General features: G+C 72.7%; 53 protein-coding genes (1 of these 53 cut by a window edge). 32 read left to right on the forward strand and 21 right to left on the reverse strand.

Translation table 11 applies throughout. The features are described 5' to 3' along the window. Positions 1–37 precede the first annotated feature (37 nt). Both ACFQS7_RS13120 and ACFQS7_RS13125 read right to left on the reverse strand, forming a co-directional pair. Positions 38–538, reverse strand: a complete 501-nt coding sequence (locus ACFQS7_RS13120; RefSeq protein ID WP_380067526.1) for a polymer-forming cytoskeletal protein — start codon at positions 536–538, stop codon at positions 38–40. 286 nt (positions 539–824) lie between these two features. Further along, entirely contained in the window at positions 825–1,475 is a 651-nt protein-coding gene (locus ACFQS7_RS13125) for an EI24 domain-containing protein (RefSeq protein WP_380067527.1), read from the reverse strand. Positions 1,476–1,581: 106 nt separating this feature from the next. Between ACFQS7_RS13125 and ACFQS7_RS13130 the strand changes: the two genes are divergently transcribed. The 7 genes from ACFQS7_RS13130 to ACFQS7_RS13160 all read left to right on the forward strand — a co-directional run bounded on the left by ACFQS7_RS13130 (position 1,582) and on the right by ACFQS7_RS13160 (position 8,521). Further along, positions 1,582–2,598, forward strand: a complete 1,017-nt coding sequence (locus ACFQS7_RS13130) for an adenosine kinase (RefSeq protein WP_380067528.1) — start codon at positions 1,582–1,584, stop codon at positions 2,596–2,598. Positions 2,599–2,711: 113 nt separating this feature from the next. Further along, the gene (locus ACFQS7_RS13135) at positions 2,712–3,104 is read left to right on the forward strand and encodes a hypothetical protein (protein WP_380067529.1); all 393 of its coding nucleotides are present in this window, start codon (positions 2,712–2,714) and stop codon (positions 3,102–3,104) included. Between the two features lie 233 nt (positions 3,105–3,337). Then, entirely contained in the window at positions 3,338–5,167 is a 1,830-nt protein-coding gene (typA, locus tag ACFQS7_RS13140) for a translational GTPase TypA (protein WP_380067530.1), read from the forward strand. Between the two features lie 128 nt (positions 5,168–5,295). Beyond that, positions 5,296–5,538, forward strand: coding sequence for an AbrB/MazE/SpoVT family DNA-binding domain-containing protein (locus tag ACFQS7_RS13145; RefSeq protein WP_380067531.1), 243 nt, complete (start codon positions 5,296–5,298; stop codon positions 5,536–5,538). Positions 5,539–5,548: 10 nt separating this feature from the next. After that, positions 5,549–5,863 (forward strand): hypothetical protein, encoded by a 315-nt coding sequence (locus tag ACFQS7_RS13150; protein WP_380067532.1) that lies wholly within the window; start codon positions 5,549–5,551, stop codon positions 5,861–5,863. Between the two features lie 179 nt (positions 5,864–6,042). After that, on the forward strand, positions 6,043–7,005 hold the full coding sequence (locus tag ACFQS7_RS13155; RefSeq protein WP_380067533.1) for an NAD(P)H-dependent flavin oxidoreductase: 963 nt from the start codon (positions 6,043–6,045) through the stop codon (positions 7,003–7,005). Between the two features lie 118 nt (positions 7,006–7,123). Then, a complete protein-coding gene (locus ACFQS7_RS13160) occupies positions 7,124–8,521 on the forward strand; it encodes an amidase (RefSeq protein ID WP_380067534.1) in 1,398 nt (465 codons plus the stop codon). A gap of 68 nt (positions 8,522–8,589) precedes the next feature. Here the strand turns inward: ACFQS7_RS13160 and phnE (ACFQS7_RS13165) are convergent, their stop codons facing one another. The 4 genes from phnE (ACFQS7_RS13165) to phnC are packed head-to-tail and all read right to left on the reverse strand — an operon-like array spanning position 8,590 to position 12,175. After that, positions 8,590–9,417 (reverse strand): phosphonate ABC transporter, permease protein PhnE, encoded by an 828-nt coding sequence (gene phnE / locus ACFQS7_RS13165; protein ID WP_380067535.1) that lies wholly within the window; start codon positions 9,415–9,417, stop codon positions 8,590–8,592. Beyond that, positions 9,414–10,283, reverse strand: a complete 870-nt coding sequence (gene phnE / locus ACFQS7_RS13170; protein ID WP_380067536.1) for a phosphonate ABC transporter, permease protein PhnE — start codon at positions 10,281–10,283, stop codon at positions 9,414–9,416. The genes phnE (ACFQS7_RS13165) and phnE (ACFQS7_RS13170) overlap by 4 nt, the downstream gene beginning before the upstream one ends. Before the next feature lie 57 nt (positions 10,284–10,340). Beyond that, a complete protein-coding gene (gene phnD, locus ACFQS7_RS13175) occupies positions 10,341–11,330 on the reverse strand; it encodes a phosphate/phosphite/phosphonate ABC transporter substrate-binding protein (protein WP_380067537.1) in 990 nt (329 codons plus the stop codon). Positions 11,331–11,362: 32 nt separating this feature from the next. Continuing rightward, the gene (gene phnC / locus ACFQS7_RS13180) at positions 11,363–12,175 is read right to left on the reverse strand and encodes a phosphonate ABC transporter ATP-binding protein (protein ID WP_380067538.1); all 813 of its coding nucleotides are present in this window, start codon (positions 12,173–12,175) and stop codon (positions 11,363–11,365) included. A 154-nt stretch (positions 12,176–12,329) separates the two neighbouring features. Between phnC and ACFQS7_RS13185 the strand changes: the two genes are divergently transcribed. The 9 genes from ACFQS7_RS13185 to hflX all read left to right on the forward strand — a co-directional run bounded on the left by ACFQS7_RS13185 (position 12,330) and on the right by hflX (position 21,112). Next, complete coding sequence (locus tag ACFQS7_RS13185; RefSeq protein WP_380067539.1) at positions 12,330–13,436, forward strand: S1C family serine protease; 1,107 nt, start codon at positions 12,330–12,332, stop codon at positions 13,434–13,436. 144 nt (positions 13,437–13,580) lie between these two features. Further along, positions 13,581–14,261 (forward strand): winged helix-turn-helix domain-containing protein, encoded by a 681-nt coding sequence (locus ACFQS7_RS13190; RefSeq protein WP_380067540.1) that lies wholly within the window; start codon positions 13,581–13,583, stop codon positions 14,259–14,261. A 34-nt stretch (positions 14,262–14,295) separates the two neighbouring features. Continuing rightward, positions 14,296–15,753, forward strand: coding sequence for an ATP-binding protein (locus ACFQS7_RS13195; protein ID WP_380067541.1), 1,458 nt, complete (start codon positions 14,296–14,298; stop codon positions 15,751–15,753). A 61-nt stretch (positions 15,754–15,814) separates the two neighbouring features. Continuing rightward, positions 15,815–16,075 (forward strand): hypothetical protein, encoded by a 261-nt coding sequence (locus ACFQS7_RS13200; RefSeq protein WP_380067542.1) that lies wholly within the window; start codon positions 15,815–15,817, stop codon positions 16,073–16,075. A gap of 77 nt (positions 16,076–16,152) precedes the next feature. Then, a complete protein-coding gene (locus tag ACFQS7_RS13205; protein WP_380067543.1) occupies positions 16,153–16,944 on the forward strand; it encodes an enoyl-CoA hydratase/isomerase family protein in 792 nt (263 codons plus the stop codon). Positions 16,945–16,948: 4 nt separating this feature from the next. Then, positions 16,949–17,839 (forward strand): amidohydrolase family protein, encoded by an 891-nt coding sequence (locus ACFQS7_RS13210; RefSeq protein WP_380067544.1) that lies wholly within the window; start codon positions 16,949–16,951, stop codon positions 17,837–17,839. Positions 17,840–17,853: 14 nt separating this feature from the next. Further along, positions 17,854–18,639 (forward strand): class II aldolase/adducin family protein, encoded by a 786-nt coding sequence (locus ACFQS7_RS13215; protein WP_380067545.1) that lies wholly within the window; start codon positions 17,854–17,856, stop codon positions 18,637–18,639. A 28-nt stretch (positions 18,640–18,667) separates the two neighbouring features. Next, complete coding sequence (locus tag ACFQS7_RS13220; protein WP_380067546.1) at positions 18,668–19,699, forward strand: D-2-hydroxyacid dehydrogenase; 1,032 nt, start codon at positions 18,668–18,670, stop codon at positions 19,697–19,699. A 60-nt stretch (positions 19,700–19,759) separates the two neighbouring features. Further along, complete coding sequence (hflX, locus tag ACFQS7_RS13225) at positions 19,760–21,112, forward strand: GTPase HflX (protein WP_380067547.1); 1,353 nt, start codon at positions 19,760–19,762, stop codon at positions 21,110–21,112. 772 nt (positions 21,113–21,884) lie between these two features. On the opposite strand, the gene ACFQS7_RS13230 is transcribed toward hflX, so the two are convergent. Both ACFQS7_RS13230 and bla read right to left on the reverse strand, forming a co-directional pair. Continuing rightward, a complete protein-coding gene (locus ACFQS7_RS13230; RefSeq protein ID WP_380067548.1) occupies positions 21,885–23,864 on the reverse strand; it encodes a DUF4139 domain-containing protein in 1,980 nt (659 codons plus the stop codon). 53 nt (positions 23,865–23,917) lie between these two features. Beyond that, the gene (gene bla / locus ACFQS7_RS13235; RefSeq protein ID WP_380067549.1) at positions 23,918–24,745 is read right to left on the reverse strand and encodes a class A beta-lactamase; all 828 of its coding nucleotides are present in this window, start codon (positions 24,743–24,745) and stop codon (positions 23,918–23,920) included. A gap of 149 nt (positions 24,746–24,894) precedes the next feature. Between bla and ACFQS7_RS13240 the strand changes: the two genes are divergently transcribed. Beyond that, positions 24,895–25,869 (forward strand): Bug family tripartite tricarboxylate transporter substrate binding protein, encoded by a 975-nt coding sequence (locus ACFQS7_RS13240; RefSeq protein WP_380067550.1) that lies wholly within the window; start codon positions 24,895–24,897, stop codon positions 25,867–25,869. Here ACFQS7_RS13240 and ACFQS7_RS13245 read toward each other — a convergent pair. Then, entirely contained in the window at positions 25,859–27,010 is a 1,152-nt protein-coding gene (locus ACFQS7_RS13245; RefSeq protein ID WP_380067551.1) for a YbfB/YjiJ family MFS transporter, read from the reverse strand. The two genes, ACFQS7_RS13240 and ACFQS7_RS13245, sit on opposite strands and share 11 nt — an antisense overlap. A gap of 74 nt (positions 27,011–27,084) precedes the next feature. Here ACFQS7_RS13245 and ACFQS7_RS13250 point away from each other — a divergent pair, with 74 nt between their 5' ends. Together ACFQS7_RS13250 and ACFQS7_RS13255 are read left to right on the forward strand one after the other, a co-directional pair. Then, positions 27,085–28,257: a sensor histidine kinase gene (locus tag ACFQS7_RS13250; protein WP_380067552.1), complete on the forward strand. Its 1,173-nt coding sequence runs from the start codon at positions 27,085–27,087 to the stop codon at positions 28,255–28,257. A gap of 122 nt (positions 28,258–28,379) precedes the next feature. Next, the gene (locus ACFQS7_RS13255; protein ID WP_380067553.1) at positions 28,380–28,796 is read left to right on the forward strand and encodes a response regulator; all 417 of its coding nucleotides are present in this window, start codon (positions 28,380–28,382) and stop codon (positions 28,794–28,796) included. Here the strand turns inward: ACFQS7_RS13255 and fdxA are convergent. From fdxA to ACFQS7_RS13270, 3 genes are all read right to left on the reverse strand, one after another. Continuing rightward, positions 28,793–29,125 carry a ferredoxin FdxA gene (gene fdxA / locus ACFQS7_RS13260; protein ID WP_380067554.1) on the reverse strand — a complete coding sequence of 111 codons (333 nt, stop codon included), beginning with the start codon at positions 29,123–29,125 and terminating at the stop codon, positions 28,793–28,795. The two genes, ACFQS7_RS13255 and fdxA, sit on opposite strands and share 4 nt — an antisense overlap. 96 nt (positions 29,126–29,221) lie before the next feature. Then, positions 29,222–29,524 carry a S4 domain-containing protein gene (locus ACFQS7_RS13265; RefSeq protein WP_380067555.1) on the reverse strand — a complete coding sequence of 101 codons (303 nt, stop codon included), beginning with the start codon at positions 29,522–29,524 and terminating at the stop codon, positions 29,222–29,224. Positions 29,525–29,533: 9 nt separating this feature from the next. After that, positions 29,534–32,656 (reverse strand): helicase-related protein, encoded by a 3,123-nt coding sequence (locus ACFQS7_RS13270; RefSeq protein ID WP_380067556.1) that lies wholly within the window; start codon positions 32,654–32,656, stop codon positions 29,534–29,536. A 123-nt stretch (positions 32,657–32,779) separates the two neighbouring features. Here ACFQS7_RS13270 and ACFQS7_RS13275 point away from each other — a divergent pair, with 123 nt between their 5' ends. Both ACFQS7_RS13275 and ACFQS7_RS13280 read left to right on the forward strand, forming a co-directional pair. After that, positions 32,780–33,898, forward strand: a complete 1,119-nt coding sequence (locus tag ACFQS7_RS13275) for an MFS transporter (RefSeq protein WP_380067557.1) — start codon at positions 32,780–32,782, stop codon at positions 33,896–33,898. Between the two features lie 104 nt (positions 33,899–34,002). After that, on the forward strand, positions 34,003–35,517 hold the full coding sequence (locus ACFQS7_RS13280; protein WP_380067558.1) for a replicative DNA helicase: 1,515 nt from the start codon (positions 34,003–34,005) through the stop codon (positions 35,515–35,517). 154 nt (positions 35,518–35,671) lie between these two features. On the opposite strand, the gene ACFQS7_RS13285 is transcribed toward ACFQS7_RS13280, so the two are convergent. From ACFQS7_RS13285 to ACFQS7_RS13295, 3 genes are all read right to left on the reverse strand, one after another. After that, positions 35,672–36,364: a YsnF/AvaK domain-containing protein gene (locus ACFQS7_RS13285; RefSeq protein ID WP_380067559.1), complete on the reverse strand. Its 693-nt coding sequence runs from the start codon at positions 36,362–36,364 to the stop codon at positions 35,672–35,674. Between the two features lie 41 nt (positions 36,365–36,405). Further along, positions 36,406–36,822 (reverse strand): DUF2382 domain-containing protein, encoded by a 417-nt coding sequence (locus ACFQS7_RS13290; RefSeq protein ID WP_380067560.1) that lies wholly within the window; start codon positions 36,820–36,822, stop codon positions 36,406–36,408. Between the two features lie 175 nt (positions 36,823–36,997). Continuing rightward, positions 36,998–37,558, reverse strand: coding sequence for a hypothetical protein (locus ACFQS7_RS13295; RefSeq protein ID WP_380067561.1), 561 nt, complete (start codon positions 37,556–37,558; stop codon positions 36,998–37,000). 212 nt (positions 37,559–37,770) lie between these two features. On the opposite strand from ACFQS7_RS13295, the gene alr reads away from it, so the two are divergent. From alr to ACFQS7_RS13310, 3 genes are read left to right on the forward strand one after another with little or no spacing between them, the layout of a single operon-like run. Beyond that, positions 37,771–38,859 (forward strand): alanine racemase, encoded by a 1,089-nt coding sequence (gene alr, locus ACFQS7_RS13300; protein WP_380067562.1) that lies wholly within the window; start codon positions 37,771–37,773, stop codon positions 38,857–38,859. Continuing rightward, a complete protein-coding gene (locus ACFQS7_RS13305; RefSeq protein ID WP_380067563.1) occupies positions 38,859–39,647 on the forward strand; it encodes an MlaE family ABC transporter permease in 789 nt (262 codons plus the stop codon). The genes alr and ACFQS7_RS13305 overlap by 1 nt, the downstream gene beginning before the upstream one ends. A 5-nt stretch (positions 39,648–39,652) precedes the next feature. After that, positions 39,653–40,462 (forward strand): ABC transporter ATP-binding protein, encoded by an 810-nt coding sequence (locus ACFQS7_RS13310; RefSeq protein WP_380067564.1) that lies wholly within the window; start codon positions 39,653–39,655, stop codon positions 40,460–40,462. Positions 40,463–40,601: 139 nt separating this feature from the next. Here the strand turns inward: ACFQS7_RS13310 and hrpB are convergent, their stop codons facing one another. Next, complete coding sequence (gene hrpB, locus ACFQS7_RS13315) at positions 40,602–43,064, reverse strand: ATP-dependent helicase HrpB (RefSeq protein WP_380067565.1); 2,463 nt, start codon at positions 43,062–43,064, stop codon at positions 40,602–40,604. Positions 43,065–43,114: 50 nt separating this feature from the next. After that, positions 43,115–43,462 (reverse strand): hypothetical protein, encoded by a 348-nt coding sequence (locus ACFQS7_RS13320; RefSeq protein ID WP_380067566.1) that lies wholly within the window; start codon positions 43,460–43,462, stop codon positions 43,115–43,117. A gap of 122 nt (positions 43,463–43,584) precedes the next feature. Between ACFQS7_RS13320 and ACFQS7_RS13325 the strand changes: the two genes are divergently transcribed. The 8 genes from ACFQS7_RS13325 to ACFQS7_RS13360 all read left to right on the forward strand — a co-directional run bounded on the left by ACFQS7_RS13325 (position 43,585) and on the right by ACFQS7_RS13360 (position 52,247). Further along, positions 43,585–45,642, forward strand: coding sequence for a protein-disulfide reductase DsbD family protein (locus ACFQS7_RS13325; RefSeq protein ID WP_380067567.1), 2,058 nt, complete (start codon positions 43,585–43,587; stop codon positions 45,640–45,642). 77 nt (positions 45,643–45,719) lie between these two features. Beyond that, complete coding sequence (locus tag ACFQS7_RS13330) at positions 45,720–46,649, forward strand: lysophospholipid acyltransferase family protein (protein WP_380067568.1); 930 nt, start codon at positions 45,720–45,722, stop codon at positions 46,647–46,649. A 180-nt stretch (positions 46,650–46,829) separates the two neighbouring features. Further along, entirely contained in the window at positions 46,830–48,233 is a 1,404-nt protein-coding gene (miaB, locus tag ACFQS7_RS13335) for a tRNA (N6-isopentenyl adenosine(37)-C2)-methylthiotransferase MiaB (RefSeq protein WP_380067569.1), read from the forward strand. A gap of 41 nt (positions 48,234–48,274) precedes the next feature. Beyond that, the gene (locus tag ACFQS7_RS13340; RefSeq protein WP_380068017.1) at positions 48,275–49,339 is read left to right on the forward strand and encodes a PhoH family protein; all 1,065 of its coding nucleotides are present in this window, start codon (positions 48,275–48,277) and stop codon (positions 49,337–49,339) included. Positions 49,340–49,385: 46 nt separating this feature from the next. Further along, complete coding sequence (gene ybeY / locus ACFQS7_RS13345; protein WP_380067570.1) at positions 49,386–49,862, forward strand: rRNA maturation RNase YbeY; 477 nt, start codon at positions 49,386–49,388, stop codon at positions 49,860–49,862. Further along, on the forward strand, positions 49,859–50,776 hold the full coding sequence (locus tag ACFQS7_RS13350; protein WP_380067571.1) for a hemolysin family protein: 918 nt from the start codon (positions 49,859–49,861) through the stop codon (positions 50,774–50,776). The genes ybeY and ACFQS7_RS13350 overlap by 4 nt, the downstream gene beginning before the upstream one ends. Before the next feature lie 55 nt (positions 50,777–50,831). Further along, the gene (locus ACFQS7_RS13355; RefSeq protein ID WP_380067572.1) at positions 50,832–51,275 is read left to right on the forward strand and encodes a hypothetical protein; all 444 of its coding nucleotides are present in this window, start codon (positions 50,832–50,834) and stop codon (positions 51,273–51,275) included. A gap of 84 nt (positions 51,276–51,359) precedes the next feature. Further along, positions 51,360–52,247, forward strand: coding sequence for a TauD/TfdA dioxygenase family protein (locus ACFQS7_RS13360; protein WP_380067573.1), 888 nt, complete (start codon positions 51,360–51,362; stop codon positions 52,245–52,247). A gap of 10 nt (positions 52,248–52,257) precedes the next feature. On the opposite strand, the gene ACFQS7_RS13365 is transcribed toward ACFQS7_RS13360, so the two are convergent. The 4 genes in view from ACFQS7_RS13365 to purF are tightly spaced (at most 12 nt apart) and all read right to left on the reverse strand, a layout consistent with a single transcriptional unit that may run on beyond the window. Continuing rightward, positions 52,258–53,238, reverse strand: coding sequence for an NAD(P)H-dependent glycerol-3-phosphate dehydrogenase (locus tag ACFQS7_RS13365; protein ID WP_380067574.1), 981 nt, complete (start codon positions 53,236–53,238; stop codon positions 52,258–52,260). Further along, positions 53,239–54,069, reverse strand: a complete 831-nt coding sequence (locus tag ACFQS7_RS13370) for a 23S rRNA (adenine(2030)-N(6))-methyltransferase RlmJ (RefSeq protein ID WP_380067575.1) — start codon at positions 54,067–54,069, stop codon at positions 53,239–53,241. Positions 54,070–54,081: 12 nt separating this feature from the next. Beyond that, complete coding sequence (locus ACFQS7_RS13375; protein ID WP_380067576.1) at positions 54,082–54,792, reverse strand: SDR family NAD(P)-dependent oxidoreductase; 711 nt, start codon at positions 54,790–54,792, stop codon at positions 54,082–54,084. After that, positions 54,792–55,344, reverse strand: partial view of an amidophosphoribosyltransferase gene (gene purF / locus ACFQS7_RS13380; RefSeq protein WP_380067577.1) — the final stretch only. Its footprint extends 923 nt past the window's final position; only the last 553 of its 1,476 coding nucleotides appear in the window; the start codon falls outside the window, past its right edge — the gene reads right to left on this strand; its stop codon occupies positions 54,792–54,794. Before purF ends, ACFQS7_RS13375 begins: the two co-directional genes overlap by 1 nt.

Here is a 55,344-nt window from a genome sequence, read left to right on the forward strand (position 1 = left end):
GACGCCCGCCGCCGGTCACCCGGCGGCGGGCAAGGGCTCAGGCGTCGGCGGGCGCCGGCATCACCGGGGCCGGGGTGGCCGGGCGCGGTGCCGTGGTGGCGGAGGCCTGCGCCTCGGTCAGCATCTCCATGCGGCCGGAGACCTGGCCGCCTTCCTCGACGGACAGCTTGCGGCAGCGGGCGATGCCGTTGACCTTGCCGCTGGCGCGGATCACCAGGCTGTTGCGGGCGGTGATGGTGCCGTCGAACAGGCCGGCGATCTCGGCGTCCTCGACCTGCATCTCGCCCTTGAAGATGCCGGACTGGGCAACGAAGAGCTCGCTGGCCTGGATCATCTGGCTCTCGACCGTGCCCTCGACCACCAGGCGTTCGGCATCGGCGACGGTGCCCTGCAGGCTGATGCCGCGCCCGACCACGAGGGTCCGGCGCTCGCCGGGATCGATGCGGGCGGTCGGCCGGGCCGGGACCCCGACCGGGGCGGGCCGGATGCCGACATTCGGCGCGGCGGGGGTGGCGGTCGGCTTCGGAGCCAGGGACATGGTGGGCGCGTCCTTCGATGCTGGGCGGAATGGCGGCACGCCGAAATCGGAATCCCGGGCGGCGGGAATTGCCGCCGGTTCGGGATCGGCGGCCGGCGCGGCCGGCCCATCGTCACGTTTACGGCCGAAGATGGCCATGCTGTCCCCCCTTCAGAGCGGTGCGGCGGACAATGCGGCGGATGGTCCCGCGCGACGTGTCGCACAATGCGACCGGGCTACCATGCGGGCTCGCGCACGCACAACGGCGACATCGCATTCCTGCGAGGATTTTGCGGGATATTCCGCCTTAGCCGCGATGCAGCAGGTGGGTCATGGCGGCGGTGCCGAAAACCGGAACCAGCAGGTTAACCAATGGAACAAAAGATAGCGCCGAAAGCAGGGCGCCGAGCGCCAGGACTGGCGCCTCGCGGCGGCGTCGCAGCGCCCGCGATTCGGACACCGGCATGCGCCGCTGCGCCACCCCCTCGAACAGGCCGTGCCCCAGGGCGACGGTGCCGATGAGCCAGAGCGCGACCGCGCCGAAGGGCGGCGCCAGCAAGGCGAGCGGCAAGGCGAGCAGCGAGAAGGCGGCGACCTGCAGGCCAAAGCGCAGGTTGAAGGCGGTCTGCGCGGCGAGCCCGGCACCCTCTGCCGGCGGCAGGGCCGGATAGAAACGCCGCTCCACCGCCGCCGCCACCGGGTCGAGGAACAGCCCGGCGATCGCCAGCATCGCCGGGACGAACAGCCAGAAGGCCAGGCCCAGGGTCAGCAGGCCGCCGAAAGCCGCTGCCGCGGTCGCCAGCCAGCCCTCGCCACCGGCCAGCCCCGCGGTGCCCCAGGCGGCGAGGGCGGACAGCCCGAGGAAGACCGCGACGGCGCCGAGGAACCCCTTGAGCAGCGGTCCGAGGAAGGCGGGGTCGGGCAGCTGACGCAATGTCAGCATGCAGGCAGCGAGCATCGGTCCATCCCATGGTGGGGCGTCCGGTTGCCGCCCCGCGGAGCGGGGGCTATCCGGTCCGCATCCTGCCCGCAACGCCCGCCAGCCCCATGAGGTCGCGACCGACATGAGCGAGCCCACCCTCGATATTCTCGGCATCGGCAACGCCATCGTCGACGTCCTGGCCCGCGCCGAGGACAGTTTCCTCGACGCCCATGACCTGACCAAGGGCGCCATGCGCCTGGTCGGGCCGGAGGAGGCGGAGGCGCTCTATGCCGCCATGGGGCCGGGGACCGAGAGCTCGGGCGGCTCGGCCGGCAATACCTGCGCGGTCGCCGCGGCGCTCGGCGCCCGGGTGGGCTTCCTCGGCAAGGTGGCGGACGACCAGCTCGGCCGGGTCTTCGCGCACGACATCCGTGCCGCCGGCGTGCATTTCCCGACCGCACCCCTGACGCAGGGCGCACCGACCGCCCGCTGCCTGATCCTGGTGACGCCCGACGCGCAACGGACGATGAACACCTTCCTCGGCGCCTGCGTGCATTTCTCCGCCGCCGACGTGGACGCAGCCGAGGTTGCCCGCGCCAAGGTGCTCTACATGGAAGGCTACCTGTTCGACCCGCCGGCGGCGCAGGCCGCCTTCCGCGAGGCCGCCCGCATCGCGCATGCGCACGGCCGCCAGGTCGCGCTCTCCCTGTCGGACGCCTTCTGCGTCGGCCGCCACCGCGAAGCCTTCCGCGCGCTGGTGCGGGAGGAGGTCGATATCCTCTTCGCCAACGAAAGCGAGCTCCTGGCGCTGTACGAGACCGACGAATTCGAGGCGGCGGTCGATCTGGTCCGTGGCGAGGTGGCGCTGGCCGCGCTGACCCGCAGCGCCGCGGGCAGCACCATCGTCGCCGGGGCGGCGCGGCACGAGGTCGCCGCGGTGCCGACCAAGGTGGTGGACACCACCGGCGCCGGCGATGCCTATGCCGCGGGCTTCCTGGCGGCCCACACCCAGGGGCTGCCGCTGCCGGAGTGCGGCCGCTGGGGATCGGCGGCGGCAGCCGAGGTGATCTCGCATTTCGGCGCCCGGCCGCAGGGCGACATCAAGGCGCTGGTCGTTGCCGGCACGGGGAACCGGCCGGTCTCCATCGTGTTGGGTTAACACGGGCCGGAACGCAACGGGGACGCGAAAAAGTCCTTGGCGTTTCGGATCCGGCCATGGCCGCTCACGGGGAGACGGCGGGCCGGCCCCGCACCTGGATGAGAGAAAGCCCCATGCGTCGAACCGAACTCCTCGCTGCCACGCTTGGCACCATGCTGCTCGCCACGCCCGCCTTCGCTGATTGCGTCGGCGATCTGAACGAGGCGTCTGACCGTTCCGGCTTCATCGTCCTGGCCCAGGGCGGCGGCGGCGGCGGCGGGGCCGACAGCAGCGGCCAGGGTGGTCTGTCCGCTGCTACCCCGGGCTCGCCGGCGGCCGGCAACCTCGGCAGCACGCCGCAGAACATGCAGGGCCGCAGCCAGCAGCCGGCCCAGGGCGCGGCGGTGCCGCTGGCTCCGAGCAGCGGCCGCGGCGGTCCCGACCCGAGCGCCTCCTCCGGGGCGATGCAGACCGCACCGGGCGGCACCGGCGTGATGCCGGGCGAACGGACGCAGCCGCGCCGCTGAGCCGACGCGCGCGGGGCCCCCGGGCCCCGCATCGCGGGTAGCCGTTCCATGCGGCGGGGCGACCGCCCCGCGCGCAGGTTCCGGCTGCCCTGCGGCATTCAAGGCTCGCTTTTCCGGCGCCGAGCCACTATCTGTGCGCCGCAACATGCCGCCTGCCTGCGCCGCACGTGCCCGGTCGCCTCCTGCGACCGGGCCGCGTCGTTCTGCGTTGCGGCGCCCAGGGACTGCCCTTTATGGAAATCCGCAACGTCGCGATCATCGCGCATGTCGACCATGGCAAGACGACGCTGGTCGATAACCTCCTCAAGCAGGCGGGCGCCTTCCGCCCGAACCAGCATGTCGCCGAACGGGCGATGGACCGCAACGACCTCGAGCGCGAGCGCGGCATCACCATCCTCGCCAAGTCCACCGCGGTGGAATGGAAGGGCGTCAAGATCAACATCGTCGACACCCCCGGCCACGCCGATTTCGGCGGCGAGGTCGAGCGCATCCTGTCGATGGTCGATGGCGCGATCGTGCTGTGCGACGCCGCCGAGGGCCCGCTGCCGCAGACCAAGTTCGTGCTGACCAAGGCGCTGGCCCGCGGCATCCGGCCGATCGTGGTCATCAACAAGGTCGATCGCCAGGACGCCCGGCCGGACGAGGTCCACAACGAGGTCTTCGACCTGTTCGCCGCCCTCGGCGCGACCGACGAGCAGCTCGACTTCCACACCATGTTCGCCTCCGGCCGCCAGGGCTGGGCCGACATGGAGCTCGAAGGGGCCCGCAAGGACCTCTCGCCCATGTTCGACCTGATCCTCAGCCACGTGCCGCCGCCGAAGGTCGAGCTCGACAAGCCCTTTGCGATGAACGCCGCGATCCTCGAGGCCGACAACTTCCTCGGCCGCATCCTGACCGGCCGGGTCGAGCAGGGCATCGGCCGGCTCAACATGCCGGTGAAGGTGCTGCGCCAGGACGGCTCGGTGGTCGAGACGGGGCGGCTGACCAAGCTGATGACCTTCTCCGGCCTCGACCGCGTGCCGGTGGATGAGGTGCAGGCGGGCGACATCATCGCCATCGCCGGCCTGTCCGACGCCACCATCCCGGACACCATCTGCGCGCCCGAGGTGACCGAGCCGCTGCACGCCATCCCGGTCGACCCGCCGACCCTGGCCATGACCTTCCGCATCAACGACGGCCCGCTCGGCGGCCGCGAGGGCAAGAAGGTGACGTCGCGGCAGATCCGCGACCGGCTGTACAAGGAGATCGAAGGCAACGTCGCCATCAAGGTGACCGACAGCCAGGAGGCCGACAGCTTCGAGGTCGCCGGCCGCGGCGAGCTGCAGCTCGGCGTGCTGATCGAGCAGATGCGCCGCGAGGGCTTCGAGCTGACGATCGGCCGGCCGCGCGTGCTGACCCAGATCAACCCCGAGACCGGCGAGCGCGAGGAGCCCTTCGAGGAAGTGCTCGTCGATGTCGACGAGGGCTATTCGGGCGTGGTCGTCGAGAAGCTGTCGATCCGCAAGGGCGTGATGCAGGACATGCGGCCGTCCGGCGGCGGCAAGATCCGCATCACCTTCGAGATGCCGTCGCGCGGCCTGATCGGCTACCACGGCGAGTTCATGACCGACACCCGCGGCACCGGGCTGATGAACCGGCTGTTCCTCGGCTACCGCCCCTGGGTCGGGGTGATCCCCGGCCGCCGCAACGGCAGCCTGATCTCGTCCGAGCCGGGCGAGGCGATCCAGTATGCGCTGTTCTACCTGCAGGAGCGCGGCACGCTGTTCGTCGATCCGGGCGTGAAGGTCTACGAGGGCATGATCCTCGGCGAGCATTCGCGCGAGAACGACCTCGACGTGAATCCGATCAAGGAAAAGAAGCTCACCAACATCCGTGCCGCCGGCAAGGACGAGGCGCTGCTGCTGACCCCGCCGCGGCGGATGAGCCTGGAGCAGGCGATCGCCTATATCGAGGACGATGAGCTTGTCGAAGTGACGCCGGCCGCGGTGCGGCTGCGCAAGCGCTACCTCGACCCGCATGAGCGCAAGAAGCACGCGAAGCGGTCGGAGAGCCAGGCGGCCTGATCCGCGCCGGCATAACGGTGGTTTGGAACGGCGTCCTGTCTCGCAGGGCGCCGTTCCTGCGTTCGGGGTGGTTGCATCCGGCCCCGGGCGCGGCGTAAGCCGAGGCGTTCGGATCGGAAGTGGATGGAATGCCGAAGCTGCCGAACGCGCCGCGGATGCTGCGGGCGCGGATGGATGCCAAGGGGCGGATCACCGTGCCGAAGGCGCTGCGGATGCAACTGGGCCTGATGCCTGGCAGCCAGGTCCTGCTGCGGGCGGCGGGGGAGGAGTTGCATGGCATCGCCACGCCATCCCTGCTGCGGCGGCTGCGCGGAGCGCGGCAGGGGCTGCGGCGCCGGCTGGCCGAAGTCGATGCGGAGCGGGATGATTGACCGGCCTGGTATGGCGCGGCAGCAGCCCCTGCCATGCGGCGCGGCGACCGGCGCGGTGAACCTGACCGAAGTGGCCGGCCCCGTCTGGCTCGATCCCACCCGTGCCGCCGCTTGGCCTGATGAAGGGGCGCGTCCGAGCGTCGGCCTCAGCGCGTCCCAGGCGGCCCGCACCGGCGTGCTGCTGCCCGCCTGGGGCCGGCAGGGGCTCTTGCTCGGCGATGCTGCCTGCCTTGGCACCGCCGCGGGGCTCGGGCTGCCGGTGCCGACCGCGGGCCGGCGCTGGGCCGGGCGGGACACCGGGGTCGTGGTGCGGCGGCTGCACTGAACCGACCGCGGCGAGGAGCCTCGTGGCCCGCGGCAGCCTTTCGGCACCACCTTGCCGAAAGGCTGGCTGGCGACCAGGACCAGGGCGACGGCCGGGGCCAGGCGGCAGCGGCATCGTGACGGCTGCCCAGCGCGGCCTCCTGCGGCTAGCATCCCCCGGACTTCGCCCCTGGGGGACCCATGCCGCCGCAGATCGAGACCCGCGTCACCCGCCTGCTCGGCATCCGCTATCCCATCGTGCAGGGTGGGCTGGCCCGCGTCGCCACCGCGCCGCTGGCCGCCGCCGTGTCCAATGCCGGCGGGCTGGGGCAGATCGCCTCGGCGGGGCTCGACGGGCCCGCGGCGCTACGCGCGGAAATCCGCCGCTGCCGGGCGCTGACCGCGCTGCCCTTCGCGGTGAACTTCCCGATCGGCCGGCAGGATATCTGGCCGGGCCTGGAAGCGACGCTGGAGGAAGGCGTCGGCATCATCGCGCTGACCGCCGGCAACCCCGCCCCCTATATCCGCCGCTGCCAGGAGGCCGGGGCGAAGACCCTGGTGCTGACCGCCGGGCCCGAACTGGCGAAGAAGGCCGAGGCGGTGGGCGCCGACATGGTGGCGACCGTGGGCTATGAGGGCGGCGGCCATATCGGCCGGTCCGACGAGACCACGCTGGTCATGGTCCCGCGCGTCGTGGCGGCGGTGAAGATCCCCGTCCTCGCCTCGGGCGGCATCGCCACCGGGGCGGGGCTGCTGGCGGCGCTGGCCCTGGGGGCCGAGGGCGTCGAGATGGGCACCCGCTTCGTCGCCACCGCCGAGGCCCAGGCGCATGCCGCCTACAAGCACGCGCTGGCGGCGGCGGCGCCGGGCGACACCATGATCATCAAGCGGACGCTGGGCATGCCCGGCCGCGTGCTGCGGAGTGCGCATGCCGAGGCCATCCTCGCCGCCGAGGCGGCCGGGGCGCCGCAGGCGGAGATCGTGGCGATGATCGCAGGCGGCATGAATGCACGCGGCACGGACGATGGCGACCTGGACGGCAGCTATGTCTGGGCCGGGCAATGCGTCGGGCTGTTCGACGACGTGCCGGGCGCGGGCGAGGTGATCACGCGGATGGCCGCCGAGGCGGCAGCGGGCCTGGCACGGCTGCGCGGATTCTTCTGAAGGCTTGTCCCGCACCGCCGGGGAAAGCCAGGGCGGCCTGCGTCTTGCCGCCCGATCCACCCTTATCCCAATCCTCCCCCGTCTACGGGGGAGGGGGACGTACCGACCGGAGGCCCGCATGCCCAGTGACCCTGCCCTGCTGTCGGCCACCACCCTTGCCGGCCGCTTCGCCCGCGGCGCGCTATCGCCGGTCGAGGCGCTGGAGGCGATCCTGGCGCGGATCGCCCGGCTGAACCCGCGGCTGAACGCCATCGTCGCGCTGGACGAGGCCGGTGCCCGCGCCGCGGCGCGCGCCAGCGAGGCACGCTGGCGGGCCGGCACGCCGCTGTCCCCGCTGGATGGCGTCGCCCTGACGGTAAAGGACAACATCGCCGTCGCCGGCCTGCCCTGCGTCTGGGGCAGCCCGATCTTCCGCGGCTTCGTGCCGGAGCGGGACGAACTGCCGGTAGCGCGTGCCCGGGCAGCGGGGATGGTCATCCTCGGCAAGACCAACGTCCCGGAATTCACCCTGCAGGGCTATACCGACAACACGGTCTACGGGGTGACGCGCAACCCGTGGAACCTGGCGCTGACGCCGGGCGGGTCTTCCGGCGGCGCGGTCGCGGCGGTGGCGGCCGGGCTGGGGCCGCTGGCGCTCGGCACCGATGGCGGCGGGTCGATCCGCCGGCCGGCCAGCCATGCCGGGCTGGTCGGGTTGAAGCCCTCCATCGGCCGGGTGCCGCGCTGCGACGGGCTGCCGGCGATCCTGCTGGACCTGGAGCAGATCGGCCCGATCGCCCGGACCAGCGCCGACCTGACTGCATTCCTGGCGCTGCTGTCCCCGCCGGATGCGCGCGACCCCGCCTGCCGCGCCATGCCCCCCTTCGCCGTGCCGCCGCGGGCGCCGCGCCAGCGCATCCTCTGCGTCCCGCGGCTCGGCAGCAATCCGGTGGATGTGGAGATCGCCGCCAGCACCGCCATCGCGGCGGCGCAGCTCGCCCGGCTGGGGCACCATGTCGAGCAGGGCGAAGCGCCTTTCACGCTGGAGGAGCTGAACGCGCTGTTCGGCCCTGTGGGCCAGGCCGGCCTTGCATGGCTGCTGGCCGGGCGGGGCGGCGAGCCCGAGGCGCCGATGCTGCGGGAGATGGCGGCGGCCGGCCGGGCCTTGTCGCCGCAGGCGCTGTTCGGCGCGGTGGACGGGATCGCCGCCTTCCGCCGGCGGATGGCGGGGTTCTTCGGCGCCTGGGACCTGATCCTGACGCCGGCCGCCGCGGCGCTGCCCTGGCCGGCCGCGCAGGTGGCGCCGCCGATGATCGACGGCCTGGCCGTAGGCCCGCGCGGCCATGCGATCTTCACCAATTTCGCCAACCTGGCCGGGCTGCCCGGCATCGCCCTGCCGTGCCAGCCTTCCGAGGCCGGTCTGCCGATCGGCTTCCAACTCGTCGGCCCATCCGGCGCGGACGGAGTGCTGTGCGCGATGGCGGCGGAGTGGGAAGCCGCCCGCCCCTGGGCCGACCGCTGGCCGGATCTGGCCTGACCCCCGGGCTCCAAGGGCCTTTCGGCCCTTGGCAGGGGAAGCGTGGAGGGGACGGCGTCCCCTCCGCCTCACCCGCCGATCAGCCGTTTCCGCAGCCGGGCCGAGCCCCAGTCGATCGCCGCGACGATCACCACCATCAGCAGGATGATGAAGGCGACCTCGTCCCAGGCCCGCACCCGGATGCGCTCCGAGATCTGCAGCCCGATCCCGCCCGCCCCGACCACGCCGAGGATCGCCGCCGAGCGCGTGTTGCTTTCGAAGAAGTACAGCGCCTGGGACAGCATCACCGGCAGCACCTGCGGCAGCACGCCGAAGCGGAGCCGCTCCGCCCAGCCGCCGCCCGCCGCCGTGACGCCTTCGACCTGCCGCGGCTCGATGCTCTCGATCGCCTCGGCATAGAGCTTGGCCAGCACGGCGATGTCGGCGGTGGCGATGGCCAGCACCCCGGCCAGCGGCCCGAGCCCGACCGCCCGCACATAGGCCAGTGCCCAGATCAGCTGGTCGATGCCGCGGAAGCCGTCGAACAGCCGGCGGACGGAAAAGCGCAGCGCCCAGGCCGTCACCACGTTGCCGGCGCCGAGGAAGCCGAGCGGCACGGCCAGCAGCGCCGCGACGCAGGTGCCGAGGAAGGCCATGGCGACGCTCTCCGCCAGCCCCTGCAGGATCTCGACCCATTGCGCGCCGGGGGAGGGCGGCACCATCAGGCGCAGGATGGTGGCGAGGCCTTCCAGCCCGTTCCACAGCCGCCGCGGGGTGAAGCCGAAGGCCGCCAGCGCCCAGCCGAGCCAGCCTAGGAAAAGCGCGGCGCCGAGGCCGCGCAGCAGCCGGACCCGCGGCGTGGCGCCGAAGGCGGCCGGCAGCCGCGCGCGCCAGGCGGCGACCTCGGCCGCGCTCATGCCAGCCGGCCGATCACGGCGTGCCGCAGCCGTTCCGAGACCAGGTCGATGCCGGCGACGGCGAGCAGGATCAGCAGCACGATGGCGCTGATCTCCTCATAATAATTCTGCGCGATGACGGTGTAGAGCTCCTGGCCGATCCCGCCGCCGCCGACGAAGCCGATGACGCTGGCCGAGCGCAGGTTGATCTCGAAGCGCAGCAGCGCGTAGCTCAGCAGGTTGGGCGCGACCTGCGGCAGGATGGCGAAGCGGCAGGCATGCGGCCAGGTGCCGCCCGCGGCGCGCACGCCGTCCCAGGCGCCGAGCCCGGTATTCTCGATCGATTCGGCGAAGAGCTTGCCGCAGGCCCCGGCGGTGTGCAGGGCGATCGCCAGGATGCCGGCCAGCGGGCCGACGCCGAAGGCCCAGACCAGGATCAGCGCGAAGACGATCTCGGGGACCGTCCGCATCGCCTCCATGCTCCGCCGCGCGAGCTGCACCGCCAGCGTTCCGGCGCCGAGGTTGCGCGCCGCGGGGAAGGCCAGCAGCAGCCCGGCGGCGGCGCCCATCAGCGTGGCGAGTGCCGCCATGTTGGCGGTCTCGAACAGCAGCCAGGCCCAGGAATCGAGCCGGTAGAACCAGGCGGCGAGGCTGCCCTCGGTCTCGGTGCCGGCGAAGATCGCCGCCCAGCGCAGCGTCGGCAGCAGCTTTTCGAAGTATTCGCCGGCGCGCGGCAGGCCCGCGGCCAGCGTCGCCGGCCTGACCTCGCTCACCCAGGCGGAGGCCAGCAGGCAGGCGAGCAGGACCGTAAGCCCGACAAGCGTGGCGACGCGGCGCTGCCGCCGTGCCGCCTGGTACGCCGCTTCGCCGCGCGTGACCACGGCCATCGTTGGCGCGGCCGGTTCAGGCTCCCGGCGCATGGCGCCTCCCGCCAGCGGACGCGATCAGTTCCGCCGCCGGCGCTCCACCGCCTCCTGCTTCCGCATCTCCACCATGAAGGCATAGTCCTGGTGGGTGACCTCGCGGTAGCCGGCGCCGCCGCCGCGCTCGATCTGCTTGTAGATGTCCGGATGCGCGCGGGGCAAAGCCAGGTGGAACATCCGCATGTCCTCCTTGAAGGCGTCCGGCAGCTCGGTCCGCACGGTCTGCGGCCCGTTGATGATGGGGTCGGAGCTCCAGATCACCCGCATCTGGTGCATGTCGAGCAGCCGCTTGTCGACCATCGCCCGCAGGGTGCCGCGGGTATAGCCGGCATTCACGTCGCCCTGGCCGGACGCCCAGGTGACCGCCGCGTCGTACTGCTTCTGCACCACGGCGATGATCGCCTGCTCATGCCCGCCGGCGAAGCCGGTGCGGCTGAAATACTGTTCGGGGTTGATGCCCTGGCGGCGCAGCGCGAAGCGCGGGATGAGGTAGCCGCTGGCCGAATTGGGGTCGGACCAGGCCATCGCGCGGCCGCGCATGTCGGCCAGCGTGGCGATGCCGCTGTCGGCCCGCACCAGCATGACCGCGACATAGCTGATCGACCCGTCGGCTTCCTCGGTGGTCAGCAACGGCTCGACCCCGCCGTTGGTGTCCACCCAGGCGGCGGCATAGGCGGCCGGCGACATGTTGGCGATGTCGAGCTGCTTCGCCCCGAAGGCCTGGATCACCCCGGCATAGTCGCTGGCGGGATAGAGCCGGGCCGGCACCTTGAAGGTCGCCTCGATCAGGTCGCGGTAGGGGCCGAAGCGGCCGAGCCGGTCCGCCTCGTTCTCGCCGCCCAGCAGGCCGATGCGGACCTGCTTCATCTGCGCCCCCCAGGCGCGCGGCCCGGCCTCGGGGAAGACGACCGACGCATCCAGGCTGCGGCGCGGCGGGCGGGCGGTCTGCGCCAGCGCAGGGGCGCCGAGGCTGGCGGCGAGCAGGGCGCCCAGGGCGCGTCGCGTGGTCATGCTGCTGGTCCTCGTCCGGGGAAGCGCCTGGATCATGCCACCGCCGGGCGAGGCTGGGCAGCCGCCACCCGGGCCGCGGCCTCGGCGGCGAATTCCGCCTCGGTGATGCCGTAGATGGCGCGCAGCCGGGCGGCGTCCAGCGCCTCCGGCCGCCCGTCGAAGACCACCCGCCCGGCCTGCATCGCCAGGATCCGGTCGCAGTATTCGCGGGCGGTGTCGAGGTGGTGCAGGTTGACCAGCACGGTGATGCCCTGCGTCCGGTTCACCGTGCGCAGCGCGTCCATCACCGCCCTGGCGTTCATCGGGTCGAGCGAGGCGATCGGCTCATCCGCCAGGACAAGCTTCGGTTCCTGCAGCAGGGCGCGGCACAGCGCGACGCGCTGCTGCTGGCCGCCCGAGAGCGTCTCCGCCCGCTGCAGCGCCACCTCGGCCAGGCCGAAGCGGTCGAGCGTGGCCAGCGCCATGGCGCGTTCCCCGGCGGAGAAGGTGCCGGCCAGCAGCACCATCGCCCGGCGCAGCCCGTGCTGGTGGGCCAGCCGGCCGACCAGGACATTGGTCAGCACGTCCAGCCGCTGCACCAGGTTGAACTGCTGGAAGACCATGGCGCAGTCGCGTCGCCAGGCCCGCAGCGCCCGCCCCCGCAGGACGGTGACGTCCCGCCCCGCGGCCAGGATGCGGCCGGCATCGGGCTCGACCAGCCGGTTGACCAGCCGCAGCAGGGTCGACTTGCCGGCGCCCGAGCGGCCGATGATGCCGACCATCTGCCCGGCCGGCACGGCGAGGCTGACCTGGTCGACCGCCAGGGTTGCGCCGAAGCGCCGCGTCAGCCCTTGCAGTTCCAGCATGGTTGCGTGCGGAGGCTCCATCCCCCCTGCCTAGCCCAGCCGCTGCCGCCGGCGAACCCCATCTGCGCTTATACCCTGGCCAAGGAGGTTGAACCGCCGCATCCATCCTCCCAGAATTGAACCTATATCGGCATCGTCCCCCCCGCCGCCGTGAATGAGGACCGCCATCCTGACTTCCGTCTCGCTGCCGCGCCGCAGGCTCGGCCTGGCCGCCACCGCCCTGCTGCTCGCGGCCCCGCTCCTGCCGCTCGGTGCCTGCGCCCCCGCCGCGGCGCAGCGCGGTGCCCTGATCGCCGATTTCGCCGACCTGGCGGAGCGGGTGCAGCCCGCCGTGGTCAATATCGCCGTGACCTCCGAGCAGCGGGCGGAAATCCCGCCCGAGCTGCGCGGCACCCCGTTCGAGCGCTATTTCCGCGATCGCCAGCGCAACCGTCGGCAGGAGGTGCAGGGGGCCGGCAGCGGCTTCGTCATCGATCCCGCCGGCTTCATCGTGACCAACAACCACGTGATCGGCAATGCCAGCAAGGTGGTGGTGTCGCTGCAGGACGGCTCCGAATTGCAGGCCAGGGTGGTCGGCACGGATGAACTGACCGACCTGGCGCTGCTGAAGGTCGAACCCCGCGCGCCGCTGGTCGCGGTGTCCTGGGGCTCGTCCTCCGCGGCACGGGTCGGATCCTGGGTACTGGCGGCGGGCAATCCCTTCGGCCTGGGCGGGACGGTGACCGCCGGGATCATCTCCGCCCGCGGGCGGGAGATCGGCGCCGGCCCCTTCGACGACTTCATCCAGACCGACGCCGCCATCAACCCGGGCAATTCCGGCGGGCCGCTGTTCAACCCGACCGGCGAGGTGATCGCCATCAACACGGCGATCTACTCGCCCTCCGGCGCCTCGGCCGGGATCGGCTTCGCCACGCCGTCCGACCTGGCCCGGCCGGTGATCGAGCAGTTGAAGCGCGACGGCAAGGTCGAGCGCGGCTGGCTCGGCGTCTCGGTGCAGGACATCGTGCCGGAGGATGGCCGCGCCGGCCGCCGCGGGGTGATGATCGCCGGGCTCGAGCGCAACAGCCCGGCGGCCAAGGCGGGGCTGCGCCAGGGCGACCTGGTGGTGGCGATCAACGGCGACCGGGTCGAGACCTCCCGCGGCCTGGTCCGCACCGTCGCCGCCGTCCCGCCCGGGCAGACCCTGCGGCTGACCGTGGTGCGGGAGGGGCGGGAGCGCGAGCTGCCGGTGCAGGTCGGCCGGCGGCCCTCGGCGGGATGATCCCCCGCGGTGGCGCGCGGATGGTGTAGAATCAATGTGCCCGGCAGCCGGCGGTAAGGCGGTCGGGGGGCAGGAAGGACGGGACCGGCCAGGGATCGACTCATGCGGGTCGCATCCCGAGGCACCGGGCGAGGACAGGACACGATGCGGATTCTGCTGGTCGAGGACGATGCCGAGGTCGCGCGCTTCGTGCGCAAGGGCCTGCAGGAGGCCGGCCATACGGTCGAGCACGCGACCAATGGCCGCGACGGGCTGTTCCTCGCGGCCTCCGAGCAGTTCGACATGCTGGTGCTCGACCGCATGTTGCCGGGCGGGGTGGACGGCGTCCGGCTGGTCGAGACGCTGCGCAGCCAGGGCAACCGCACGCCGGTGCTGTTCCTGTCGGCGCTGTCGGCGGTGGACGAACGGGTGAAGGGCCTGAAGGCCGGCGGCGACGACTATCTCACGAAGCCTTTCGCCTTCGCCGAGCTGCTGGCGCGGGTCGAGGCGCTGGGCCGCCGTCCCTCGGTGGATGCGCCGGCGACCAAGCTGCGGGTCGCCGACCTCGAGCTCGACCTGCTGTCGCGCACCGTGATGCGCGCGGCCAAGCGGATCGACGTCCAGCCGCGCGAATTCCGCCTGCTGGAACACCTGATGCGCCATGCCGGGCAGGTGGTGACCCGGACCATGCTGCTGGAGAAGGTCTGGGACTACCATTTCGATCCGCAGACCAACGTCATCGACGTGCATGTCTCCCGCCTCCGGCAGAAGCTGGACAAGGGCTTCGACAAGCCGCTCATCCACACCGTGCGCAACGCCGGCTACATGATCCGGGCGGAGCCCTGAGGCTGCCGATCGGCGGCTTCCAGAGGCACGCGCGGTGAGCCGGCCCGCCGCCCTGCCGCGATCGGTGCCGGGCCGCTTCCGTCGGCGCGGCACCGCCGGCCCGCCCAGCCTGGCGCTCGGCCCGCCGCGGCTGCTGCGCAGCGCCGGCTTCCGCTTCGCCGTGCTGTTCGCCGCCATGTTCGCCTGCGCCGCCATCGCGCTGGTGGCGGTGCTCTGGTGGGCGACCGCCGGCGCGCTCGACCGGCAGACCGACGTCGCCATCCGGGCCGATGCCATCGCCCTGGCCGAACGGTGGCGGGAGGCCGGGAATGCCGGCCTGGCCGAGGCGATCGAGGAACGCCTCGCCGTCGATGTCGAGAACGAGGCGATCTACCTGATGATGGAGGCCGATGGGATGCGGCGGATCGCCGGCAACCTCGACGCCTGGCCGAAGGCCCTCCAGGGCACCGGCCCCTGGTTCCGCACCCGCGTGCTGCACGACGGCTTGCCGGTGGATGCGCGGCTCCACCGGCTGGACCTGCCCGGCCTGCGGCTGCTGGTCGGCCGCGACGAGGCGGAACGGACCGAATTGCGCCGGCTGCTGACCGAGGGCGTGGTCTGGGCTTCCGGCGCCGTCGTGCTGTTCGCCCTGGTCGGCGCCTGGCTGATCCGCCACGCCTTGCAGGCGCGCATGCGCCCGGCCTTCACCACCACCGCGGCGATCGCCGGCGGCGACCTGTCCTCCCGCGTCGCGCTGGCCGGCAACGGCGACGAATTCGACCGGCTGGCGCAGACGCTGAACATCATGCTCGACCGGATCGGCACCCTGATGGAGGGCGTGCGCGGCGTATCGGACGCCATCGCGCACGACCTGCGCACCCCGATCGCCCGGGCCCGGGCCAAGCTGGAGGACGCCTTGGCGACCTCGGAGGACGAGGAATCGCTGCGTGCCACGGTGGAGCAGGGGATCGCCGACCTGGACGGCATCAGCCGCATCTTCCAGGCGCTGCTGCGCATCGCCGAGGCCGAGGCGGGTGCCCGCCGCGCCGCCTTCGCGCCGCTCGATCTGGTGCATGTGCTGGCGGATGCGGCCGAGATCTACGAGGCGACCGCCGAGGCGCACGGCCAGCGGCTGGACACCGACCTGCCGGAGACGCTGCCCCTGGTCGGCGACCGCGACCTGCTGCTGCAGGCGGTGGCCAACCTGTTGGACAACGCCATCAAGTTCACCCCGGCCGGTGGCAGGGTCCAGCTTGCCGCCGTCGCCACCGCGTCCCGCATCGAGGTGACGGTGGCGGATGACGGGCCCGGCCTGGCGCCCGAGGACCGCGCCCATGCGGGGGAGCGCTTCTTCCGTGCCGACAAGGCGCGCGCCACGCCGGGCTCCGGGCTCGGCCTGTCGCTGGTGCGGGCCGTGGCGTACCTGCATGGCGGCGACCTCGCGCTGGAGGATGCGGTGCCGGGGCGCGAGCCGCCCGGTCTCCGGGTGGCGATCCGGCTGCCTCTGGGATGACCGAAGCGTCATGTCCCGCCCACGGCCGCTTCAACCCGGCGACTGCACTGTCCGGCCCGCGATGATGGTTGCCCTGACGCCTCCGGCGATCCTGCTGGCCCTGCTGGTGACGGCGGCGGCCGAGCCGAGTCCGCGCGTGACCACAGACACGCCCGAGTATTGCCGCAGCCTGGTGACCCGTCTGGCCGGGCTGCCGGCGGCGCAGCAGGAACCGTCCCGCAGCCTGGGCGCGGAGGGTGAGCGGCTGTGCGGCAGCGGCCATGTCCGCACCGGCATCGCCAAGCTGCGGCGCGCGGTGCGGGCCGCCCAGGCCACCCGCTGACCCCATCCCCCCGACCGGCATGGCTTGAGAGGTCGGGCGACCGCCCCTAAGCTTGCCGTAGGCCTTGGGGAAACGCCGTGAGCGAATTGCTGTTCGAGACCACCGGCGGCATCGCCACCATCACCCTGAACCGTCCCGACAGCGGCAACGCCTTCACGCTGGAGATGCTGGCGGACTGGGAGAAGTCGCTCAGGGTCTGCATTGCCGACGACGCCATCCGCGCCGTGGTGCTGACCGGGGCGGGGCGGATCTTCTGCTCCGGCGGCGACGTCAAGCGGATGGCGCGGGTCGCCGCCGGCGGGCAGACCGCCTGGGACCGCGGCCAGTACCTGGTCGACCACGTCCACCGCATCCCGCTGACGCTGCAGGAGCTCGACAAGCCCTATATCGTCGCGGTGAACGGCGCCGCGACGGGCGCCGGGATGGACATGGCGCTGATGGGCGACCTGCGCTTCGCCGCCGAAAGCGCCCGCTTCGCCGAGAGCTACATCAAGGTCGGCTTCGTCGCCGGCGACGGCGGCGCCTGGATGCTGCCGCGGCTGGTCGGCACGCCGAAGGCGCTCGAGATGCTGTGGACCGGCGATTTCGTCTCGGCCGCCGAGGCGGAGCGGATCGGGCTGGTCAACAAGGTGCTGGCGGACGAGGCGCTGCTGCCGCATGCCATGGCGGTGGCGGAGCGCCTCGCCAACGGCCCGACGGTGGCGATCCGGCTGATGAAGCGCATGGTGCGGCAGGGCGCGAACAGCAGCTTCGCCGAGGCGCTGACCTTCGCCGCGGCCTGCACCGGCGTCGTCGCCGGCACCGAGGATTACCGGGAAGCCACCGCGGCCTTCGCCGAGAAGCGCAAGCCGGTCTTCAAGGGGCGCTGAGACGATGACCCGCCCCTGCGTCCCCTATTTCCCGCCCGGCCGCCGCCCCGGCTTCGCCGTGCCGCCCGGCGCCTGCGACAGCCATGTCCACGTCTTCGGCCCCTATGGGCGCTTCCCGCTGGCCGAGGACCGCAGCTACACCCCGGTCGAGGCGCCGGTGGAGGCCTTCGTCGCGCATCTCGACGCGCTCGGCTTCGAGCGCGGCGTCATCGTCACCGCCAGCGCCCAGGGCACCGACAACGGCGCCATGCTGGACGCGCTGCGGCAGTATCCGAAGCGGTTCCGCGGCGTCGCCGTGCTGCCGCCCGAGACCACCGACCGGACGCTCGACGAGATGACCGCGGCCGGCGTGCGCGGCCTGCGGCTGAACCTGCTGCGCGGCGCGGCCGGCGAGCGCACCTACCGCAACGGCGTCGGCTACGACAGCCTGACGGCGCTCGGGCCGCGCATCAAGGAGCGCGGCTGGCACCTGCAGGTCTGGATCCATGCGCGCGACCTGGCCGAGGCGCTGCCGCTGCTGGAGCCCCATGGGATGGAGCTGGTCGTCGACCACATGGGCCGCATCTCGACCGCGCACGACACGCCGGAACACCCCGGCTTCCGCCTGCTGTGCGACCTGCTGCGGGATGGCCGCGCCTGGACCAAGATCTCGGGCGCCGACCGCATCACCGGCGGCGAGGCGCCCTGGCTCGCGGCCGACCCCTATGCGCGCGCGCTGCTGGCGGCGAATGCCGGGCGCTGCGTCTGGGGCACCGACTGGCCGCATATCGCCTATTTCGACCGGCCGATGTCGGAGGACGCGGCGCTGGCCGAGACATTGGCGCGCTGGATCCCGGATGCCGCCACGCTGCAGGCGGTGCTCGTCGACAATGCTGCCCGGCTCTACGATTTCTGAAGGAGGACCCGAGAATGCTCGACGCCGCCGAATACCGCATCCCGTCCATGCGCCACCGGGTGAGCCCGGAGGAATGGCAGGCCCGCATCGACCTCGCCGCCTGCTACCGGCTGGTCGACCTCTACCACATGAGCGACCTGATCGCGAACCATGTCTCGGTCCGCGTGCCGGGCGAGGACACCTTCCTGATCAACCCGTACGGCATGCTGTACGAGGAGATCAGCGCATCGTCGCTCATCAAGATCGACTATGACGGCAACGTCGTGCTCAAGCCGGAATTCCCCGGCACCGACTACGGCGTGAACCGCGCAGGCTTCGTCATCCATTCGGCGATCCACAAGGCGAAGCACGACATCGCCTGCGTCGCGCACACGCATACCTGGCCGGGCATGGCGGTGTCGACGCTGGAATGCGGCCTGCTGCCGAACACCCAGACCAGCATGCGCTTCGCCCATATCAGCTACCACGATTTCTCCGGCGTGGTGCTGGACCTGTCCGAGCAGGAGCGCCTGGTGCGCGACCTCGGCGACAACAACGCGATGATCCTGCGCAACCACGGCCTGCTGACCGTCGGCACCACCATCCCGGAATGCTTCAACGCGCTGCACCGGCTGGAGCTGTCCTGCAAGACGCAGATCGCCGCGATGTCCTGCAACAGCCCGATGATCAAGGTGCCGGACGAGGTCGTCGAGAAGACCTGGCTGAACTACCAGCCGCAGACCCGCCGGCCCTTCGGCCTGCTCGACTGGCCGGCGCTGCTGCGCAAGCTGGACCGCATCGACCCGAGCTACCGGGATTGATCCACCCCGTCCGATCGGCGGAGGACGCATGTCCGGAGACGTGAATCCGCCGGCCGGCAAGGCCATGCGGGTGCTGCTGTCCGACGTCGCCGCGGCGCGGCACGGCGCCCGCATCCGGGATGCCGTGCCGGACGTGGACCTCGTGCCGGTGGCGCCCGACGGGGCGCTGCCGGATGCGGCCGGCATCGAGGTCGCCTTCGTCACCCGCGACCTCTTCGTCGGCGGCACGCGCCACCGGCTCAACCCGCGCTTCGTCCGCTTCACCGGTCTCCTGCAGGCGGCGCCGGCGCTCCGCTGGGTGCAGACCTTCTCCGCCGGCACCGACATGGCGGTCTACCAGGCCATGCTGGCGCGCGGCCTGGTGCTGACCAACAGCACCGGCGCCAGCGCGCCGGCGGTGGCGCAGACCGCGGTCACCGGCCTGCTGGCGCTGGCCCGGCAGTTCCCCCGCATCGCCGCCGCACAGGCCCGCCAGGCCTGGGAGCCGCTCTATGCCGAGCCGGAGCCGCGCGAGGTCGAGGGCCAGGCCGCGCTCATCCTCGGCACCGGCCCGATCGGCCAGGAGATCGGCCGGCTCTGCCGCGCCTTCGGCCTGCGCACGCTGGGCATCCGCCGCGATGCCGCGGCCGGACCGCCGCCCGGCTTCGATGCGGTGGCCGGCTTCGCCGCGCTGCCGGACCTGCTGCCGGGCACCGACTGGCTCATCCTCGCCTGCCCGCTGACCGAGACGACGCGCGACCTGATCGACGCCGATCTGCTCGCCCGGCTGCCGCCGGGGCGGCACCTGATCAACGTCTCGCGCGGCGGGGTGGTGGTGGAGGCCGACCTGCTGGCGGCGCTGCGCTCCGGCCACCTCGCCGGCGCCTTCCTCGACGTCTTCGGCATGGAGCCGCTGCCGCCGGAGAACCCCTTCTGGGGGCTGCCGAACGTCATCGTCTCGCCGCACAGCGCCGCCGCGTCCGATGGCCTGCCGGAACGGGTGGCGGCGATCTTCTGCGACAACCTGCGCCGCTTCCGCCACGGCGAGCCGCTGCGCAACCTGGCGCGACCCGTCGCCTGAACCACGCCCACGGCGGAGGGAGGCATCAGGTTCCGCCGCGATCCGTGCTACTGCACCGCCATGCAGACTAAGCCCCCCACGCCCCGCGCCGTCCTCGTCGGCATCCAGACGCCGGAGGTCGACGACGTCGCCCATGCCGCCAGCCTCGAGGAACTCGGCCGCCTGGTGAAGACGCTGGGCTACGAGGTGGTCGGCACCGTGTCGCAGCGGCGCGAGGGGACCGGCGCCGGGTCGTTGCTCGGCAGCGGCAAGCTGGCGGAATTGGCGGCGCTGACCGGCGGCACCGGCGTCATCGGCTCGATGGCGCCGGCGCCGAAATCCAAGGCCCGGCAGCGCTTCGAGGGCACCGCCGAGGCCGCGGAGCCCGCCGAGCCGGATGCCGAGGCACCCCGCCGGCCGGAATTCGTCATCGTCGACCACGAGCTCTCGCCCAGCCAGATCCGCAACCTCGAGCGTGCCACCGGCGCCGAGGTGCTCGACCGCACCGGCGTCATCGTCGAGATCTTCCACCGCCACGCCAATACCCGCGAAGCCAAGCTGCAGGTGGAGATGGCGCGGCTGAAATACGTCGCACCCCGCCTGCGCGAATCCACCGGCGGCGGCGGCCGGCAGCAGGGGCCGGGCGCGGGCGAGAGCAACCTCGACCTCGACCGCCGCAAGATCCGCGACCGGCTGGCGGAGCTGCGGGAGCAATTGGATGCCGTGCAGCGTGACGGCGACAACCGCCGCTCCGCCCGGCGCGACCAGCTGCGCGTCGCGCTCGTCGGCTACACCAATGCCGGCAAGTCGTCGCTCATGCGGGCGCTGACCGGCAGCCAGGTGCTGGTCGAGGACAAACTGTTTGCCACGCTCGACACCACGGTCCGCATCCTGCAGCCGGAGACCAGGCCGCGCGTCCTCGTCTCCGACACCGTCGGCTTCATCAAGCAATTGCCGCACGACCTGGTCGCCTCCTTCCGCTCGACCCTGGCGGAGGCGCTGGAGGCGTCCCTGCTGCTGTTCGTGGTCGATGCCTCCGACCCGACCTACGAGGCGCAGCTGGAGGTGAGCCGGGCCGCGCTGCGCGAGATCGGCGCGGATGCGGTGCCGTCGCGCCTGGTGCTGAACAAGCTGGACCGGCTGGATGCCGCGGCGCGCGCCGCGCTGGTCGAGAAGCACCCGGATGCGATCCTGCTCTCCGCCCATGCGCCCGCCGATGTCGCCGCGCTGCGCGACACCATCATCGGCTTCTTCGAGGCGGCGATGGTCGAGGACACCCTGGTGCTGCCCTATGCGAAACAGGGGCTGATCGGCGAGGTCTACGAGAGTGCCCGGGTGCTGTCCGAGGACTACGACGAGAAAGGCCGCGTGCTGCAGGTGCGCGGCCTGCCCGGCGCCATCGCGCGGCTGCGGCGGAGCCTGGCGGCGCCGTAGGGCCGGGGAGAAGGCATTCTCCCCGGCCCCCTCATCTATTTCTGCGAGCCGAGGCCTGCCGCGCGGCGGGTGCCAACCCACAAAAAGGAAGGGTGGGGTTCTGGGAGGTAATGCTTTTCCCTCCCCGACCTTGCCGGCCGCAACGCGAAGCGCACCAGCCGCCCCAGGGGCAGCGCCCTCCCTCCCGCTGATCGCCGGCAGTCGCGGCTGCTGTGCAGGAAGGACATCGGGTCGAGCCAGAGCAACCCGACCGGCGTCTCCGCCACGATGCGGCTGCCCACCGGCCCGGGATGCGGCCCGCCCATCGCCGCGCCCGGCTGATCCGCCCAGGTGCGGCGGAACTCGCCCCGCACCGCCGCAGCCGCCGCCGACACGCGCGACCCGAGGCCCGGTCGATCTCGTCCGGCAGCGGCGCGATGCCCAGCGCCCGCGACACCGCCTGGCCAGAGGGCAGCCGCAGCAACTGCCCGCGCTTGAGGTTGCGGAATTCCAGGTTGCCGAGGATCGAGCCCGAACTGCCGGGCGGCGTGGCCGCGTCGAAGGACTCCGGCAGGGCGGGGCAGGGCGGCAGGTCGAACATCAGGCCGAAGCGCCGGCAGGGATTGGCCCCGGCGGCGAGGCCGCGCTGGTTGGCGGCGTGGGACGAGGCGGCAGGTTGCGGCGGGCGATGGTCTGCCATGGTCGTGATCCCGCGTGGCCACGGCGAACGGAGGCGACCACGCCGCCTGGATCGTATTGAATTCGATTCCATGCGCAGGCAAGCGCCCCGCGTTCAGCCCGTGCGCGCCAGCACAGCCTGCGCCGCGCGCTGCCAGGAGTCCCAGGCCGCGTCTGCCGCGGCACCGGTGCGTTCGGCAGCCAGGCTTGCCTCGTTCAACGCCCGGCGCGCCGCCTCCCGGGCCGCGCCGCTGCGGTCCTCCGCCGCGGCGCGGGCACGGCCGAGCGCCGCCTCGGCGATGGCGGCGGCGCGGACCGCCCCGCGCGCCGCATCCAGCAGTTGCCGGGCCTCGGCCAGGGAGGCGACGATACCCGCCAGCGCCGCGCGTCCGGGCGCCTCGGCCGGCAGTTGTTCCAGCACGGCCTGCAGCGTCTCCAGGCTGCCCGGCCCGCCGGGCAGGCGGCGCATCGCCTCCTCCAGGTCGATCCCGCGCCAGCGCAGCAGCACCGGGTCGCCCAACCCCGCATCCCAGAGCGGCACCTCCTGCCGGCCCTCCCGCACCCAGGCGAAGCGCAGCGTGGCGGCGGTGCCGTCCAGCATGGCTTCGGTGCGCAGGCCGAAATCGCCTTCCGCCACCACCGGGAACTGCGGCGCGGCGCCGGGCCGGCGCGGCAGGTCCAGCACCAGCCTGCCGCGCGCGCCATGCGGGTCGATGGCCAGCGCCGTCTCCTCCGACCGCCGCGTCCCGATCACCACCAGGCCACGGCGCAATTCGACCTTGGCCGGCTGCTCGGTGGCGGATTGCGTGGCGGTCAGCCGCACCTCGCGGTCGCGGGCGAAGGCGATGATGCGCGCCTCGCCCGGGGCGACCGCGCGCAATTCCGCATCGCCCAGCCAGGTCCCGGCCTCGGCCCCCGCCATGCCGAAGACGGCGGCGAGGCCGTCCGGCAATACATGGCCGGTGGTGTTGGTCAGCCGCAGCGCGTTCAGCGGGCTACGCGCCGCCAGGTCCTGCACCCACCAGATGCGTTCCGCCGGCAGGCCGGCATCGATGAAGGGCAGGTTCGCCGTCTCCCCGCCCCGCAGCGAGACCGGCGCCGGCAGGGTGAAGGCGACGCGGCCGGGCGAGGCCTGTGCCTGGGCTTCGGGCAGCGCCGCCAGGGGCGCGGCCTCGGCGGCCGCGGGGCCGCGCCGCAGCATCGGCGCGGGCGCGGCCATGGCCGCCACCGGCGGCGCCGGGCGCGGTCCGGTATCGGCCTCCACCGCCACCCGCTCCGCGCTGCGGACCGGCAGGACCGGCCGGTCCACCAGGATCGGTGCATAGATGGCCTGGGCGAAGGCCGCCGGGTTGCCGGACACCAGCGACAGCCGCACCCCATCCCAATCGGCGCCCGAGCGGTTCTCCACCACCGCCCAGCCCTGCAGCCGCGCCTCGCCCATCCCCGCCGGGATCACCAGCCGCCAGGACGGCTTCCACAGGGGTGCCGCGGCGATATAGGTCAGCCCCACCTCGCGCGGCGCCCCGGCTCCGGCCAGGGTGATCTCCAGCCGCCGCACATCGGCGCTGCGGCTGGCCGCCAGCGCCTCCGCCGCCTGGGCCAGGCGGGCGGCGAGCGCCTGGTCCTGCAGCCGGACCTCGGCGCCTTCGTCGAGCGCCAGCACGCGCAGGCCGGTCGCGGTCAGCAGCGACAGCCGCAGCCCGCCCTCGACATCCTCCGCCCCGGCCAGCCGGCCGCTGGCGCCGCCCGCCTCCACCGCCTGGCCGCGCAGTGCGCGGAACAGGCTGGCGCGGGTCTCGAAATCGCCGGGCCGGACCGGCAGGCCGCGGAAGGCCTCGGCCTCCAGGTCCTGCGCCGGCAGCCGCACGGCGCCGGCCTGGCCGGCCGGGTCGCGCAGCAGCAGGGATTTCAGCACGTCGTCGACCGCTTCGACCGGCACATCGAAGGCGATGGCCTCGCCCGGGGCCAGCATCCCGGCGCGATCGAGCTGCATCAGCCCGGCATTGGACAGGGTGACCGCGCGCACCGGCGGATCCGCCGCGAGGCCGGGCAGCGGCAGGACCAGGAGGACGGCGAGACGGGCGGCGCGGCGCAAGGCGGGCACTCCGGGCAGGGTGCGGCAGCCTAGCATCGGCGATGTGGCGCCAATCAGGCGGCGGCGATCCGTCCCACCTCGGCCAGGATCGCGCTGCGCGCCGCCTCCGGCGCGGCCGACCCGGTGGAATAGGCCGCCACCAGGATCGGCGGCCGGCCCGGCGGCCAGAGGATGCCGATGTCGTTCGCCGTGCCGTTCTCGCCCGAGCCGGTCTTGTCGCCGACCCGCCACCCGGCCGGCACCCCCGCCCGCAGCCGCCGGTCGCCGGTGCGGCAGCCGACCAGCCAGGCCGTCAGTTGCTCCCGCGATACCGCCGACAGCGCCGGGCCCAGCAGCAGCGCCTGCATCAGCCCGAGCATCGCCTCGGGCGTGGTGGTGTCGCGCGGATCGCCCGGCCGCGCCTCGTTCAATGCCGTCTCCCGCCGGTCGAGCCGCGTCACCGCATCGCCCAGGTCCCGCAGCCAGGCGGTCAAGCCGGCCGGCCCGCCGAAGCTGTCGAGCAGCAGGTTGCCCGCGGTGTTGTCGCTGAGCGTCACCGCCGCGTCGCAGAGCGCGCCGATGCTCATCGCCGCGTGCTGGCCGGTGACCGGCGAATAGGTGACGAGGTCGTCCTTCGTATAGGCGACCTCGCGGTCCAGACGCTCCTCGCCCCGGTCAACCCGCGCCAGCGCATGGCCGGCGGCCAGGAATTTGAAGGTGCTGGTCAGCGGGAAGCGCTCCCCGCCTCGGTGCGCCAACCGCCGGCCGCTGCCGGTATCGAGCAGCGCGACGCCGAGCCGCCCGCCAAGCTTGGACTCGAGCGCCGCCAACGCCTCGGCCGCGCGGGCGAAGGACGGCAAGGCAAGCAGCGGGGCGGCCAGCAGGCTGCGGCGTGACGGCATCGATGGGTCCTCCGGCTGGGCGCGCGACGTGGGCGGACGACCCTGCCACCCTTCCCCCGCAACGAGGAGCCGGGCAGGATTGCCGCCGTCGCCAGACGCGGGCCGGCAGCCCCGGTTCCACCCGCGCCCCGGCCAGGGAGACAACGTCCATGCCCCGCGCCCTGCCGCGCCTGCTGCTGCTGCTTGCCTTCTGCCTCGGCGCCCTGGCGCCCGCGGTCCGCGCCCAGCCCTGGCCCGCCGAGCGCCCGGTGCGGCTCATCATCGCCTGGCCGCCGGGCGGCACCACCGATTTCGTCAGCCGGCTCTACGCGCGGCAATTGGGCGAGCTGCTCGGCCAGTCCTTCGTGGTGGAGAACCGCCCGGGCGGCGGCGGCTCGATCGCCTGGCGCGCCGTCGCCGCCGCCCGGCCGGATGGCCATACCCTGCTGCTGACCGAGAATTCGCTGGTCACCGCGCCGCCGCTGATGCCCGATCTCGGGCTCGACGTGCTGGCCGACTTCACCCCCGTCTCGCTGCTGGTGGACTACCCGTCCGTCATCGCCGTGCCGGCGGCGCTGCCGGCCCGCACCCTGCCGGACCTGGTGGAGATGGCGCGGCGGGAGCCGGGGGTGATGAATTTCGGCTCCATGGGCAACGGCACCTCCCTGCACCTGTATGCCGAGACGCTGCAGGACGTGGCCGGCTTCCGCATGACCCATGTGCCCTATCGCGGCGCCGGACCGGCCTTCACCGACCTGGTGGCCGGGCGGATCCAGATGATGCTGGCGGCGCCGCCGACCGTGCTGGGCGCGGTGCGCGGCGGCCAGGTGCGGGTGCTGGCGATCGGCACCGCCGGCGGCCGCATCCCCGCCCTGCCGGAGGTGCCGACGGCGCGCGAGGCCGGCGTCGATTTCCCCCTGTCCTACTGGTACGGGCTGGTCGGGCCGAAGGGGCTGGACCCGGCGGTGGCCGCGCGGATGCTGGAGGCCATCCGCCAGGTGCATGCCCTGCCCGAGGTCCGCGCCCGCTTCGCCGAGCAGGGTGGCGTGCCGATCGGCGGCGACGGCGCCACGCTGGCGGCCCTGCTGGCCGAGGAACTGGGGCGCTGGACGGCGCTGATCCGCGCCAAGGGGATCACCCAGTAGCGCCGGCTGGCCGCCGGGCGGCCTGCCGCGCCAGCGCCGCCGCCGTGCCGAAGGCGGCGAGCGAGAATCCCAGCCCGGCGCCGAACACCGCCAGGTGGCTCTCCCCGGTCGCGGCGAAGACCGCGGCGAGGCCGAAGCCCACCACCGTCTGCACCACCGCGAAGGACAGGTTGCAGCGCAGCCAGAGCCCGGTCGCCTGCACCCCGGCCAGTTCCCGCGTCACGCTGAGCGTCACGGCCGTCACGCCGACCGCGGCGAAGCCGGCCGCCGCCGCGGCCGGCAGCACCAGCCCCGGCCAGGGCGGCAGACACAAGGCCAGCGCCACGGCCTGGATCAGCAGCCAGAGCCTGAGCGTCGCCATCCCGCCCATCCGGTCCACCGCCCGCCCGCTCAATACCCCGCCGGCCACTCCGGCCAGGCCGAAGACCAGCCAGAGCAGCGCGCCGATGCCGACACCCAGGCCCCGCCCGCGCGCCGCAAGATCGGCCAAGTAGACCATCGGCGGCACCATCCCGGCGGCATAGAGCCCGTAGGTCACCAGCAGCAGGGTGGCTCGCGGCGGTGCCTCTCCCGCCGCGCCACCGAGCGCCATGTCCGGCCAACGCCGCCGGGCGAGCAGCCAGAGCAGCAGCACCAGCCCAGCCAGGCCCAGCCAGGTCGCCGGCAGCCCGGCCGGCAGCAGCGCCGGCACCAGCAACGCCCCCGTGGCGATGCCGGAGCCGACGCCGGCGATCACCACGCCGCCGGCGCGGCCGCGCTGCGCAGGCGGGACGGAGGCCTGGGTCGCCGGCCCGGCCAGCGCCATCAGGAGCCCGCCGGCCACCCCGGCCAGCGTTCGCCACGGCAGGAACCACCAGAAGCCGCCATTCCAGGCGCAGGCCGCGAGCGAGACCACCACCAGCGCCATGCCGAGGTCGAGCGTCCCCGGCACGCCGAGCCGCTGCCCCGCCCGGCGCCCCAGCAGCGTGCCGATCAGGTAGCCGGCGAGCGCCGCGGCGCCGAGCGTCCCGGCCTCCGCGCCATCCACCCAGCCGGCGCCGACCATGGCGGGGAACAGCGGCACATAGGCGAAGCGGGCGAGCCCGTTGCCGGAGGCGGTGGCGGCGGCACCGGCGAGAGCGCGATGGAGAAGGTGGGACACCGGAGGAGCCTAGAGGCAAGCGACGATGCCGTCATGCCGGAGGAACCGGCGCCGCTCCGGGGCTTTTGGACGCCATGCCCGATCCAATTCAACGCAGTGGGGACAGGTTGCTGGCCCAGCAGACCGCGCTCGCCCGTTTCGGCGAGTTGGCGCTCCACTCGGAGGACCTCCAGGAGATCCTTCACGACGCCTGTCGCCTGGTGGCGGAAGGGCTCGGCACGGGCCTGGCCAAGGTCCTGGAATTGCAGCCGGACGGGCGGACGCTGCTGGTCCGCGCCGGCGTCGGCTGGCAGCCCGGCGTGGTCGGCCATGTCACCCTGCAGGCCGAGACCGGCACGCTGGAAGGCCTGGCGCTGTCGATCCCCGACGCCGTGGTCAGCGAGGACATCGCAGCCGAGACCCGTTTCCCCATCCCCGAGTTCATGCGGGACCACGGGGTGCGGTCGCTGGTGAACGTCACCGTCATCGGCGCGGACAGCCGGCCGCCCTACGGCGTGCTGGAAGTGGACAGCCGCACGCCCCGCGCCTTCGACACCGACGAGGTCGCCTTCCTGCAGACCTACGCCAACATGCTGGCCGCCGCGGTGGACCGGCTGCGGGCCGGCGACGAGCTGCGCGCCCGCGCCGCCGATGTCGAGCGGCTGTTCCGCGAATTGCAGCACCGGGTGAAGAACAACCTGCAGGTCATCATCGGCCTGATGCAGCTGCAGGCGCGCCGCGCCGTGTCGCCCGAGACGCAGGATGCGCTGCAGGTGGTCCGCCAGCGGGTCGATGCGCTGCGCCTGCTGCACGACAAGCTCTATCTTGCCGGTGACGTCGACCGGGTCGATCTCGGGGCCTATCTGGGCGAGCTGGCCGGGACCCTGTTGCGCTTCCATGCCGAGGCTGAGCAGGGCATTCGCCTTGTGCTGGAGATGCGGGGGATCATCGTGCCGCCGGAACAGGCGGCGCCGCTCGGGCTGATCGTCAACGAGTTCATCACCAACAGCCTGAAATATGCCTTCGGTACGAGTGGCGGCACCATCGGCCTGCGGCTGGAGCCGGCCCGCGGCGGTGAGCTTCGGGTCATTCTCTGGGACGATGGCCGCGGGCTGCCCGCCGAGCGTTCCAGCGGCACCGGCATGCGGCTGGTGGAGGGGCTGGCGCGGCAGCTCTCGGCCCGAGCGGATTGGTCCGGCGCCGGGACGGGGACGATGGGGCCGGGGACGCGGCTGACGTTGTTGTTCCGTATCCTCCCACTGCGGTGACGTGCGTCGCCGTGAGCCTTCGGTAACGACTTGTGCCGCAGGATGGCAGCACGGGCGCACCGCACGGGCGGTACCCATCCGACCGAGGCAGCATGGATCATCAGGACAGGAATCAGCCGGCCATGCCGCCCGTCGCGCTGGTGGTGGACGATGAGGCGTTGCTGGCCCTGGAGATGGAGGATCGGCTGACCGCGGCAGGCTTCGCCACCCGGATCGCCTGCTCGGACGCCGCGGCAAGGGCGATCCCTGCCGAGGGGCTCGCGGTCGCGGTGGTGAATCTCCGGCTGAACGGGGAGTTGGTGGGCCACGGCATCATCCGGTCGCTGCGCCGGCTGCGGCCCAACCTGCCGATCGTGGTGGTCACCGGATATGACAGCGACGCACCGCAGGCCGACCTGCGTGGCCTCGGCTGGCCGACGGTCCGGCTGCAGAAGCCGCAGCACGGTGAGCAATTGGTCGGTGCGGTCCGCGACGTGATCGCCCAGGCGCGGCGTGGCGCCCGGCCGACGGGCGGGCGCCGGCACCTCGACCGGGTTTAGGGCGTGCCCGGCTTGTCGCTGAACAGCGCGCGCTTGCCCGGCTTGCCCTTCCATTCATCGGCATCGGGCGGCGCGTCACCCTTGCGGGTGATGTTTGGCCAAACCAAAGCGAATTCGCGGTTCAGTTCGGCATATTCGGCCGCGCGGTCGTCGCTGTCCGGCACGATCGCCTCGGCCGGGCATTCCGGCTCGCAGACGCCGCAGTCGATGCATTCGTCCGGGTGGATGACCAACATGTTCTCGCCGACGTAGAAGCAGTCCACCGGACAGACCTCGACGCAATCCTTGTACACGCACTTGATGCAGTTCTCGAGAACGACATAGGTCACGGCTGGAAGTCCCTCGGTCCCGGCTGATCGGCGCCGGCAGAGATGGACCGGGCCGCGTGGGAAGGCAAGCCATGCAGGCCACGCGGCCTTTGCGCATCAGGCCTGCGAGGGTGGCACCAGGACCTCGAACAGCAGCCGCGCCTCGGGGGCCGGGCCACGCCGGTCGCCCAGCGCCACCACCCGCCAGACCCGCACCACGCCACGCTCCGCCGTGCCGAGCGCGAAGGTCAGGGTGTCGCCCGGGCGCAGCTTGGCATGCGGCTTGTCCGTCGGCTGGCGGTTGATGCGGAAGGCGCCGGATTCGACGAGGCGGGCGCAGGCGGCGCGAGACTTGGCGACCCGGGCGCACCAAAGCCACTTGTCCAGCCGCTGCCAGTCGCGGTCCTCGCCGTCCGCCACCACGCCGGGCTAGCTGCCCTGCTGCAGCTTCAGCCGGGCGAGCACCGCGAAGGGCGAATCCGGATCCGGCCCACTGGGCTCGGCCGGCTTGCGCATCTCGCGCTCCTCCGGCCGCGGCCCACGCGGGCCGCGGTCGTCGTCGCGGCGCGGGCCGCGCGGCGGGCCGCCGGGACCACCCGGGCCGCGGTCGCGGCCCTGCCAGGGCTTGCCGCCGCCGCCGCCGGGGCCACCGCGGGAGACTTCCATGCGGCCCGGCGTCTTGCGCAGTTCGGGCGGGATCGGCGGGCCGAAGAAGATCATCGCCGCGCTGGTCGGCGGCGGCAGCGGCATGTCCGGGACGCGGACCGGGCGGTCCTCGCGCACCGGATGCGCCGGACGGCGATCGCGGTCCCGATCGCGCGGCGGGCGGCCATCCTGGCGGTCGCGCGGCGGTCGGCCCTCGAAGCCGCGGGCCTCCGGCACGCGCTGTTCCGGCGCCCCCGCTTGCGATGGGCGCTGATCGGGGCGGGCATCGCGGCGAGGATGCCGCGGTCCTTCGTGGCGCGGCCCATCCTGGCGCGCGTCACCCTGGGCCGGGCGCGGCCCCTGGCCGGGGCGCTGGTTCGGCCGTGGGCCACCGCGCTGGTGCTGCTGGCCATGGTGCTGCGGCCGCGGCTGGGCGACCCGCAGCGGGGTCGGCGGGCCATATTCGTTCTCCGCCAGCGGCGGCGCCTCCAGCAGCCGGAAGCCGAGCGCGGTCAGCGCCGCCCCCAGCGTATCCGCCTTCACGCCCAGCCGGCTGGCGAGGTCGGGCGGCGGCGGCGCCGGCGCCCGGCGGGTGAGGAAGCCGAGCTCGGCGGCGATGCGTTCCGCGACATCCAGCCGCAGCAGCACCGGCCCGGCCGGCAGCCAGCCCATGGTCTGGGCGAAGCCGGGCGGCCAGCCGATCGGCGGCGGCGGGTTGGTCTCGCCCTCATGCGCCTCACGCAGCTGCAGCGCGACCAGGCCAGGAGCGGGCAGCGCCGGGGTGTCGATGTTGCGCGACATCGCCCAGAGCTGCGCCCGCAGCGCCATGGCGCGCGGCTTCAGGGCTTCCGGCACGAACAGCGCGAAGCGGCCGGCACGGACGCCGATCGCCTTCAGCTTCTGCCGCAGGTCCTGGCTGATCCCCGCATTGGTGTTGCCGGGGACCAGGCCGAGATGTTCGCGCAAGGTGTAGGCGGGGCCGCGCAGCGAGCCCTCGGCCTCCGCCTTGGCCTCGATGGTCGAGAGGATGGCAAGCTCCTTGCCCACCAGCCCCTCGACATACTTGGCCAGCCGGGCGCGGACCCGCTCGCGCTGGGCGCCGTCGAGGAACTCGCTGGCCAGCACCTCGACTTGCGGCTTGCCGGGCTGGTCGCCGATCCGCAGCCGGGCGATCTCGGCGGGCTCGGCGCCGGGGCTGGTCCAGGTGACGCGGTGGCTGGCACTAATGGCGAAGGCGTCGTCCTTGGCAGTCTCCACGGTGGCGACGCGGCGCGGCATCTCCTCCCGCAGCGCGCGGCGGGCGGCGCGCAGGACAAGCTTGCGCTCCTCCTCGGTCGCCGCCTCGGTCTCCGGGTGGAAGAGGAAGCCGGCGACCTTGCCGACGGTATGACCCTCGACCACCACCTCGCCCTGGCGGGTGACGGCGGAGAGCAGGTCCTCGCCCTCGGTATCGTCCAGCCGGCGCATCAGATGCGCCGCCCGGCGGTCGACGAAGCGGGCGGTAAGACGTTCATGCAGCGCATCGGAAACGGCGTCCTCGGCCTTGCGGGCTTCCGCCTGGAAGGTCGCGGCATCGCGGGTCCAGTCGGCACGGGCGGCGATGTAGGACCAGACGCGGATATTGGCGAGGCGGGCCATCAGCGTGTCGAGGTCGCCCTCGGTCGCGCCGCAGAGCGCGATCTGCCCGGCCACCCAGTCGTCCGGCAGCACGCCGTCCTCGGCCAGATGCTTGAAGATGCGGCCGCAGAGCCGGGTATGGGTGTCGTCCGCCAGCTTGCGGAAGTCCGGCACCTGGCAGGCCTCCCACAGCAGCCGGACACGCGTGCGGCCACCCGCCAGGGCGCGCAATTCCTGTTCGCGGGCCAGCATCGATAGGGTGATGAAGTCGTCGGCGTCATGGCCACGTGCCAGGCCCGGCATGGGTGCCGGCGTGGCCAGGCTGTCCAGCAGCCCGTCGACGCTGCTGAAGTCCAGCTCGGAATTGCGCCAGGCGAGGGTCTGCAGCGCCTCGAAATTGTGGTTCTCGATCTTGTTGACGATCTCGTCCGGCAGCGGCGGGCAGTCGCCCGTGGTGCCGAAGGTGCCGTCGCGCATGCCGCGGCCGGCGCGGCCGGCGATCTGCGCGGCTTCCTGGGCATTCAGCGCGCGGGCGGTGTGGCCATCGAATTTCTGCAAGGCGGCGAAGGCGACATGGTCCACGTCCATGTTCAGCCCCATCCCGATGGCGTCGGTGGCCACCAGGAAGTCGACCTCGCGGTTCTGGTAGAGCGCCACCTGGGCGTTGCGGGTGCGCGGGGACAGGCGCCCCATCACCACGGCGCAGCCGCCGCGGCGGCGGCGGATGGCTTCTGCGATCGCATAGACCTCGGCCGCCGAGAAGGCGACGACGGCGCTGCGCGGCGGCAGGCGGGTGAGCTTGGCCGGGCCTGAATGGGTCAGCTGCGACAGGCGGGGGCGGGTCTCGACTTCGGCCTGCGGCACCAGGCGCTGCAGCAACGGGCGGATGGTCTCGGCGCCCATGAACATGGTCTCGACCATGCCGCGGGCATTCAGCAGGCGATCGGTGAAGACATGGCCGCGATCGGGATCGGCGCAGAGCTGAATCTCGTCCACCGCGACGAATTCCACCCGGCGGTCGAGCGGCATGGCTTCCACCGTGCAGGCGAACCATTTGGCGCCGGGCGGGACGATCTTCTCCTCGCCCGTGATGAGGGCGACGTGCTGCTCCCCCTTCGCGGCGACCATGCGGTCGTAGTTCTCGCGCGCCAGCAGGCGCAGCGGGAAGCCGATGATGCCGCTGGAATGGGCCAGCAGACGGGTGATCGCCAGATGGGTCTTGCCGGTGTTGGTGGGGCCCAACACGGCCTTGACGCGGGCGTCGAACATGGGGGTGTGGGGGTTCGGCATGCGGCGCAATGCATGGGCCGGATGCAGAGGATTTGCAACCGCGCGGGCCGGCCGTTAGGGGGCGCCGATGCATGCGCATCCAGACCGACCCATTCGCGCGCCGGCCGGTTGAGCCGCCGCGCCATGTCCCCCCCGTCCCGCTTCGCCCTGCTGTTCGCCGCGCAATTCGCGGCGGTCGGCGTGCTGATGCCCTTCCTGCCGGCGGTGCTGCGCGACCATGGGCTGACCGCGCAGCAGATCGCCCTGGTGCTGGCCACTGGGTCAGCGGTCCGGCTGCTGGCCGCGCCCGCGGTCGGCCGCGGGGCGGACGGCTTCGGCGATGCGCGGACCATCCTGGTGCTGGCCGCGGCGCTGGCCGCCTGCACGGTCTGCGGCTTCGCCCTGGCGCAGGGCTTTGCCGCGCTGCTGCTGGTGGCGGCGCTGCACGCGATGGTGAATGCCCCGGTGGTGCCGCTGTCGGATGCGCTGTGCCTGGGCGCGGCGCGGGAGCGGCGGTTCGATTATGGCCGGGTGCGCTCGGCCGGGTCGCTTGCCTTCATCCTGGCCGCGGTCGCGGCGGGGCAGGCGGTGGAATGGCTGGGCGTGACCAGCATCGTCTGGCTGGCCGCGGGCTGCCTTGGCCTGACCGCCCTGGCGGCGCGCGGCCTGCCGGCGGAACGGGCCGCGGCGCGCGGCCGGGGCGGCTTCATGGCGCCCTTCGCGGTGCCGGCCTTCCGGCGGATTCTGCCGCTTTCGGCGCTGATCCAGGGCAGCCATGCCCTGTACTACGGTTTCGGCACGCTGCACTGGCAGGCGGCGGGCCTCTCCCCCGGGGTGATCGGCCTGCTCTGGGCGGAAGGCGTCGTCGCCGAGGTCGCCCTTTTCCTCTGGGGCAAGCCGCTGGTGGAACGGCTCGGCGCGTCGGGCCTGGCGGCACTGGCGGCGGGCGCAGGGGTGATCCGCTGGGGGGTGACGGCGGAGACGGTCTGGCTGCCGGCGCTGGCCACCGTGCAATTGCTGCATGCGGTGACCTTCGGGGCGCAGCACCTGGCGGCGATGCGGGTGCTGGGCGGGATGCCGCCGGCCCAGGCGGCGACGGCGCAGACGCTGCACGCCTCGATCGGGGTCGGGTTGGCCTCGGGGCTGCTGACCTTCGCCTCGGGGCCGCTCTATGCGGCCTGGGGCGCCCAGGGGTTCTGGGCGATGGCAGGGTTGTGCGCGCTGGCGCTGCCGCTGGCCTTCCGGCTGCGGCGGGCGGGGTGATCGCCGTGGCCCGGCGACCACGCCCGGCCGCCGCGGCGTTCCGTCCCCGTTATCCACAGCCATCCCCGTAATCCACAGGGGCCGTTCCGCGCTAGGGTGGGAGCATGAACACCATCGACCAGGCATCGCCCCTTGCGGGCATCGACGGGCTGCTCGGCCTGTCGCAGCGCACGCCGCCGCACAACTACCAGGCGGAACAGGCGCTGCTCGGGGCGCTGCTGGCCAACAACAAGGCCTATGAGCGGGTTTCGGAATTCCTCGCGCCCGAGCATTTCGCCGAAGCCGCCCATGGCCGCATCTTCCGCGCCATACAGCGCCGGATCGAGGCTGGGCAACTGGCCGACGTCGTCACCCTGCGCCCGGAATTCGAGCATTCCGGCGTGCTGGACGAGGTGGGCGGCCCGGCCTACCTGGCCCAGCTGCTCACCGCCATGGTCGGCATCATCAATGCCGGGGAGTATGGTCGCCTCGTCCACGATTGCTGGCTGCGCCGCCAGCTGGTCGATGTGGGGGAGGAGGTGGTCAACCGCGCCTTTGGCGCCGAGGCCGAGCTTTCGGCCAAGGAGCAGCTGGAGGCCGCCGAGCAGCGGCTGTTCGACCTGGCCAAGGATGGCGGCTCGGAAGGCGGGTTCGTGACCTTCGAGCGCGCGCTGACCGATGCGGTGGAGCTGGCAGCCAAGGCCTTCTCCACCCCCGGCGGCGTCTCCGGCCTGCCGTCGGGCCTGCGCGACCTGGATGCCAAGACCGGCGGCATGCATGGGTCGGACCTGATGATCATCGCCGGCCGCCCGGCCATGGGGAAGACCGCGCTGGCCACCAAGATCGCCTTCGGCGCCGCCCAGTCGCTGATGCGGGAGGCGCAGGACAAGGGCCCGGGCGTGCAGCCGCGCGGCACGGTGGCGATCTTCTCGCTCGAGATGAGCGCCGACCAGTTGGCCACCCGCCTGCTGTCGGAAGCCGCCCGGATCTCCGGCGACAAGATCCGCCGCGGTGACATCTCGCAGCGCGACTTCGACCGCTTCGTGGAAGTGAGCCGGGAGCTGTCCGCTTTGCCGCTGGTGATCGACGACACTCCCGCGATCACCATCTCGGCGCTGCGGACACGGTGCCGGCGGCTGAAGCGGACTCGCGGGCTGGAACTGGTGGTGGTGGACTACCTGCAGCTGATGCGCCCGGCGGCGGGGACGCGGCCGGAATCCCGGGTGCTGGAGATCTCGATGATCACCCAAGGGTTGAAAGCCATCGCCAAGGAGCTTTCGGTGCCGGTGATCGCGCTGTCGCAGCTCTCCCGCGCGGTGGAGCAGCGGGAGGACAAGCGGCCGCAGCTGTCGGACCTGCGCGAATCCGGGTCGATCGAGCAGGACGCCGACATGGTCATGTTCGTCTACCGTGACGAATACTACCTGGCGCAGCGCGCCCCGAAGGAAATGGGCTTCGACAACGGCGGCAAGTTCGAGGATGCCATGACCAAATGGCAGGCCGACATGGAAATGGCGCACAACAAGGCGGAGCTGATCATCTCCAAGCAGCGGCACGGGCCGACCGGCACGGTGAAGCTGTTCTTCGAAAGCGAGTTCACCCGCTTCGGCGACCTCGACGTGGTGCACGACCCGCACTGAGGATCGGTAGAACAGGCAAGGCCGGGGAGAATGTATTCTCCCCGGACCCCTCATCTATTTCTGTGGGTTTGCACCGGCCGCACGGCGGGCGCCAACCCACAAGAAGGAAGGGTGGGGTTCGGGGAGGGAATACTTTTCCCTCCCCAACCTTTCCTCAGCGCTCGGGACTGACCTTCGGAACTTCGACGATGGTCTCGACGTCCACGTCCTGCCGGCGGACCGTGTCGCGCACCACCTCGCGCCGCTCGACGCTCCGCTTGCGCAGCGCCACCTCGCCGGTCACCCGGGCCTCCTTCGAGACGACGGGCCGCTCGCTGGTCGCGGTCAGCTCGACCGTCTCCTCACGGAAGGCCCGCGCGGCTTCCTCCGGGCGGAGGGCGTGGTCCTCGCGGCGGCGCTCCACTTCGATCGTCTCCTCGTGCAGGGTCACCGGCTTCTCGACCTCGCGCTCCGTGACGCTGGTCACCAAGCGCTTGCCGCCGGCCATCGCCTGCTTGCCGACATGCAACTCCTCCTCGACCGACTGGGCGCGCTCCACCGTCTCGCCCGCCCGGCCCAGCAGGTCCTCCGGCGAGGTCAGCGCGAAGCGGTTCATCACCGCCAGCGCCCGCTCGGCCGTCGCGGCCTCGGCGGCCACCAGCACGCCGCCCTGCAGCACCGCCTTGGTATAGAGCTCGGCGCGGGCCTGCTCGAGGCCGCGCTCCACCAGTTCTCCGGCCAGCGCCTGGCCGGCGTCGCGCTCGAAGATCACCACCGCTGACTGGTCGCAGCCGGCCTCGACCAGGGCGATGCGGACGCGTTGCGCCGACTCGCGGTCGGCCAGCAATCCGATCACGGATTCCATCATGCAATTTTCCTGTTCATTGAATGCAGTCGGTCCCCGGCGCCTTATGACGCGGGGTCGTGCTCCGGCGCGGCGACACGCTCGACGAAAAGCTCCTCGTGGCGCAGCGACACCGCTTCCCGGACCTGCCGGGTTTCCCGTCGTCGGGTCACCCGCACCTCTTCCACCAGGCGGAGGCGCTTTTCGACGACGAGCACTTCCTCCACCACCGGATAGACGGTGGTGTCGCCCTCCTGGCGGATGGCGGCCGGCGCCTCGATCCAGCGGCCGACGGCCACGCGCTCGACCTCGAGCGTTTCGGTCTGGACCGGGATGTCCAGCATGTCCTGCGTCGTCCGGACGCGCTTGTGCAACCGTACCCGGTCGGTGACGACGCGCTCCTTGTAGACCACCGCCGTTTCCTCGATGACCGGGACGACCTTCTCTTCGACAAGTCGTCCAGTACGGTCGGGCTCGGCCATGCAATCCTCCCTCCGCCGGGCGGTCAGCCGCGGCGGTCCATCATCTGTCTGTCGCTGGAAATGGCGAGGTCTTCAGGCCCGCAGCGGTGTCTGGCCGCACGCCGGGAAAGAACATGCTGCACTGCAACGCGTTCCGCCGCGGTGCACGAAAATCTGTCGACCGTGGGACGCAAGCTCAACGGTCCTGCCGGCCTGTCTCGGCTGCCTTGGCGCCGCCCATCACCATGTCCAGGTAGTCGCGCAGCATCTTCTGCTGCAGCGCGAACAGCGCGGCCGGGTTGGCCAGGCGCATCATCTCCTGGCCGATCTGCATATTGGCGCGGACCATGTCGTTGAACATCCCGGCGAAGGCCTGCGGCAGTTCGCCCATGCCGGACATCGGAACGGACATCGCACGCCGCATCGCCTCGGCGCCTTGCGACACGCCCTGGGCCGCCGCCTCGGCCGTCCCTTGGGCGAGTTGCCGACTGCCGGCCTCCATCGCCTCCGCCCGGCGGGCGATCTCCGCCGCGGGCCGCTGCACCATTTCGGGGGCGGCGGCCGTCACCTCGGCACCCTGCCGCATCGCGCTGCCGGCCTGGCGCGCCGCCGCTTCGAGGGCTGCGTCGCCCCTCTGCACGGCCTCGACGGCCGCCTTGCCGGCGCGGCCGGCAATCTCGGCCGTGGCCTGGGTGCCGCGGCGCATCGTCTCGGCGGCGCCATTGCCATGGTCCTGCCGCTTGGTGCCTTCAGCCATGATCGACGTCCTTGATGTGTTGACATGAGCTGCCGGCAGCGTCCCTGGGGAGGGCAGATATCCAATAATGTGGATTGTTGCCCTGCGGTAAGAAGGGTCACGATTGTGCCAGCAAGCGGGGTAACGTCGGGCTGGGTCGAGAGTTGCGGTGCCCGGCGCGTTCAATCCGGGGCTTGCCGCGGCTATCAGGGCAGTCCATGCCGTGCTGCACAATGACCCGGGGTGAGGCGATGCAGGCGGTGCTGACCGTCGATCTCGGCGCCGTGGCCGACAACTGGCGGCTGCTGCGGGACCGCGCCGCGCCTGGCGCCGTCGCCGGCGTGGTCAAGGCGGATGGCTACGGGCTCGGCGCCGCCCCGGTCGCGCGTACGCTGCTGGCTGCCGGCTGCCGGCACTTCTTCGTCGCCCATCTGGCGGAGGGCATGGCGCTCCGCGCCGCGCTCGGTCCCGGGCCGATGGTCGCGGTCCTGAACGGCTTCGCCCCTGGGTCCGACGGGACGGCCGGCCTGCTGGCGGTGCTGAACGGCCCCGGCGACGTTGCCGCCTGGACCGCGGCGGCTCGCACGGCGGGGAGGCAACTTCCTGCCTTGCTGCACGTGGATACGGGCATGGCCCGGCTCGGCTTGGCTCCGGCCGAGGTCGCCGCGCTTGCCGCCGACCCGGCTTCCCTGGCCGGGATCGACCTGCGCTACCTGATGACCCATCTCGCCTGTGGCGACGACCCGGAGAATCCCCTGAACGCCCAGCAGGCCAGCCGCTTCGCCGCCATCCGTGCCCGCCTGCCCAAGGCGCCGGCGAGCCTGGCCAATTCTTCCGGCATGTTCCTCGGCGCGGATTTCGGCTCCGACCTGGCCCGGCCTGGCTGCGCGCTGTACGGCATCAACCCCACGCCGGCGGCGCCGAACCCGATGCGGCAGGTGGTGACGCTGGAGGCGCCGGTGCTGCAGGTACGGGACGTTCCGGCCGGCACCCCGGTGGGCTACGGCGCCACCTGGACCGCGCCGCGGCCCTCCCGGATAGCCACCGTTGCCGCGGGCTATGCCGATGGCTACCTTCGCTCCCTCTCGGGGCAGGCCGTCGGCAGGATCGCCGGCCGGCCCGTGCCCCTGGTCGGCCGGGTATCCATGGATCTCATCACCTTCGACGTGACCGACGTGCCCGAACCCGTGCCCGGTGATACGGTGCAATTGATCGGCCCCGGCAACACGCCGGACGAGGTCGCCGCTGCGGCCGGCACCATCGGCTACGAAGTCCTCACCTCGCTCGGCGCCCGCTACCGCCGCGACTATCGCGCCGCCTGATGGGAGCGATCCTGCTCGACCCGCTCGCGGCGCTCGGCCGCGCGGTCATCGCCGCCTGCCATGCCGTCGGCAACCTGGGCCTGTTCACGCTGGAGGCCGTCAGCCACCTGCTGCGGCCGCCCTTCTACGGCCGGCTGTTCTGGCGCGCCTTCGTCGAGATCGCCTGGTTCTCGCTGCCCGTGGTGGCGCTGACCGCGGTTTTCACCGGCATGGTGCTCGCCTTGCAAAGCTATACAGGCTTTGCCCGCTTCAACGCGCAATCGGCGATCGCCAGCGTCGTCGTCATCTCGCTGGTCCGCGAACTCGGCCCGGTGCTGGCGGCGCTGATGGTGGCCGGCCGCATTGGCGCCAGCTTCGCGGCCGAGATCGGCACCATGCGCGTCACTGACCAGATCGACGCGCTGACCACGCTGTCCACCAACCCGATGAAATATCTGGTGGCGCCGCGCCTCCTGGCCGCGGTCATCGCCATGCCGCTGCTGGTGCTGGTGGCCGATGTGCTCGGCGTGATGGGCGGCTGGCTGATCGGCACCCAGAAGCTCGGCTTCGTCTCGGCCGCCTACATGAAATCCACCTTCGACTACCTGGTGGCGGAGGACGTGATATCCGGCCTGGTGAAGGCGGCGGTCTTCGGTTTCGTCATCGCCCTGATGGGCACCTGGTGCGGCTACAATTCGAAGGGCGGGGCGCAGGGCGTCGGCGGGGCGACGACCAAGGCGGTGGTCGCCTCCTCCATCCTCATCCTGGCGCTGGACTATGTCCTGACCGAGATCTTCTTCGCGCAATGAGGGACATGACCGACCACGCGATCCTGTCCCCTGCGGCCGCCCCGCCCGGCGTGCCGAAGATCCGCATGCGCGGCGTGCGCAAGGCCTTCGGGCCGAAGCAGGTGCTGGACGGCGTCGATGTCGACGTGGCGGCGGGGCATTCGCTGGTGATCCTCGGCGGCTCCGGCAGCGGCAAGTCGGTGACGATCAAGAGCGTGCTCGGGCTGATCGAGCCGGACGAGGGCACGATCGAGATCGACGGCCGTGACGTGCTGCGCATGGGGCGGCGGGAGCGCGAGGAATTGGGCGACCGCATCGGCATGCTGTTCCAGAACGGCGCCCTGTTCGACAGCCTCCCCGTCTGGGAGAACGTCTGCTTCAAGCTGCTGGCGCAGAAGCGCATCACCCGGGCCAAGGCGCGCGACAAGGCGGCCGAGGTGCTGGCCCAGGTCGGCCTCGCCGGCTCGGTCGGCGACCTGTCGCCTGCCGAACTTTCGGGCGGCATGCAGAAGCGCGTGGCGCTGGCCCGCGCCATCGCCGCCCAGCCGGACATCATCTTCTTCGACGAGCCCACCACCGGGCTCGACCCCATCATGGGCGCGGTGATCGACGGGCTGATCGTCGATTGCGTGAAGCGGCTGGGCGCGACGGCGGTGTCGATCACCCACGACATGGCCAGCGCCCGGCGCATCGGCGACACCGCGGCGATGCTGCACAAGGGGCGGATCGTCTGGAGCGGGCCGGCGGGCGCGCTGGGCCATACCGGGAATGCGCTGGTGGACCAGTTCGCCAATGGCGAGCGGGAAGGGCCCATCCAGATGGAGCTGCGGCGGTAGGGGAGACAGCGAGGCCAGGGAGGAAGTATCCTTTCTGGCTCCCCCTCCATTTCCGTGGGGTGGCACCCGCCGCGCGGCGAATACGGACACACAGAAATAGATGAGGGGTTCGGGGAGAATACCTTCTCCCCGACCTTGTCTACCTGCCCGGCTTCGGCGCATCAGCCTGCGCGCTCACCGGGTCCTCCGGCCAGTTGTGCTTCGGATAGCGCCCGCGCATGTCCTTCCGCGCATCCAGCCAGCCGGCCTTCCAGAACCCCGCCAGGTCGCCGGTCAGCGCGATCGGCCGCCCGGCCGGCGAGAGCAGCGCGACCTGCAGCGGCACGCGGCCTTCCGCCAGCTTCGGCAGCCCCGATAGCCCGTACAGGTGCTGCGCCCTTGCCTCCAGCGTCGGCACCTCCCGCGCATAGTCGATGGCAGCGCTGCGGCCCATCGGCAGCGGCAGGCGGGGGGGCAGGGCAGCGTCGAGGCGCTGGCGGCGGTCCCAGGGCAGCCCTTGCAGCAGGATGTCTGGCAGGTTCAGCGCGGCGAGCTCCGTCAGCTTGGTCTTGCCGTGCAGGTGCGGCGCCAGCCAGTCCTGCACGGTGGCGACCAGCGCCGCGTCCGACAGATCCGGCCAGGCCTCGCCCTCGGCCTGCCGCATCCAGCCGATCCGGGCCTGGACCTGCCGGGCGCCCTCGCCCCAGGGCAGGTCGCGCAGGGACCGTTCCGCCACCGCGGTCGCCAGGGCCGCCGCGACCGCGGCCGGGTCGGCATGCGGGATCGTCGCCTCCTCCAGCACCAGCGGGCCGAAGCGGAGCCGCCGGCGGGCCTGCACCGCGCCGGCGCGGACATCGAAGGCGGCACCCTCCTCCCGCACGAAACGGTCGGGGAAGCGGGCCTCCAGCGCCGCGCGGTCGATCGGCGCGGCCATGCGGATGCGGGCCTCGGTGCCCTGCAATTCCAGGTCGGCCACTGCCAGCAGCGGCGACTTGGCCAGCTTGTCGGTGGTGGCCAGCCGGGCGCCCTGGCCGCTCGCCAGCCGGAAGGCGCCGGCCATGACGCCGCGCATGGCGGCGATCCGGTCGGGGAAGCCGGCCGCCAGCAGGGCGCCGGGATCGCCCTCGGGGTAGACGCTGCCGTGCACGCCCAGCCGCCGCCGGTGCAGCGCCGCGGCGCGGCGGATGCGCTGGATCGCCGGGCGGTCGGCATTCGGGTGGTCGCCGCCATGCAGCAGGTCGAGCCGCAGGCCGATATCGGCCGGGGCCTCCCGGCCTCTGATCGGGTCGCGTTCCTCCAGCAGCGCGGCGAGGTCGGCGGCCATCGCCTTCTCCCCCTCGGTCTCGGCCGCGGCCAGCATCCGCGCCAGCCGCGGATGGGTGCCGAGGCGCGCCATCCGGCGGCCGATGGCCGTCACCCGGCCGGCCGGGTCCAGCGCGTCCAGCTCCGCCAGCAGCGCGCGCGCCGCTGCCATGGCCCCGGCCGGCGGCGGGTCGAGCCAGGCGAGCGCGGCCGGCTCCGCCCCCCAGGCGGCGAGGTCCAGCGCCAGGCCCGACAACTCCTCCTCCAGGATCGCCGGCCGGTCCTGCGGCGCCAGGCCGCGATGCAATGCCTCCGACCACAGCCGGATGGCGAGGCCGGGCGCGGTGCGGCCGGCGCGGCCGGCGCGCTGCTCGGCGGCGGCCTTGCTGATGCGCACGGTGACCAGCCGGGACAGGCCGGTGGCGGGATCGAGCCGCGGCGCCCGGCGGAAGCCGCCATCGACCACGATGCGAACGCCGGGGACGGTCAACGAGGTCTCGGCGATCGAGGTCGCCAGCACCACCTTCCGCCTTTCGCCGGGATTCAGCGCCAGGTCCTGCTCGGCGGGCGGCATCTCGCCATGCAGCGGGCGGATATCGGCCTCGATCCCGCCCAGCCGCTCGGCGGTGCGGCGGATCTCGCCCCAGCCGGGCAGGAAGGCGAGGATGTCGCCCGGGTGTGCCTTCAGCGCGGCGCGGATGGCGCCGGCCATGGCTTCCGGCAGGTCGCGCGGGTCCTGGAAGTCGCGCGGCCGGTGCTCGACCGTGACCGGCCAGGCGCGGCCCAGGCTCTCGATGGTGGGCGCCTCCATCAACCCCGCGAAGGCGCCGCCATCCAGCGTCGCCGACATCGCCAGCAGCCGCAGCTCCGGCCGCAGCGCCCGCTGCAGGTCGAGGCACAAGGCGAGGGCGAGGTCGGTGTCGAGGTTGCGCTCATGCGCCTCGTCGAACAGCACCGCGGCGACGCCGTCGAGCCCGGGGTCGGATTGCAGCCGCCGCACCAGCAGCCCCTCGGTCACCACCTCCACCCGGGTGGCGGCCGAGACGGCGCGGTCGAGCCGCGTGGCGAGGCCGATGGTCTGGCCGGGCGCGGACTCGCCGATCAGCTCGGCCATCCGCCGCGCCGCGGCGCGTGCCGCCACCCGGCGGGGTTCCAGCACCAGGATCTTCCGCCCCGCCGCCCAGGGCTCGTCCTTCAGCACCAGCGGGACCAGCGTGGTCTTGCCGGCTCCCGGCGGGGCGATGAGCAGGGCGTTGGGGCCGGCGCGCAGCGCCGCGGTCAGCGCCGGCAGCGCCTCGATGATCGGGAGGTCGGGGAGCATCGGACGGCTTATAGGATGGCCGCCGCCCGGCTCCTACAGACGGGGCGGCCTCAGGCCTCCTCGCCGTCCTCCTCCTCGCCCTCCTCGTCGAGATCGATCAGGAAGACCGCGAAGTCGTCGCCGTCGCCCGGACCGTCCTCGTCGCCGGCGCTGTCCTCCTTCGCCTCGATCAGGCCCTGCTCCCAGCGGGTGGTCTCGACCGGGTCGGCCTCGCGCACCGCCAGCGGCGCCTCGCCGTCCCAGACGGCCACGCCGTCGGATTCGAATTCCTGCAGGTCCGGCCCGATCAGGCTGACCAGGATATCCTGCGCGGACTCGCGGCTCGCCTCGGAGAAAACGAGCACGGGCCGGCCGGCGACCTCGACGGTGAACAATGGCATGGCGTGGGGTTCCTGCATGGCGGGCTGCTCCTAGACCGGATCGCCGCCGCGCGGAAACGCCGCAGGCCATGAATTCGCTCCGGGTCACCGCCGCGTGCCGCTTGCTTTGGCCGTGGGGCGTTCCGTTCTATGGCTGCGCCATGGCCCGACTTCTCCTCCTTGCCCTGCTGGTCCTGCTGCCTCCCCGCGCCTGGGGCGGGGAGAGCGCGGCCATCCGCTCGCCGCGGGCCACCGCCACGCTGGTCGCCGCCGCCGCCGCGGTGGCGCCGGGGGAGGCGCTCGAGCTCGGCCTCCGCCTCCGCCTCGCCCCCGGCTGGCATACCTACTGGATCAATCCCGGCGATGCCGGCGCCCCGCCGGAGGTGACGATCCTGGTGCCGGCCGATGCCGAGGGCAGCCCGATCCGCTGGCCGACCCCCAGCCGCATTCCGACCGGACCGCTGGTCAGCTTCGGCTACGAGGGCGAGGTGCTGCTACCCTTCCGCATGGCGGCGCCGGGCGGCCTCGCCGCCGGCGACCGGCTGGTGATCGAGGCCGAGGCCAGCTGGCTGGTCTGCGCCGAGATCTGCATCCCGGAGGAGGGGCGCTTCCGCCTCGACCTGCCGGTCGCCGCCAATGGTCGGCTCGATGCCGGCCTCGCCCCGCTCTTCACCACGGCGGAAGCCGCCGCGCCGCGGCCCTCCCCCTGGGCGGCACGCGCGGCGCTGGCCGGGACGCGCGGCAGCCTGGTGCTGGAAGGCGAGGGGCTGTCGCCCGCCACCGTCCGCGGCGCCGTCTTCTTCCCGACCGAGGGCGGACTGCTGGACAATGCCGCACCGCAGCCCCTGGCGCTGCAGGATGGCCGCCTGACCCTGGGGCTGACCCGGCCGGAGGGCGCCGCGACGCCTGCCACCCTGACCGGCGTGGTCGCCCTGACCGATGCGGCCGGGGTGCGCTCGGCCTACGGCGTCGCCGCCGCGGTCGGCGGCGTGCCGGACAGCGGCGCCGAGGCGCTGCCGCTCTGGCAGGCGCTGCTCTCGGCCTTCCTCGGCGGGCTGATCCTCAACCTGATGCCCTGCGTCTTCCCGATCCTGGCGATGAAGGCGATGGCGCTGGCCCGGCTGTCCGGTGCCGCCCGGGCCGAGGTCCGGGCCCATGCCGGCAGCTACACCCTGGGGGTGATGGCGACCTTCCTGGCCCTGGCCGGGCTGCTGATCGCCCTGCGCGGGGCCGGCATCGCCGCCGGCTGGGGTTTCCAGTTCACCGCCCCGGCCTTCGTCGCGGCGCTGGCCTGGCTGATGTTCGCGGTCGGGCTGAACCTGTCGGGGGTCTATGCCATCGCCGGTCCCGCCGGGGCGGGCGGGGCGCTGGCCGGGCGGGGCGGGCATCTCGGCAGCTTCGCCACCGGCGGGCTGGCGGTGCTGGTGGCGACGCCCTGCACCGCGCCCTTCATGGCGGCCGCCGTCGGCACCGCGCTGGCCCTGCCGGCGCCTTCGACGCTGGCGGTCTTCGCCGCGCTCGGCTTCGGCCTGGCCGCGCCCTATGCGCTGCTGGGGCTGTTCCCCGGCCTGGCGCAGCGCCTGCCGCGGCCGGGTGCGTGGATGGAATGGCTGCGCCAGGGCCTCGCTTTCCCGATGTACGCCGCGTCTGCCTGGCTGGCCTGGGTGCTGGCGCAGCAGGCCGGGCCGGACGGGCTGCTGCTGGTGCTGGCCGGCGCGGTGCTGCTCGGCTTCGCCGGCTGGGCCCTGGGGCTGGCGCAGCGCAGCGCCGGAGGCGGGCGCCTGGCCGGCCGGGCGCTGGCCGGCATCGCCGTGGTCGCCGCCCTGGCGCTGCTGCCGGCGCTGGCGACCGCGCCGCCCGCCGCCGCCGGCGAAGCCGGCGCCGAGCCCTGGTCCGCCGCCCGGGTCGCCGCCCTGCAGGCCGAAGGCCGCCCGGTCTTCGTCAACATGACCGCCGCCTGGTGCATCACCTGCAAGGTGAACGAGCAGCTGGTCCTCAGATCCGCCCCGGTCCAGGCCGCCTTTGCCGGCCGCAACCTCGCCTACCTGAAGGGCGACTGGACCAACGGCGACGCCGCCATCGGCGCCCTGCTGCGGGAACATGGGCGGGAGGGCGTGCCGCTGTACCTGGTCTATCCGGCCGGCGGCGGCGGGCCGGCCCTGCTGCCGCAGGTCCTGACCGAGGGGATCGTCCTTCGGGCGCTCGACGCCGCGGGCTGAGTTCGGGGTGGTTTGTCACGTGCCCGTCACGGCAGCGTCATTGCCGCGTCGCCGGCCGCACGGTATCGCGGTTGACCATGGAAGCTGTGGTCCGCGCCCCGATCGACGCCCTGAAGCCGCGCCGCCTGCGCCGGCGCAAGCCCATCCGCTTCGGCCAGGGCCTGCCCGGCGGCCGGTTGTTCGAGGTCTTTACCGAACGTCCGCTCGGCGGCCGCTTCCGCGCGACGCGGCGGCTGGTCACGATGCTGCTCTGGACCTTGCTCTGCATCCCCGTGCAGGCGGTGCTGATGCTGCTGCCGGGGCATGCCAAGTCCCGCTTCCCGGTCTTCTACCACCGCGTCGCCGCCTGGCTGATCGGGCTGCGCGTGCAGGTGGTCGGCACCCCCTGCCGCGACCGGCCGGTGCTGTTCGTCTCCAACCATTCCTCCTGGCTCGACATCCCGGTCCTCGGCGGGGTGCTGGATGCCGCCTTCGTCGCCAAGGCCGAGGTCGGCACCTGGCCGGTGATCCGCACGCTCGCCCGGCTCGGCCGCACCGTCTTCGTCAGCCGCAGCCGCGGCACCACGGGGCAGGAGGCCACGGCGATGCGCGGCCGGATGGCCGCCGGCGACAGCCTGATCCTCTTCCCTGAGGGCACCAGCAACGACGGCACGCGGGAGCTGCCCTTCCGGACCTCGTTCTTCGCCATCGCCGATGGCGCGCGCTGGATCCAGCCGGTCTCGGTGGTCTATGACCGGCTCGGCGGGCTACCGGCCTGCCGGCGCGACCGGCCGCTGTTCGCCTGGTACGGCGACATGGAGATCGCCAGCCATTTCTGGCGGCTCGCCCGACGCAGCGGCGCCCGGGTGACGGTGGTGCTGCACGAGCCCTTCGCCTCCGACCGTCTGCCCAACCGCAAGGCCCTGGCCGTCGAGGCGCAGCGGATCGTCCGCGAGGGCGCCGAGCAGCTGCGGCGGAACCGTCCGGCGGTGCCGCTGGCGCCCCGCCTGCCGCAAAGCGTTGCTTGACCGGCAGGCCGGCGATGGCGGACGCTTTGATGGTGAGACGATTCGCAACCTTCTGCCGGCCGCCGCCGGCCCCGACGGGCGCTTGACGAGTGGGCGCTTGACCCCGGGCCGCGCCCTGCGCATCTGCCCCGCTGTCCCCGGCACCCCTTCGCGGCCGGGGTGGCGGAGTGTTCCACCGGCATGACCACGACCAGCACGCCCCCCCGGAAGCGGCTCTTCATCCGGACCTGGGGCTGCCAGATGAATGTCTATGACAGCGCCCGCATGGCCGATGTCCTGGCGCCGATCGGCTATGCCCCGGCCGAGACGCCGGACGGCGCCGACATGGTCATCCTCAACACCTGCCACATCCGCGAGAAGGCGACCGAGAAGCTCTTCTCGGAGCTTGGCCGGCTGCGCGAGGCCAAGGCGCTGAAGCGCGCCGCGGGCGGGGAGATGGTGCTGGCCGTCGCCGGTTGCGTCGCCCAGGCCGAGGGTAAGGAGATCACCGCCCGCGCGCCTTGGGTGGACATCGTGCTCGGCCCGCAGACCTACCACAAGCTGCCCGAGATGGTGGCCCGCGCCAGCCGTGCCGCCGGCGCCGTCATCGAGTGCGAATTCCCGGCGGAGGACAAATTCGACCACCTGCCGGACGCCGCCGCGCCGCAGGGGGTGACCGCCTTCCTGACGGTGCAGGAGGGCTGCGACAAATTCTGCTCCTTCTGCGTGGTGCCCTATACCCGCGGCGCCGAATTCTCCCGCCCCGCCGCCGGCGTGCTGGCCGAGGCGCGGCGGCTGGTGGCGTCGGGGGCGCGGGAGGTCTCGCTGCTCGGCCAGAACGTCAACGCCTACCATGGCGAGGGGCCGGATGGCCGGTCCTGGGGCCTCGGCCGGCTGCTGCGGGCGCTGGCCGAGATCCCCGGCCTGCTCCGGCTGCGCTACACCACCAGCCATCCACGCGATGTGGACGATGATCTGGTCGCTGCCCACCGCGACCTGCCGCAGCTGATGCCCTTCCTGCACCTGCCGGTGCAAAGCGGCAGCGACCGGGTGCTGGCGGCGATGAACCGCGGCCACACCGCGGCCGACTTCCTTCGCGTGGTCGACCGGCTGCGCGAGGCCCGGCCGGACCTCGCCTTCTCCTCCGACTTCATCGCCGGCCACCCGGGCGAGACCGCCGCCGAGTTCGAGCAGACCATGGCGCTGGTCCGCCGGGTGGGTTTCGCCCAGGCCTACAGTTTCAAATACTCGTCCCGCCCTGGAACACCGGCCGCCGGCGCGCCACATCAGGTGCCGGAGGCGGAGAAGGATGCACGGTTGCAGGCGCTCCAGGCGCTGCTCAGGGACCAGCAGGACGCGTTCAACCGCTCCCGCGTCGGCATGACCTTCCCCGTGCTGTTCACCGGCCCCGGCCGCCATGCCGGCCAGGTCGCCGGCCGCACCCCTTGGCTGCAGCCCCTGCACCTCACCGGCCCGCTTTCCCTTGTCGGCAGGGAAGCCCCGGTCACCGTGCTGGCGGCGCTTCCCAATTCGCTCTCCGGCCTGCTGGCGGCCGGGAGCGGCGCCCATAATGTCCAGCCCGCAGAGGAGCCCGCGCCCGCTTGAACCCCGCCGCCATCGCCCTCAGGCCCGGGGAGGGGCGCGCCATCACGCGCCCCATCCCCTCCCTCCCCGAACAGCGGACCGTCACCCTGCAGTTCGACGACAATGCCCTGCTTCCCCTGCTGTACGGGGAACACGACCGCCATCTGGCGCGGATCGAGCAGCGGCTGGGGATAAAGCTTGGCTCCCGCGGCAACCGGTTGACCCTCGCGGGGGCCTCGGCGCGGACCGAGGTGGCGGAAGCGGCGCTGCGCTCGCTCTGGCGGCGGCTGGAAAAGGGCCAGGGCGTGACCACGGCGGATGTGGAGGCGGCGCTGCGCATGGCGGAAGGCGAGGCGGAGAACGACCCGCGCCTGCCGCTGCAGGATGTGCCGGAGATCCGCACCCGCAAGGCGGCGATCGCCCCGCGCAGCCCGGCCCAGGCGGCCTATATCGACCTGCTGTCGCGCCAGGAGATGGTGTTCGGCGTCGGCCCGGCCGGCACCGGCAAGACCTATCTGGCCGTGGCCCAGGGCGTCGCGCTGCTGCAGGCCGGCCGGGTCGACCGCATCGTGCTGTCACGGCCGGCGGTCGAAGCCGGCGAACGGCTTGGCTTCCTGCCTGGCGACATGAAGGAAAAGGTGGACCCCTACCTGCGGCCGCTTTATGACGCGCTGCATGACATGCTGCCGGCGGAACAGGTTGCCCGTCGGATTACGTCAGGCGAGATCGAGATCGCGCCGCTAGCCTTCATGCGCGGACGGACGCTGGCCCATTGCTTCGCCATCCTGGACGAGGCGCAGAACACCACGGCGGCGCAGATGAAGATGTTCCTTACCCGGATGGGCGAGGGGACACGGATGGTGATCACCGGCGATCCGACCCAGGTCGATCTGCCGAGCGGTCAGCAGAGCGGGCTGACCGAGGCGCTGCGCATCCTGGACGGGGTGCAGGGCATCGGGGTGGCCCGCTTCGACGAACGGGACGTGGTGCGCCATCCCCTGGTGGCGAAGATCGTCTCGGCCTACGGGCGGGCCGACCTCCAGGCTGCGGAACAGCGTAGGGAGACCTATTCTGGGGAGCAGCAGGGGCGTCGGGGGAAGAAGGATCAGGATGGAACCGGGAAGTAGACCGCCCGGCGATGCGGGGGAGCCATCCCCCGCCTTTGCCGGGATCATGGACGAGGACGACGTCGACCCCCCCGAATTGGTGGTCGAGGTCGTCATGGCCGAACCGGCCTGGCGCCGCCTGGTGCCGCGGGCCGAAGCCCTGGCCCGGCGTGCCGTGGCGGCGGCGCTGCGCGAGAGCGGCGAGGCCGGCAGCGTCAGCGTCCTGCTGGCCGACGACCGTGCGCTGAAGCGCCTGAACGGCGAGCATCGCGGCAAGGACAAGCCGACCAACGTGCTGAGCTTCCCCGGCCTGGGCGACCACCTGGGCGATATCGCGCTTGCCCTTGGCGTGGTGCGGCGGGAGGCGCGGGCGGCCGGCAAGCGGCCGGAGGCGCATTTTGCCCATCTGGTCGCGCACGGCACCCTGCACCTGATCGGGCATGACCACTTGGACGCCGGCGAAGCACGCCGGATGGAGCGCGCCGAGGCACGTGCCATGCACCGCATGCGGCTGCCCAACCCCTGGCGAGGGGTGCCGGCATGAGCATGTCGAACGGCGAGGCGCGCGAACAGCGCCAGGGCATCCTCTGGCGGCTGCAGGGGCTGCTGCGGCGGCGCGAGGCCGAAAGCGTCCGCGACCGCATGGAAGAGCTGATCGAGGAGCACGAGGTGCTCCCGCGCGACAGCAATGGCCGCGGCCATCCGGACGAGTTCAGCCTGCAGGAACGCACGGTGCTGGGCAATGTCCTCAAGCTGCGGGACAAGACCGCCGACGATGTGATGGTGCCGCGCGCCGACATCATGGCGATGCCGGAGGATTTCACCCTGGAACAGGCGATCGGCCTGATTCAGCGGGATGGGCATAGCCGCTACCCGGTCTATCGCGGCCAGCTCGATGAGATCGTCGGCATGGTCCACATCAAGGATGTCTTCGCCGCGGTCGGGCGCGAGACGCCTTTCGACCTCAAGGCGATCATGCGGAAGCCGCTGTTCACGGTGCCCTCCGTGCCGGTGCTCGACCTGCTGCTGCAGATGCGCACCGCGCGCATCCACATGGCGCTGGTAGTCGACGAATATGGCGGCATCGATGGGCTGGTGACGATCGAGGACCTGGTCGAGACCATCACCGGCGATATCTCCGACGAGCACGACGAGGACGGCCCGCCGCAGATGGTGGAGAAGCCGGACGGCACGATCGAGCTCGACGCCCGCATGCCGGTCGAGGCTTTCGAGGCGCAGCTGGGCGGCGCGGTGCTGACCGACGAGGAACGCGCCGCCGATATCGATACCATGGGCGGGCTGGTCTTCACCCTTGCCGGCCGGGTGCCGGCCAAGGGCGAGCTGGTGTCGCATTCTTCCGGCCTGGAATTCCGGGTGATGGAGGCCGACCCCCGGCGCATCCGCCGGCTGCGGGTGCGGCGCGCGGGCGCGCAGGCGGGTAAGCAGGCGGCGGAGTAGGGAACCATTGCGCGTCTTTCCGCTTCACCCATCAGGCGAAGCGAGAGGGACCGCGATGCCGTTCAAGGGCAAGCCGCCGGGCAGCGGCTCGGGCGAGATGTCGCGGCGGACGCAGGCGCTGCGACCGGATATCGCGCTGGCGCCGAAGGAGGCCGCCAAGGCCCGCGCGCTGCGCCGCCAGGGCGCCGCACCGGAGGAGATCGCCCGGGCGTTCGGCGTCCCGATCGAGGAGGTCGAGAAGGCGCTGGTGCAGATGCGCAGCCCGCGGCCGGAATCCACCCGCGGCACGCTGAACATCACCCTCGCGGCGCATCGCTTCGTCATGGCGGAACGCCAGGGCGAGGAACCGCTCTGGCAGACCATGGACCGCATCGTCGACGAGCTGATGCGGCTGCGCCAAGTGGTGGCCAAGGGCGCGGCGGCGGCGAAGGCGCGGCGGGAGGCGGCGCGGCCGGACGACCTGCTGCCGGGCCTGCTGCCGGAGCCGCCGGCACATTGAGCCGCGCATGGCACTCCGGCCGGACCGGCGCTAAGCTCGACGCCGCCAAAAGGGGCAGAGACCCCGCGACGAGGAACCCGGACCATGACCCTTTCCATCCGCCCCGCCAATCCCGCCCGCCCGGATTTCGTCGGCGAGGTCTCGGGCGTCGATATCCGCGCCGGCGTCTCCCCGGCCGAAGCCGCGGCGATCGAGGACGGCATGGACCGCTACGGTGTTCTCGTCTTCCGCGGCCAGGATATCGACGATGCGCAGCAGATCGCCTTCAGCCGGCATTTCGGCCCGCTGGAATTGGCCACCGGCGATATCGTCCAGGGCCAGGCGCGACGCCTCTCGATGGAAGTGAACGACATCTCCAACCTGCACCAGGACGGCAGCGTCATGGCGCGGGACGACCGCAAGCGGCTGTTCTCCCTGGGCAACATGCTCTGGCACAGCGACAGCAGCTTCAAGCCAACCCCGGCGAAATTCTCCCTGCTTTCGGCCCGGGTCCTGCCCGGCCGCGACGGCAACACCGAATTCGCCGACATGCGCGCCGCCTGGGATGGCTTGACCCCCGCGATGCAGGCCGAAATCCGTGACCTGGTCACCGAGCACAGCCAGATCTTCAGCCGCGGCGTGCTGGGCTTCACCGAATTCACCGCTGACGAATTGGCGAAGTGGCAGCCGGTGCCGCAGCGCCTGGTGCGCCGGCATCCGCGGACCGGGCGGCTCTCCCTGTTCCTCTCGGCACATGCCGGCGCCATCCAGGGCTGGCCGGTGCCCGAGGCGCGCGCCCTGCTGCGCGACCTGACCGAGCATGCGACGCAGCGCGAATTCGTCCATGCCCATGTCTGGCAGCCGCATGACCTGGTGATGTGGGACAACCGCGTCACCATGCACCGCGCCCGGCGCTACGACGCGACCCAGGTGCGCGACCTGCATCGAACGACGGTGGCGGACGTGGCGCCGACCCTGCAGCAGGCGGCGTAGCGGGGCCGGACTACTCGTCCCGCCGGGGCCGGGCCAGCAGCCGACCCATCGCCTCGGCCACGGTCACCTCGCCGGCCAGCAGGTCGGCCACTGCGTGGCAGATCGGCAGTTCCACCCCGGCCACCGCGGCGCGTGCCACCAGGGCGGGAGCCGTCGCCACGCCTTCGGTGACGCCGACGCGCTCCGCCAGAACCTCGGCCAGGCACCGCCCGCGGCCCAGCGCCAGGCCAAGCGAGGTGTTGCGGCTCGCCGGGCCGCTCGCCGTCAGCAGCAGGTCGCCAAGGCCGGACAGGCCGGCCGCCGTCTCCGGCCGTCCGCCGAGTGCCACTGCCAGCCGCGCCAATTCCGCCACCCCACGGGTCACCAGCGCCGCCCGGGCATTCTCCCCGAGCCCCGCGCCGATCACCGCGCCGGCGGCGATGGCGATGACGTTCTTCGCCGCCCCGCCCACCTGCACGCCGACCGGGTCGTCCGAGCCGTAGAGCCGGAAGGCCGGCGTCGCCAGCAGGTCGCCGACCTGCTCTCGCAACCCGGTGTCGCGGCTGGCGATCACGGCCGCGGCGGGCAGGCCGGCGGCCACCTCATGCGCGAAATTGGGGCCCGACAGCACGGCGGCCGGCAGGCCGGGCCGCAGCGCCTCGACGATCTCCAGCGGCAGGCGGAGCGTGTCGCGCTCGACCCCCTTGGCGACGACGACCAGCGGCGGCGCGTCTCCCGGCAGGCCGGCCAGGAAGGCGCGAAGGTGCTGCACCGGCACCGCCAGGATCGCCGCCTCGGCGCCGTGCAGCGCCACCGCGAGGTCATGGGTCAGCGCCAGTCCCGCCGGTAGCGCCACCCCGGGCAGGTAGCGCGCATTCTCCCCGGCCGCAGCCATCGCCGCCACCCGTGCCGGATCGCGCGCCCAGAGGCACGCCTGCGACCCGGCCCGCACCGCTTGCAGGGCCAGCGCGGTGCCCCAGGCGCCGGCGCCGAGGACGGCGATGCGCGCCATCTATTCCGCCGCCACCCGGGTCATCGCCCAGCCCTGGCCGGGCTCGTCATCGCCCAGCTTGTCCAGCAGCGCGGCCAGGATGGCGCCGCCCTCGGCCTCGAATTTCCAGGGCGGGTTGGCGACCAGCAAGCCGCAGCCGTTCAGCCGCTGCGGGTCGGTCGGCTCGCGCAGCCAGATCTCGGCCGCGACCAGGTCGCGCAGCCCGGCATCCTGCAGCGCGGTGTGGAAGGCGCGCACCGGGGCGCGGTGCTTGAGCGGATACCAGCAGGCCTGGATGGCGCCGCGGAAGCGGTGGGAGACCAGCGCGATGCCCTGGGCCAGCCGCTCGAACTCGCCCTCCTGCTCGAAGGGCGGGTCCACCAGGACCAGGCCGCGCTTCTCCGGGAAGGGGGTTAGTGCCTTCAGCGCCTCCCAGCCGTCGCGGTGATGCACCGAGACCTGGGCGTCGCGGCGGAAGGCGGCGCGCAGGGTGGCGTGGTCGTCGGGGTGCAGCTCGCAGGCCAGCAGGTGGTCCTGCGGCCGCAGCAGGCTGGCGACCAGCGCGGGGGAGCCGGGATAGTATTCGGGCGCCCCGGCGGCGCGGACCAGGGCGACATAGTCGGCGAGCGGCCCATCCTCGACGCCCAGCAACCGGCCGATGCCGCGTCGCCATTCGCCGGTCCGCTCGGCCTCGGAAGCCGTGCCCAGGTCGTAGCGGCCGATGCCGGCATGGGTGTCCAGCACCCGGAAGGGCTTCTCCTTCGCCGCCAGCGCACGCAACAGCCAGACCAGCAGCGCGTGCTTCATGCAGTCGGCGAAATTGCCGGCGTGGAAGGCGTGGCGGTAGTTCACGCGAACCTCGGTTCAGTTTCGCCGGATGACCTCGCCGTTGCGCGCCTCGTCCGGCAGGCAGAGCGCGGCGATCGCCGGGGCGACATCGGCCGGCTGGGCGATCGAGGCCGGGTCCTCGCCGGGCATGGCCATGCCGCGCAGCTTGGTGGCGACCGCGCCGGGGTCGAAAAGGTTGACCCGCAGCGGCGTGTTGGCGACCTCGGCTGCCCAGGATTTCGCCAGGTGTTCCTGCCCGGCCTTGCCGAAGCCGTAGAGGCCCCAATAGGCGCGCGGCTCGGCCACCAGCCCGTCGGTCAGGAAGACCGCGCGGCCGGCCGGCGCCGCGCGCAACGGCGGGTCGCAGGTGCGGATCAGCCGCCACGCCGCGCCCATGTTGACCGCGACGGCTTCCTGCCAGTCGCGCGGCATGATGTGGGCGACCGGCGTCAGCTTGGCCAGGACGCCGGCGGCATGCACCAGGATATCCAGCCGGCCGAAGCGCTGGGCGATCGAGGGCCCGACCATGTCGAGCTTCTCGCCGTCCTTCATCAGGTCGAGCGGAAACAGCGTCGCCGCGCCGCCGGCCTGGCGGATGGCGTCGTCCACCTCCTCCAGCGCGCCCTGGGTGCGGGCGGTCAGCACGCAATGCGCGCCGAGCCGGGCGAGCTCGAGCGCCACCGCCGCGCCGATCCCGCGGGAGGCGCCGGTGACGAGGGCGACCGAACCTGCGAGCGGCCGCGGCATCAGCTGGCCTGCAGCAGCGAGAGCTGTCGGTCCTGGTTGTCGCCCGCATCGGTCAGCGGGATGGCATAGTCACCGGTGAAGCAGGCGTCGCAATAGGCCGGCTTCTCCGGGTCGCGGCCCGGCTTGCCGAGCGCGCGGTAGAGGCCGTCGAGCGAGATGAAGGCCAGGCTGTCGACGCCGATGATCTGCGCCATCTCGCGCAGGTCGTGCTGGGCGGCCAGCAGCTTGCCGCGTTCCGGCGTGTCGATGCCGTAGTAGCAGCTATGGGTCGTGGGCGGGGAGGAGATGCGCATGTGCACCTCCGTCGCGCCGGCCTGGCGCACCATCTCGACGATCTTCCGGCTGGTGGTGCCGCGGACGATGCTGTCGTCGACCAGGATGACCCGCTTGCCTTCCAGCATCGGCTTGTTGGCGCTGTGCTTGAGCTTCACGCCCAGGTTGCGGATCTGGTCGGTCGGCTCGATGAAGGTACGGCCGACATAGTGGTTGCGGATGATCCCGAGCTCGAAGGGGATACCGCTTTCCTTGGAATAGCCCATCGCCGCCGGCACG

Origin of the sequence: Dankookia sp. GCM10030260, from assembly GCF_042666655.1 — a bacterium.
Lineage (GTDB): Bacteria > Pseudomonadota > Alphaproteobacteria > Acetobacterales > Acetobacteraceae > Paracraurococcus.

Excerpts from the sequence above, each read along its gene's own strand:
- ACFQS7_RS13120 (WP_380067526.1), bottom strand. The coding sequence starts at position 538 with ATGTCCCTGGCTCCGAAGCCGACCGCCACCCCCGCCGCGCCGAATGTC.
- ACFQS7_RS13125 (WP_380067527.1), bottom strand. The coding sequence starts at position 1,475 with ATGCTCGCTGCCTGCATGCTGACATTGCGTCAGCTGCCCGACCCCGCC.
- ACFQS7_RS13130 (WP_380067528.1), top strand. The coding sequence starts at position 1,582 with ATGAGCGAGCCCACCCTCGATATTCTCGGCATCGGCAACGCCATCGTC.
- ACFQS7_RS13135 (WP_380067529.1), top strand. The coding sequence starts at position 2,712 with ATGCGTCGAACCGAACTCCTCGCTGCCACGCTTGGCACCATGCTGCTC.
- typA (WP_380067530.1), top strand. The coding sequence starts at position 3,338 with ATGGAAATCCGCAACGTCGCGATCATCGCGCATGTCGACCATGGCAAG.
- ACFQS7_RS13145 (WP_380067531.1), top strand. The coding sequence starts at position 5,296 with ATGCCGAAGCTGCCGAACGCGCCGCGGATGCTGCGGGCGCGGATGGAT.
- ACFQS7_RS13150 (WP_380067532.1), top strand. The coding sequence starts at position 5,549 with ATGGCGCGGCAGCAGCCCCTGCCATGCGGCGCGGCGACCGGCGCGGTG.
- ACFQS7_RS13155 (WP_380067533.1), top strand. The coding sequence starts at position 6,043 with ATGCCGCCGCAGATCGAGACCCGCGTCACCCGCCTGCTCGGCATCCGC.
- ACFQS7_RS13160 (WP_380067534.1), top strand. The coding sequence starts at position 7,124 with ATGCCCAGTGACCCTGCCCTGCTGTCGGCCACCACCCTTGCCGGCCGC.
- phnE (WP_380067535.1), bottom strand. The coding sequence starts at position 9,417 with ATGAGCGCGGCCGAGGTCGCCGCCTGGCGCGCGCGGCTGCCGGCCGCC.
- phnE (WP_380067536.1), bottom strand. The coding sequence starts at position 10,283 with ATGGCCGTGGTCACGCGCGGCGAAGCGGCGTACCAGGCGGCACGGCGG.
- phnD (WP_380067537.1), bottom strand. The coding sequence starts at position 11,330 with ATGACCACGCGACGCGCCCTGGGCGCCCTGCTCGCCGCCAGCCTCGGC.
- phnC (WP_380067538.1), bottom strand. The coding sequence starts at position 12,175 with ATGCTGGAACTGCAAGGGCTGACGCGGCGCTTCGGCGCAACCCTGGCG.
- ACFQS7_RS13185 (WP_380067539.1), top strand. The coding sequence starts at position 12,330 with ATGAGGACCGCCATCCTGACTTCCGTCTCGCTGCCGCGCCGCAGGCTC.
- ACFQS7_RS13190 (WP_380067540.1), top strand. The coding sequence starts at position 13,581 with ATGCGGATTCTGCTGGTCGAGGACGATGCCGAGGTCGCGCGCTTCGTG.
- ACFQS7_RS13200 (WP_380067542.1), top strand. The coding sequence starts at position 15,815 with ATGATGGTTGCCCTGACGCCTCCGGCGATCCTGCTGGCCCTGCTGGTG.
- ACFQS7_RS13210 (WP_380067544.1), top strand. The coding sequence starts at position 16,949 with ATGACCCGCCCCTGCGTCCCCTATTTCCCGCCCGGCCGCCGCCCCGGC.
- ACFQS7_RS13215 (WP_380067545.1), top strand. The coding sequence starts at position 17,854 with ATGCTCGACGCCGCCGAATACCGCATCCCGTCCATGCGCCACCGGGTG.
- ACFQS7_RS13220 (WP_380067546.1), top strand. The coding sequence starts at position 18,668 with ATGTCCGGAGACGTGAATCCGCCGGCCGGCAAGGCCATGCGGGTGCTG.
- hflX (WP_380067547.1), top strand. The coding sequence starts at position 19,760 with ATGCAGACTAAGCCCCCCACGCCCCGCGCCGTCCTCGTCGGCATCCAG.
- bla (WP_380067549.1), bottom strand. The coding sequence starts at position 24,745 with ATGCCGTCACGCCGCAGCCTGCTGGCCGCCCCGCTGCTTGCCTTGCCG.
- ACFQS7_RS13240 (WP_380067550.1), top strand. The coding sequence starts at position 24,895 with ATGCCCCGCGCCCTGCCGCGCCTGCTGCTGCTGCTTGCCTTCTGCCTC.
- ACFQS7_RS13250 (WP_380067552.1), top strand. The coding sequence starts at position 27,085 with ATGCCCGATCCAATTCAACGCAGTGGGGACAGGTTGCTGGCCCAGCAG.
- ACFQS7_RS13255 (WP_380067553.1), top strand. The coding sequence starts at position 28,380 with ATGCCGCCCGTCGCGCTGGTGGTGGACGATGAGGCGTTGCTGGCCCTG.
- ACFQS7_RS13270 (WP_380067556.1), bottom strand. The coding sequence starts at position 32,656 with ATGCCGAACCCCCACACCCCCATGTTCGACGCCCGCGTCAAGGCCGTG.
- ACFQS7_RS13275 (WP_380067557.1), top strand. The coding sequence starts at position 32,780 with ATGTCCCCCCCGTCCCGCTTCGCCCTGCTGTTCGCCGCGCAATTCGCG.
- ACFQS7_RS13280 (WP_380067558.1), top strand. The coding sequence starts at position 34,003 with ATGAACACCATCGACCAGGCATCGCCCCTTGCGGGCATCGACGGGCTG.
- ACFQS7_RS13285 (WP_380067559.1), bottom strand. The coding sequence starts at position 36,364 with ATGATGGAATCCGTGATCGGATTGCTGGCCGACCGCGAGTCGGCGCAA.
- ACFQS7_RS13290 (WP_380067560.1), bottom strand. The coding sequence starts at position 36,822 with ATGGCCGAGCCCGACCGTACTGGACGACTTGTCGAAGAGAAGGTCGTC.
- ACFQS7_RS13295 (WP_380067561.1), bottom strand. The coding sequence starts at position 37,558 with ATGGCTGAAGGCACCAAGCGGCAGGACCATGGCAATGGCGCCGCCGAG.
- alr (WP_380067562.1), top strand. The coding sequence starts at position 37,771 with ATGACCCGGGGTGAGGCGATGCAGGCGGTGCTGACCGTCGATCTCGGC.
- ACFQS7_RS13305 (WP_380067563.1), top strand. The coding sequence starts at position 38,859 with ATGGGAGCGATCCTGCTCGACCCGCTCGCGGCGCTCGGCCGCGCGGTC.
- ACFQS7_RS13310 (WP_380067564.1), top strand. The coding sequence starts at position 39,653 with ATGACCGACCACGCGATCCTGTCCCCTGCGGCCGCCCCGCCCGGCGTG.
- hrpB (WP_380067565.1), bottom strand. The coding sequence starts at position 43,064 with ATGCTCCCCGACCTCCCGATCATCGAGGCGCTGCCGGCGCTGACCGCG.
- ACFQS7_RS13320 (WP_380067566.1), bottom strand. The coding sequence starts at position 43,462 with ATGCAGGAACCCCACGCCATGCCATTGTTCACCGTCGAGGTCGCCGGC.
- ACFQS7_RS13325 (WP_380067567.1), top strand. The coding sequence starts at position 43,585 with ATGGCCCGACTTCTCCTCCTTGCCCTGCTGGTCCTGCTGCCTCCCCGC.
- ACFQS7_RS13330 (WP_380067568.1), top strand. The coding sequence starts at position 45,720 with ATGGAAGCTGTGGTCCGCGCCCCGATCGACGCCCTGAAGCCGCGCCGC.
- miaB (WP_380067569.1), top strand. The coding sequence starts at position 46,830 with ATGACCACGACCAGCACGCCCCCCCGGAAGCGGCTCTTCATCCGGACC.
- ybeY (WP_380067570.1), top strand. The coding sequence starts at position 49,386 with ATGGACGAGGACGACGTCGACCCCCCCGAATTGGTGGTCGAGGTCGTC.
- ACFQS7_RS13350 (WP_380067571.1), top strand. The coding sequence starts at position 49,859 with ATGAGCATGTCGAACGGCGAGGCGCGCGAACAGCGCCAGGGCATCCTC.
- ACFQS7_RS13355 (WP_380067572.1), top strand. The coding sequence starts at position 50,832 with ATGCCGTTCAAGGGCAAGCCGCCGGGCAGCGGCTCGGGCGAGATGTCG.
- ACFQS7_RS13360 (WP_380067573.1), top strand. The coding sequence starts at position 51,360 with ATGACCCTTTCCATCCGCCCCGCCAATCCCGCCCGCCCGGATTTCGTC.
- ACFQS7_RS13365 (WP_380067574.1), bottom strand. The coding sequence starts at position 53,238 with ATGGCGCGCATCGCCGTCCTCGGCGCCGGCGCCTGGGGCACCGCGCTG.
- ACFQS7_RS13375 (WP_380067576.1), bottom strand. The coding sequence starts at position 54,792 with ATGCCGCGGCCGCTCGCAGGTTCGGTCGCCCTCGTCACCGGCGCCTCC.